General features: G+C 59.0%; 49 protein-coding genes (2 of these 49 running past the window's edge). 29 read left to right on the forward strand and 20 right to left on the reverse strand.

What is annotated here, in order from left to right; translation table 11 throughout:
- The 3 genes from CRD13_RS10130 to CRD13_RS10140 all read right to left on the reverse strand — a co-directional run.
- Nucleotides 1-327, reverse strand: the start of a protein-coding gene (locus CRD13_RS10130; protein WP_049170255.1) for an alpha-(1->6)-mannopyranosyltransferase A. It extends 1,290 nt beyond the left edge of the window; only the first 327 of its 1,617 coding nucleotides appear in the window; the start codon lies at nt 325-327; the stop codon falls past the left edge of the window.
- Between the two features lie 86 nt (nt 328-413).
- Complete coding sequence (gene crtI / locus CRD13_RS10135) at nt 414-2,114, reverse strand: phytoene desaturase family protein (protein WP_048731199.1); 1,701 nt, start codon at nt 2,112-2,114, stop codon at nt 414-416.
- A gap of 18 nt (nt 2,115-2,132) precedes the next feature.
- Nucleotides 2,133-3,245, reverse strand: a complete 1,113-nt coding sequence (locus CRD13_RS10140; protein ID WP_048731197.1) for a polyprenyl synthetase family protein — start codon at nt 3,243-3,245, stop codon at nt 2,133-2,135.
- Between the two features lie 66 nt (nt 3,246-3,311).
- Between CRD13_RS10140 and metF the strand changes: the two genes are divergently transcribed.
- Nucleotides 3,312-4,298 (forward strand): methylenetetrahydrofolate reductase [NAD(P)H], encoded by a 987-nt coding sequence (gene metF, locus CRD13_RS10145; protein ID WP_048731195.1) that lies wholly within the window; start codon nt 3,312-3,314, stop codon nt 4,296-4,298.
- A 3-nt stretch (nt 4,299-4,301) separates the two neighbouring features.
- Here metF and CRD13_RS10150 read toward each other — a convergent pair whose 3' ends face one another.
- Nucleotides 4,302-4,976: a DUF3153 domain-containing protein gene (locus CRD13_RS10150; protein ID WP_016423011.1), complete on the reverse strand. Its 675-nt coding sequence runs from the start codon at nt 4,974-4,976 to the stop codon at nt 4,302-4,304.
- A complete protein-coding gene (locus CRD13_RS10155; RefSeq protein WP_048731193.1) occupies nt 4,957-5,547 on the reverse strand; it encodes a GNAT family N-acetyltransferase in 591 nt (196 codons plus the stop codon). Before CRD13_RS10155 ends, CRD13_RS10150 begins: the two co-directional genes overlap by 20 nt.
- 206 nt (nt 5,548-5,753) lie before the next feature.
- Between CRD13_RS10155 and CRD13_RS10160 the strand changes: the two genes are divergently transcribed.
- The 22 genes from CRD13_RS10160 (at nt 5,754) to CRD13_RS10265 (ending at nt 34,334) form a co-directional block, all read left to right on the forward strand.
- Nucleotides 5,754-6,242, forward strand: coding sequence for an SAV_6107 family HEPN domain-containing protein (locus CRD13_RS10160; protein WP_048731236.1), 489 nt, complete (start codon nt 5,754-5,756; stop codon nt 6,240-6,242).
- Between the two features lie 230 nt (nt 6,243-6,472).
- Nucleotides 6,473-6,916 (forward strand): DUF3040 domain-containing protein, encoded by a 444-nt coding sequence (locus tag CRD13_RS10165; RefSeq protein ID WP_016423008.1) that lies wholly within the window; start codon nt 6,473-6,475, stop codon nt 6,914-6,916.
- Nucleotides 6,917-7,624: 708 nt separating this feature from the next.
- Nucleotides 7,625-8,056, forward strand: coding sequence for a division/cell wall cluster transcriptional repressor MraZ (gene mraZ / locus CRD13_RS10170; protein WP_005510286.1), 432 nt, complete (start codon nt 7,625-7,627; stop codon nt 8,054-8,056).
- Nucleotides 8,057-8,316: 260 nt separating this feature from the next.
- On the forward strand, nt 8,317-9,357 hold the full coding sequence (gene rsmH / locus CRD13_RS10175) for a 16S rRNA (cytosine(1402)-N(4))-methyltransferase RsmH (RefSeq protein WP_070605646.1): 1,041 nt from the start codon (nt 8,317-8,319) through the stop codon (nt 9,355-9,357).
- Between the two features lie 64 nt (nt 9,358-9,421).
- Nucleotides 9,422-10,246 (forward strand): hypothetical protein, encoded by an 825-nt coding sequence (locus tag CRD13_RS10180; RefSeq protein WP_070605644.1) that lies wholly within the window; start codon nt 9,422-9,424, stop codon nt 10,244-10,246.
- A gap of 170 nt (nt 10,247-10,416) precedes the next feature.
- Nucleotides 10,417-12,498 carry a penicillin-binding protein 2 gene (locus CRD13_RS10185; protein WP_083296885.1) on the forward strand — a complete coding sequence of 694 codons (2,082 nt, stop codon included), beginning with the start codon at nt 10,417-10,419 and terminating at the stop codon, nt 12,496-12,498.
- A gap of 138 nt (nt 12,499-12,636) precedes the next feature.
- The gene (locus CRD13_RS10190; protein ID WP_101687501.1) at nt 12,637-14,211 is read left to right on the forward strand and encodes a UDP-N-acetylmuramoyl-L-alanyl-D-glutamate--2,6-diaminopimelate ligase; all 1,575 of its coding nucleotides are present in this window, start codon (nt 12,637-12,639) and stop codon (nt 14,209-14,211) included.
- A 132-nt stretch (nt 14,212-14,343) separates the two neighbouring features.
- Nucleotides 14,344-15,870, forward strand: coding sequence for a UDP-N-acetylmuramoyl-tripeptide--D-alanyl-D-alanine ligase (murF, locus tag CRD13_RS10195; RefSeq protein WP_070854087.1), 1,527 nt, complete (start codon nt 14,344-14,346; stop codon nt 15,868-15,870).
- Entirely contained in the window at nt 15,871-16,977 is a 1,107-nt protein-coding gene (mraY, locus tag CRD13_RS10200; RefSeq protein WP_016423002.1) for a phospho-N-acetylmuramoyl-pentapeptide-transferase, read from the forward strand.
- Complete coding sequence (murD, locus tag CRD13_RS10205) at nt 16,974-18,452, forward strand: UDP-N-acetylmuramoyl-L-alanine--D-glutamate ligase (protein ID WP_049190466.1); 1,479 nt, start codon at nt 16,974-16,976, stop codon at nt 18,450-18,452. Before mraY ends, murD begins: the two co-directional genes overlap by 4 nt.
- A complete protein-coding gene (ftsW, locus tag CRD13_RS10210) occupies nt 18,445-20,253 on the forward strand; it encodes a putative lipid II flippase FtsW (RefSeq protein ID WP_070438843.1) in 1,809 nt (602 codons plus the stop codon). Before murD ends, ftsW begins: the two co-directional genes overlap by 8 nt.
- Nucleotides 20,254-20,257: 4 nt before the next feature.
- Nucleotides 20,258-21,430 (forward strand): undecaprenyldiphospho-muramoylpentapeptide beta-N-acetylglucosaminyltransferase, encoded by a 1,173-nt coding sequence (gene murG, locus CRD13_RS10215; protein WP_070603082.1) that lies wholly within the window; start codon nt 20,258-20,260, stop codon nt 21,428-21,430.
- A gap of 13 nt (nt 21,431-21,443) precedes the next feature.
- Nucleotides 21,444-22,937 carry a UDP-N-acetylmuramate--L-alanine ligase gene (gene murC / locus CRD13_RS10220; protein WP_049170265.1) on the forward strand — a complete coding sequence of 498 codons (1,494 nt, stop codon included), beginning with the start codon at nt 21,444-21,446 and terminating at the stop codon, nt 22,935-22,937.
- 4 nt (nt 22,938-22,941) lie between these two features.
- The gene (locus CRD13_RS10225; RefSeq protein WP_049170266.1) at nt 22,942-23,718 is read left to right on the forward strand and encodes a cell division protein FtsQ/DivIB; all 777 of its coding nucleotides are present in this window, start codon (nt 22,942-22,944) and stop codon (nt 23,716-23,718) included.
- 268 nt (nt 23,719-23,986) lie between these two features.
- Entirely contained in the window at nt 23,987-25,294 is a 1,308-nt protein-coding gene (gene ftsZ / locus CRD13_RS10230; protein WP_016422996.1) for a cell division protein FtsZ, read from the forward strand.
- Nucleotides 25,295-25,300: 6 nt separating this feature from the next.
- Entirely contained in the window at nt 25,301-26,023 is a 723-nt protein-coding gene (gene pgeF, locus CRD13_RS10235) for a peptidoglycan editing factor PgeF (protein WP_070652765.1), read from the forward strand.
- 122 nt (nt 26,024-26,145) lie between these two features.
- Entirely contained in the window at nt 26,146-26,667 is a 522-nt protein-coding gene (sepF, locus tag CRD13_RS10240; protein ID WP_048731168.1) for a cell division protein SepF, read from the forward strand.
- A gap of 63 nt (nt 26,668-26,730) precedes the next feature.
- Nucleotides 26,731-27,030 (forward strand): YggT family protein, encoded by a 300-nt coding sequence (locus tag CRD13_RS10245; protein ID WP_048731166.1) that lies wholly within the window; start codon nt 26,731-26,733, stop codon nt 27,028-27,030.
- Nucleotides 27,031-27,428: 398 nt separating this feature from the next.
- The gene (locus CRD13_RS10250; protein ID WP_049170271.1) at nt 27,429-28,442 is read left to right on the forward strand and encodes a DivIVA domain-containing protein; all 1,014 of its coding nucleotides are present in this window, start codon (nt 27,429-27,431) and stop codon (nt 28,440-28,442) included.
- Between the two features lie 420 nt (nt 28,443-28,862).
- Nucleotides 28,863-32,123 (forward strand): isoleucine--tRNA ligase, encoded by a 3,261-nt coding sequence (gene ileS, locus CRD13_RS10255; protein WP_083229217.1) that lies wholly within the window; start codon nt 28,863-28,865, stop codon nt 32,121-32,123.
- A gap of 15 nt (nt 32,124-32,138) precedes the next feature.
- Nucleotides 32,139-33,605 carry a DNA polymerase IV gene (locus CRD13_RS10260; RefSeq protein ID WP_187401574.1) on the forward strand — a complete coding sequence of 489 codons (1,467 nt, stop codon included), beginning with the start codon at nt 32,139-32,141 and terminating at the stop codon, nt 33,603-33,605.
- A 66-nt stretch (nt 33,606-33,671) separates the two neighbouring features.
- On the forward strand, nt 33,672-34,334 hold the full coding sequence (locus CRD13_RS10265; RefSeq protein WP_016422989.1) for a sugar O-acetyltransferase: 663 nt from the start codon (nt 33,672-33,674) through the stop codon (nt 34,332-34,334).
- 1 nt (nt 34,335) lies between these two features.
- On the opposite strand, the gene CRD13_RS10270 is transcribed toward CRD13_RS10265, so the two are convergent.
- Nucleotides 34,336-35,313 (reverse strand): asparaginase, encoded by a 978-nt coding sequence (locus tag CRD13_RS10270; RefSeq protein WP_069359185.1) that lies wholly within the window; start codon nt 35,311-35,313, stop codon nt 34,336-34,338.
- Between the two features lie 100 nt (nt 35,314-35,413).
- On the opposite strand from CRD13_RS10270, the gene CRD13_RS10275 reads away from it, so the two are divergent.
- On the forward strand, nt 35,414-36,184 hold the full coding sequence (locus CRD13_RS10275) for a hypothetical protein (protein WP_187401575.1): 771 nt from the start codon (nt 35,414-35,416) through the stop codon (nt 36,182-36,184).
- Between the two features lie 170 nt (nt 36,185-36,354).
- On the opposite strand, the gene CRD13_RS10280 is transcribed toward CRD13_RS10275, so the two are convergent.
- Nucleotides 36,355-37,383, reverse strand: a complete 1,029-nt coding sequence (locus tag CRD13_RS10280) for a hypothetical protein (protein ID WP_241482110.1) — start codon at nt 37,381-37,383, stop codon at nt 36,355-36,357.
- A gap of 90 nt (nt 37,384-37,473) precedes the next feature.
- Between CRD13_RS10280 and lspA the strand changes: the two genes are divergently transcribed.
- The 4 genes from lspA to rarD all read left to right on the forward strand — a co-directional run bounded on the left by lspA (nt 37,474) and on the right by rarD (nt 40,837).
- Nucleotides 37,474-38,043 carry a signal peptidase II gene (gene lspA, locus CRD13_RS10285; protein WP_016422985.1) on the forward strand — a complete coding sequence of 190 codons (570 nt, stop codon included), beginning with the start codon at nt 37,474-37,476 and terminating at the stop codon, nt 38,041-38,043.
- 68 nt (nt 38,044-38,111) lie between these two features.
- A complete protein-coding gene (locus tag CRD13_RS10290) occupies nt 38,112-39,023 on the forward strand; it encodes an RluA family pseudouridine synthase (protein ID WP_042389388.1) in 912 nt (303 codons plus the stop codon).
- Nucleotides 39,020-39,745, forward strand: a complete 726-nt coding sequence (locus CRD13_RS10295; RefSeq protein ID WP_048734791.1) for a hypothetical protein — start codon at nt 39,020-39,022, stop codon at nt 39,743-39,745. Before CRD13_RS10290 ends, CRD13_RS10295 begins: the two co-directional genes overlap by 4 nt.
- Before the next feature lie 123 nt (nt 39,746-39,868).
- The gene (rarD, locus tag CRD13_RS10300; protein ID WP_048734788.1) at nt 39,869-40,837 is read left to right on the forward strand and encodes an EamA family transporter RarD; all 969 of its coding nucleotides are present in this window, start codon (nt 39,869-39,871) and stop codon (nt 40,835-40,837) included.
- Here the strand turns inward: rarD and CRD13_RS10305 are convergent.
- The 10 genes from CRD13_RS10305 to CRD13_RS10350 all read right to left on the reverse strand — a co-directional run bounded on the left by CRD13_RS10305 (nt 40,834) and on the right by CRD13_RS10350 (nt 54,518).
- Nucleotides 40,834-42,261, reverse strand: coding sequence for a D-arabinono-1,4-lactone oxidase (locus CRD13_RS10305; RefSeq protein WP_048734784.1), 1,428 nt, complete (start codon nt 42,259-42,261; stop codon nt 40,834-40,836). The genes rarD and CRD13_RS10305 overlap by 4 nt on opposite strands.
- Entirely contained in the window at nt 42,258-43,547 is a 1,290-nt protein-coding gene (locus CRD13_RS10310; protein WP_048734781.1) for an alanine racemase, read from the reverse strand. The genes CRD13_RS10305 and CRD13_RS10310 overlap by 4 nt, the downstream gene beginning before the upstream one ends.
- 81 nt (nt 43,548-43,628) lie before the next feature.
- The gene (locus CRD13_RS10315) at nt 43,629-43,793 is read right to left on the reverse strand and encodes a hypothetical protein (RefSeq protein ID WP_016422979.1); all 165 of its coding nucleotides are present in this window, start codon (nt 43,791-43,793) and stop codon (nt 43,629-43,631) included.
- 190 nt (nt 43,794-43,983) lie between these two features.
- The gene (locus CRD13_RS10320; protein ID WP_048734778.1) at nt 43,984-45,489 is read right to left on the reverse strand and encodes an ATP-binding cassette domain-containing protein; all 1,506 of its coding nucleotides are present in this window, start codon (nt 45,487-45,489) and stop codon (nt 43,984-43,986) included.
- 15 nt (nt 45,490-45,504) lie between these two features.
- Nucleotides 45,505-46,287, reverse strand: coding sequence for a molybdate ABC transporter substrate-binding protein (gene modA / locus CRD13_RS10325; protein WP_076771855.1), 783 nt, complete (start codon nt 46,285-46,287; stop codon nt 45,505-45,507).
- A gap of 36 nt (nt 46,288-46,323) precedes the next feature.
- Complete coding sequence (narI, locus tag CRD13_RS10330; protein WP_048734774.1) at nt 46,324-47,091, reverse strand: respiratory nitrate reductase subunit gamma; 768 nt, start codon at nt 47,089-47,091, stop codon at nt 46,324-46,326.
- A gap of 3 nt (nt 47,092-47,094) precedes the next feature.
- Nucleotides 47,095-47,790: a nitrate reductase molybdenum cofactor assembly chaperone gene (gene narJ / locus CRD13_RS10335; protein WP_048734772.1), complete on the reverse strand. Its 696-nt coding sequence runs from the start codon at nt 47,788-47,790 to the stop codon at nt 47,095-47,097.
- 3 nt (nt 47,791-47,793) lie between these two features.
- Nucleotides 47,794-49,404, reverse strand: coding sequence for a nitrate reductase subunit beta (gene narH, locus CRD13_RS10340; RefSeq protein ID WP_048734769.1), 1,611 nt, complete (start codon nt 49,402-49,404; stop codon nt 47,794-47,796).
- Complete coding sequence (locus CRD13_RS10345) at nt 49,404-53,162, reverse strand: nitrate reductase subunit alpha (RefSeq protein WP_076771857.1); 3,759 nt, start codon at nt 53,160-53,162, stop codon at nt 49,404-49,406. Before CRD13_RS10345 ends, narH begins: the two co-directional genes overlap by 1 nt.
- A 21-nt stretch (nt 53,163-53,183) precedes the next feature.
- On the reverse strand, nt 53,184-54,518 hold the full coding sequence (locus CRD13_RS10350; protein WP_048734765.1) for a NarK/NasA family nitrate transporter: 1,335 nt from the start codon (nt 54,516-54,518) through the stop codon (nt 53,184-53,186).
- 364 nt (nt 54,519-54,882) lie between these two features.
- On the opposite strand from CRD13_RS10350, the gene CRD13_RS10355 reads away from it, so the two are divergent.
- Nucleotides 54,883-55,380, forward strand: coding sequence for a molybdopterin-binding protein (locus CRD13_RS10355; RefSeq protein WP_053084350.1), 498 nt, complete (start codon nt 54,883-54,885; stop codon nt 55,378-55,380).
- 15 nt (nt 55,381-55,395) lie between these two features.
- Here CRD13_RS10355 and CRD13_RS10360 read toward each other — a convergent pair whose 3' ends face one another.
- The 3 genes in view from CRD13_RS10360 to glp are tightly spaced (at most 34 nt apart) and all read right to left on the reverse strand, a layout consistent with a single transcriptional unit that may run on beyond the window.
- On the reverse strand, nt 55,396-56,079 hold the full coding sequence (locus tag CRD13_RS10360; RefSeq protein WP_048734762.1) for a molybdenum cofactor guanylyltransferase: 684 nt from the start codon (nt 56,077-56,079) through the stop codon (nt 55,396-55,398).
- Between the two features lie 10 nt (nt 56,080-56,089).
- Nucleotides 56,090-56,587 (reverse strand): cyclic pyranopterin monophosphate synthase MoaC, encoded by a 498-nt coding sequence (gene moaC, locus CRD13_RS10365; protein ID WP_048734759.1) that lies wholly within the window; start codon nt 56,585-56,587, stop codon nt 56,090-56,092.
- A 34-nt stretch (nt 56,588-56,621) separates the two neighbouring features.
- Nucleotides 56,622-57,671 carry the 3' portion of a gephyrin-like molybdotransferase Glp gene (gene glp / locus CRD13_RS10370; protein ID WP_076771859.1) on the reverse strand. 186 nt of this gene lie beyond the right edge of the window, so the window shows 1,050 of its 1,236 coding nt (coding positions 187-1,236); its start codon lies beyond the right edge, outside the window; it ends in the stop codon at nt 56,622-56,624.

Raw genomic sequence — 57,671 nt, forward strand, 5'->3', positions numbered from 1 at the left:
CAACGTGGACTCATCGCCGCCAGCGTTCGCTGGAACCGCAGCGTCTGCTGCGTCGCCATCATGGGCAGAACCGGCCACAATGTCCCGGATGGTCCCCTTCGAGAACAGCAGTTCCCGCCCGATGCGCAGCCACGAGATAAGCAGCAGGGCGATACCTACCCAAATCACAATCTCACAGAAAATCTGACCGTGACCGTAGGTGATCCAGTCGAGTCCCAGAGCGTGGACAAGGCCGCCACGGTAGCGATTCGCACCGGAACCGTAGGAGCCCAGAGCAATGAGGATGCCACCGTAGACACCCAGCTGAGCACTCCGCGATAAATTCATGTCAACCTAAACAATCGATACATTGCTGATGCATTAATCCTAGTTGGTCAGTGACCACCGGCAGACATCCGGGAGACATTCATGAGCTAAGGCGTTTCAAACCGCTGTGCCGCAAGTCGTCCCGAAATCATGACCGTCGGCACGCCAACCCCCGGCACCGTCGTCGATCCCGCCAGCGTCAGATTCTTTGGCATCTTCGGAGAGAAGTTGCGGGGACGGAACGGCCCCGTCTGTCGGAACAGATGCGCCAGCCCAAACGGCGAGCCAACGCCCATGTCGCGTTCTTGCCACTGCTGAGGGGTATCGATCCGACCGACTCGCCACTTCGTAGAAATCCCGGTCAGTCCGCGCCGCTCCAGCTCAGCGGTTATTTTCGCAACGTAGTCCCCACCGATTCGTGACCAGATCAGATTGGCCGACTGCAAGTTGGGGCACGGCGCGAGCACACTGACGGGCTCCCACTGCACGCCGTTCGCATCTGTGACAATACGCTCCGGCGCGCTCACCGCAGGCCGGGTGACCAGCAATGATGGGTCCGACATTAGCTTTCCATGGCGCGGTGACGAGATCTCCTCAAAGGTTTCGTTCCACTTTTCGCCAAACGAAATCAGGTGATGCCGCTTCGGCCACGTCGCAGTCTCCGAAACCGGAATCAGCCCGTGCGCCACCACCGCCGATGGAGAAAATCGAACTGGGAACAACCGTCGCGCTCCCGTCCGCTTTACGACGCTCCGAAGGCCTCGCCGCTTCGATGAGCTACCGGCGGCAGAGGTAGCCGCGTCGTGAAGCCAGCTCTGCACCACAGGTAAATCGGTCGTAGCGATGACGGCATCGGTGGGACGCTCGCCAGTTGCCGTGGTGATGGCGGAGACAAAGCCTGCTTCGTCAACTTTCAGCCCAGTGACATCAACGCCGAAGTCGATGGTTCCGCCAGCTCGACGGACGGCCTCGGCGAGCAACTCGCTGACGGCGCCTATACCCGAACCAAATGCGGGGGAGTGCGGATAGTAAACCCCCATCGAGGTATCCATGTGGGAAATGCAGCCGTAGACCGCACGGGCCTTAGCGGGAGGCACACCTGCGTAAAGCGCCTGGAAGCTGAAAACGCGAGCGAGATCATTATCTCCGAGGAAGGCACGAATCTTAGGTTCGAGGGCGCCGAAGGCACCGAGTCGGAGGAGCGTAGTGAGGTCGCGAAGCGCGCCGGGCCCGGTGAATAGGTCCGTAACGCGGTCAAAGCTGCGGGACATGAAGTTGTCGAAGCAGGCATTGAAGAGAGTTTGCAGCCACGTGCGAAGTTTGCGGTAACCGGCGACGGTGGAGTCAGAGGCACCGAAGCGCGCGAGTTCATCGGCCATCATGTCTTCGTTGGAAAACACGTCGAGTCCGCCGCGGGTGGCAAATTCCGCACGGTAGGTGGGCGTGATTGGGGAGGCCGAAAAACCCGGGTCGATATCGCGCGCGTAGAGGCCGACGGCGGCGAGGGCATCGTCGACAAGCGAGGGCATGGTCCATACAGTTGCGCCAGTGTCGAAGACTGCGGTGAGCGATTGCTCGTCGATATCGACTGTGATGGGTTCACTGGCGCAGCGTCCGCCGACGAAACTTCCCCGCTCGACAACGGTGACATCGTAGCCATCGGCGATGGCGTAGAGCGCGGCGGTAAGTCCGGACAGGCCTGCGCCGATGATGGTCAGTCGTGGTTTGGAGCCCTTATGAGGACGAGTGACCGCACGTCGCAGACGCGGGGAATTAATGGGGGCACGAGTGGGGGAAGCAGCGGGCATGACTACGCAACACCTGGTCTAATGCTGACGAGCGGTGGCGCGAACGCCCATAGCAATGAGGTTCTCGCGCGACGTTGCAGGCAGGTCGGCATTCTCGATAGTGGAGAAAGCGCGGCTGGTCAGGCGGTCAATTTCACGTTCGACGGCATCGGCAGCGCCGGAATCAGCGATGAGATTTCGTAGCTCATCAATATCTGCAGCAGACGAGACCGCTCCCAGGCGTTCATCGATAAAGCGGGCCTTTTCAGGTGCGGAATCGAGGTAGAGGCTTAAAGCCTGGCCGACCAGTACGGTTCGCTTGCCCTCGCGGAGGTCATCGCCGGCAGGCTTGCCCGTGACTTCGGGATCGCCGAAAACACCCAGCTGATCGTCGCGGAGCTGGAATGCCACACCGATATCGCGGCCGAAGCTGCGGTAGGCCTCAACCAATTCCGCTGGGGCGCCGGCAATCGCAGCACCAATGTGGAGCGGCCGCTCGATGGTGTAGGCGGCGGTCTTGAACAGATTGATTTTCTCAGCGGTCTCGACGCGACTGTCCCGGCTGGCTTCGGCCGTGATATCGAGCAGTTGGCCGCCAAGTACTTCAGTGCGCATCGCCCGCCAGGGGACAAGTGCGCGGGTTAGCGCCTCCGAGCTGAGGCCTGAAGAGTGCATCATGTCATCAGCCCAGGTCAGAGCAACATCGCCAATGAGGATTGCGGCCGAAATACCGAAGCGGTCGGCGGCTCCATTCCAGCTATTGGCCTCGTGCTTGGCCTCGAATACCTTGTGGATAGTCGGTGCGCCACGGCGCGTATCAGCGTCATCGATGATGTCGTCATGAATGAGTGCACAGGCTTGAATGAGTTCCAGGGCGCTCACCGCGTTCATCACAGCCTGGGAATCCTCGGCTGGGGAGAAACGGCCTTCGAGGCCGCCTGCTCCCAACCACCCCTGCCAGGCGAAGGCTGGACGCACGCGCTTGCCCCCATTGAGGACGAAGGAATGGAGCGAATCTATGGCCTCGGTGTACACCGCATCGACCGACGCGACATCGTCGCCACGGCTTTTGAGGTAGTTCTCCAGCGTTTTGGTAACAGCAGCTGGTACTTCGCGGGGCTGCAGCGCGGCCAAATCCAGTTCTTCGCTCATGTGAGCCTCTCGTCGATGACGGGTAATGCTGACTCAAGAATAGGACACCGCTTAGTATGAGTGACTATGTCCTCAACAATGCCACCGTCGCCAGGCCGCCAAGTGACGATCCGCCAGGCGCTTTCAATGCCGAGCGCGGGCAGTATTCCCTTCTCGGTCGAGTTCATGCCCCCGCGTGACGACGCCGCCGAGGAACGTCTTCTTCGAGCAGCTGAGGCTTTCCATGATCTTGGTGCCTCCTTTGCATCCGTGACCTACGGCGCCGGTGGTTCTAGCCGCGACCGCACCCTGCGAATCGCCCAGCGCGTTTCGAGGCAGCCGCTTACAACGCTTGTGCACCTGACATTGGTAGAGCACACTGTCGACGAGCTGCGGGAAATCCTGCGCTCTTATCTCAGCGCGGGGCTGACGAATCTGCTTGTTCTGCGTGGTGACCCACCGGGAGACCCGCTTGGTCCTTGGGTGGAGACCGAGGGCGGTCTGCACTACGCCAGCGAGCTGATTGAGCTGATTAAGGCCGAGCCGGAGTTCGAGAAGTTTGAAATCGGCATTGCGTCGTTTCCGGAAGGACACTACCGCTCGCCGGATTTGGACCATGATACGCAGTACACGCTGGCCAAGCTGCGCGCGGGAGCCGAATACTCGATTACGCAGATGTTCTTCGATATTGAGCACTACTTACGCCTTCGAGACCGCCTGGTGGAAGCCGACCCAGTGCACGGTGCCAAGCCCATCATTCCGGGGCTGATGCCGATTACATCGCTGCGCTCAGTGCGCAGGCAGGTTGAGCTCTCCGGGGCACAGTTGTCATCCGATTTGGAGGAACGCCTGATTAAGGCAGCAGATGGTGACGAGCAGGCCAATAAAGATGAGATTCGCAAGATTGGTATCGAGTTTTCGACCAACATGGCAGAGCGGCTCATCGCCGAAGGCGTGCCGGGGCTGCACTTTATGACTATGAACTTCGCTCGCGCCTCCCAGGAAGTTTTGCACAACCTCGGCATGGCGCCCGAATGGGGCACCGGCCAGGATATGCTGCGCGGCGGTTTTTAATTGCTAAAAGTCCTGCATGTCGCGAACTCTTCGCGCCCACAGGACACCTAGCACTGAGGCTAGGACACCGGCGGCTGTGGTCACACCGGCAAATAATAGGAATTGATTCCGCTTGGTGGATCCAGCCGGCGACGAAGCCCATACATTATGGTTCTCGCCACTGGCGAGCTGCCATTCCACCTTGTTCGGTTCGGTCTGGCGGCCATTGGAGTCAGTAACCTGCTCCGGGAACGCGACGACGAAATCAACCTTCGCGCCGGGCAGGTGAGTCAAATCCATGTGGCCGTTCATCGAAATCTTGCCGCCACCGGTACGGTCTAGGTCGATGTCTACGCGATCGTCGGAAAGCTGTCGGAGCGTATCGGTGAGTTCAATGAAGTGCAGCTCGTTGAACGAGACTTCCATCTTTCCTGTGGAGGAGTCGATTACTCCCTGCGAGACGCGGTCGGAGAGATCTTCCGGTACTTGCCACTGCTCAAATTGGGAACGGACTTCCTCCGTGGGTGTTACGTGAATTGTGCCCGAGACCCTGTCGTCGCCGGAAATGGTAATGCCAGCCTGTGCGTCAAAGCAGCCGCTGAGCGGCAAGATGGCGGCAATTCCGGCCATTGCTGTGGCAATGCGCAGAGGCGAAAGCCGTCGACGTGGTGTGGAAGGTTCACTCGGTGATGATGTCACGGGGAAGATCTACTCCTAGAACTGCGAAGGGACGGGAGTCCCCTGTGAAATAAAAGTTCCTTAAAACATCCTTGAAACCAAATTGGCGGTAGAGCTGCCATGCCCTATTGGCCTCATTCGGGTATTCCGGGGTTGACAACAGAACTCGCGTCTCTGGGCGGGAATCGACCAACTCGCGGAGCAGTCGTTTACCGAGTCCCCGCCCCTGAAAGCTGGGGTGTATGTGAATCTCAGACAGTTCGGCGTAGTTGCCCAAGAGCTTGACGACGTCCGGTAGCGAGCGCCCGTCCATGAGCAGTCCATCTCTTACCTGGCGATACCACCAGTGCGTGTCCAATCCTGTACGGCAGTAGCCGATGCCAACCAACCTGCAGCGCGGGTCGCGGAGAGCCTGGGCAGGGGAGAGCTCTTTGGGGTGAGCTATGGCTGCAGCAGCCATGAAGCCGGGTTGAGTGGTTTGCTTCTGCCATTCGTGGAGACGACCGGGCAAGATTGCGGGGTTGTACTGCATCGCGGTGATGTAGAGAGCCACTGCTTCTTGCAGGCGGAGATTGAAGTCTCCTGCTGTCATCGGAACCACGCTGTATTTCACAGTGACCAGATTAGCGACTTGGACGAACTTAGTTGTGAGATTACTGCAATAACATCGAGTCGAACAGGTGTGCGAAAGTGCGCATGGCGTAGTCCGGGCTTGGGGATAGATTGCAGTCAATCCCGCTAAGGAGAAGCGGAAAATCCGTGCTCATGTGAATGCTGTGTGAAAGGAGAAGCAGGGTGGTGGCAAGGTCGAACGTGGTGGAGTTTAGGGCGATTTCGCAGTCGGGTTCGGTCGCCCCGGTCGGTGTCTCAAGGCAATCGCTGGAGCTGCTGGGGCGGGCAGAGGCTCTGCTAGCGAATGCTCGGAATGCCAGCTCTGATGAGATGTTGGAGCTTTCCTACTGTGCGGCGCTGCGTTGCGCAGGCGCGCTGTTGAATCGCGACGATGTGTCGGTGGCTGGGGGTTCTGGCTCGGGCGCTCGTTCGGGCTCGGTAGTTAAGCGTCGTCGTTCGGCAACACAGAGTGCCTGGTTGCGTTTAAAGAAAGAGCAGCCCGAATTTGATAGCTGGGTCACCAAGTTTGAGCAGTTCACCGCGCTGCGTGAGGAAGTCCGGTTGGGTATTTCGCGTCGCATTGACTCTCGGCGGGCGCAGGAGTTGTGGGATTTAAGTTGTGCATTCTTGGGGGCTGTCCGGGCTGAGCTGGGTGTTCTGCCCGCGGCTGCGTAAGCCGGTGGGGGCGTGTTAGAGCGTTGCTTTCCTAAATAAATGGGGGATTGTTCGGATTCATGGAACAATAGAGGTGAGTCGCCCGTTGAAGGGGTAAGAATGAAGCTAACGGACGCCGCGTTAGCAGCACGTGGCCTGTAATTAACTTTGTTGTATCGGCATTGTTAGTTGAGGGGTCAAGGCTCGCCAGTATCGCGGTGGGCAATGCTCAAGTAGGCGATGGAGGAATTGTGGGACTATCTGAGCACGAACAGCGGATGCTCGACGAAATCGAGTCTGCACTCTACGCTGAGGATCCTAAATTTAGTTCGACGATGGCCGGAAATGCGTTCAGCTTTCCGGAGGAAAACAGCGCACCTCGTGGGTTTTCCATCCAGGTTTTTGCGCTCATGCTCCTCGGTCTGCTGATGTTGATTGGCGGCGTCGCTCTTTTCTCTGTGAGCAATTGGTTCATTGTGTTATCGGTTGCCGGCTTTGGCCTTATGTTCGGTTCCGGCGTTTGGGCTCTGACCGGCGCCGGTAAGCAGGAGAAGGCTAGTTCTGCTTCGGGGCTGAGCTTTGGAAAGTCTAAGTCCGGGGCGGCAAAGAGTCGTCGAGGGACCTCGGGTAGCCGTGGCTCCTCTGGTGATTCCACGTTGGAATCGCGTTTCCGTGGCCGCTTCGAGGGGCGTTAGGGGATAAGCCTCAAGAATTAACAAGTGAGGGCAAGCCAGCGATGGCTTGCCCTCACTTTTTTGTTTTTCTAGACGTGAATCGTCTCCACAAGATCTCACCCACTTTGCCCCACCCCGAGTCCCCACTTTCCCCCACTTAGCTATTGGGATGGAGGAATTCTTATCTGCGGTCGTTGTTGGTATCTCCGAAAGTTTGGCTCTGGCGACACAAAATTGCAGGTCAACGCACTAAGTCTGGCGACCAGGTTGAATCTGGATGGTTTTTAGCAGGTAAGTGGTGGGTAGTGGGGCGTAAACTGCTTTCTGTTAACAATGTGGTTGGTGTGGCGTCGTTATCGGCGTGGTCGCGGGTGGGTGCCCCACTTTTTATTCGCGCTTTAATTGTCGAGGTGATTCTTTAAAAGTCCAGGTCAATTGGGTTAAAGCAGATGTCCTAGCGGTGGGGTTGCGCTGATGCTGTGGCTATTTTTCTCCTTCTTGTGTTGATAGTGGCAGATAGTGGGGTAAAGTGGGGCATGATGTTGATTGAGGTTGGTCAACATTGCAGAAGTGAATATCCGATTTGCGCTTAAAGTTTGGCGAGATTTTGGCACAGCGGGAAAGCACAGCCCTCCGGCTCTGCTTGAAGGCAACGCCTAAATCCCTGAATTCGGTAAGCGTTTGTGCGTTGACATTGAGGTTGACACGGGGATAGGAGGCCAGTGACGCATGTTTCTGGGCACCTATACGCCGAAGCTTGATGACAAAGGGCGCCTGACGTTGCCGGCGAAGTTCCGTGAGGATCTCGCAGGTGGCCTGATGGTCACTAAAGGGCAGGATCATTCTCTGGCGGTGTATCCGAAAGAGGAGTTCGTCAAATTAGCTCAGCGGGCTACTAAGGCCTCTCGTACGAATGCCAAGGCGCGAGCTTTCATCCGAAATCTTGCGGCGAGCACCGATGAGCAGCGTCCTGATGGCTCGGGGCGAATCACGTTATCGATGGATCACCGTCGGTACGCGAATCTCTCCAAGGAGTGCGTGGTTATCGGCTCTATTGACTTTCTGGAGATCTGGGACAAAGAGTCCTGGGAGGCCTACCAGGCGGAGCATGAAGCTGATTTCTCCGAAGGTGAGGATGACTCGCTGTTCGGCGTTTTATAAACCGCTTGGAATAACCGAAAAGAGGGAATGTCCGCATGGACTCTGCCTGATAGCCCCTGGTGTACTTCCCCGATACCAGGTTCTGTCAGGCGGGGCCCTGTGAACATCCCCGCTTTTTGTTTTAAGCACCGATAGCAGCATTCCCAGTAGTGCTCATGAGGTGCGGTCTGGTTGCTGGCGCGGCACTCGTCGTTAAGCAAACCGGGAATACACTCGATAGATTCTCTGACCAGTGCGAACATACCCGGTGAGGAGGGGAAATGAACGGATCGGCACCTGCGGATGATCGCAAGTCCGGCGAGTTTGGTCATGTCCCCGTTTTGCTTCACCGAGTGACTGATTTGTTGCGCCCGGGCATCGAGGCACTGGGTGACGACGCAGTAGTTGTCGACGGCACTCTTGGTGCCGGTGGGCACACGGAATACCTGTTGGAGCAGTTCCCGAAGCTCTGCGTTGTTGGACTCGATCGCGATGACAATGCATTGCGAGGGGCAGAAGAACGTCTCGCGCGCTTCGGTGATCGCTTTGTATCCTTCCGTGTGCGTTTCGATTCGCTCGCCGAGGTGCTCAGTGGTGAGATTCCTGCAGCCGCTGGTGGCAGTGGCGCGGAGGACATTCTCGCCCGCGCCGCTGAGAAGGGCATTGCAGGTGCGCTTTTCGATCTCGGTGTTTCCTCGATGCAGCTTGACCAGGTCAATCGTGGATTCGCCTACCGAGTCGACGCCCCGCTGGACATGCGCATGGATGCAAGCCAGGGGATTACCGCAGCGGATGTGCTCAATACCTATTCGCACGGTGATATCGCGCGTATCCTATCGACTTACGGCGACGAGCGCTTCGCCGGCAAAATCGCCTCGGCAGTCCTGCGTGAGCGGGAGAAGGAACCGTTTACGACCTCCGGTCGTCTGGTCGAGCTGCTCTACGAAACCATTCCGGCGGCATCTCGCCGCAAGGGCGGACACCCGGCCAAGCGTACGTTTCAGGCTCTTCGTATCGAGGTAAATCGTGAGCTTGAAGCTCTGGAAAATGTACTGCCACAGGTCTGCAATGCACTCGCAGTCGATGGGCGTGCAGTGTTCATGAGCTACCAGAGTCTGGAAGACCGCATCGTCAAGAAGGACTTTGCGGAGCGCGTGAAGTCGACAACCCCACCGGGGCTCCCGATGGAGCTTCCGGGGCATGAACCGCACTTTGCTCTCATCACGAGAGGTGCGGAGAAGGCGTCGGCAAGCGAGATCGAAGACAACCCCCGAGCCGCACCGGTGAGAGTTCGCTGTATCGAGCGAATTCGAGCCGATTGACCCAAACCTTTCAACCGCACCAAACGCACCCTTAACGATCTAAGTACTGGGAGAACTTTCGAGCATGGCAACGACAATCACGGAGCACGCCCCCACCCGGCGCACCTCCCGCGGCGCATCTGCAACCGTCGCCGGTGCCAAGACGAAGACTCGTCAGCGCGGTCGCAGCGCCCGCACGAAACAGGATCTTTATCAGCGCCGGCGGTTTGGGCGCACAGGTTCTCAGCAGGTCATCTCGGTGCGTGGGCGTCGCGTTACGACGTCCTCGAGGGATAACCACAAGTTTGCCGGTGCGGCCGTGATGATCATTCTCGTCGTTGCCGGAATCGTGGCGGCGATGTGGCTGTCGGGTATTTCGACCTCGACATCCTTGCAGCTGGATGCTGCGCAGACCAAGGAAAAGGAGCTGCGTAACCAGCTGGAGGTGCTCGAGCGGGATGTTGCTTACATGAAGTCAACCGGTGCTATCGCGCAGCGTGCTGTGGAAGAGGGCATGGTCAATCCGGAGCAGCCTGCCGTTTTGACGACTGATCCGGAAGGCAAGGTCGTGGAAGTGCGACCGGGCGATGAGAAGCAGCAGAAGATTATCGACCTCAACAGTGAGTCGCCGAATGTTCCGCATGCGCCGTCGTCGAACCCGAAGGACACCGAGAATGTTCCAGGGATGCAGGCACCGGCCATTGAAGAAGCGCACCCACGTCCCAACGGGTTGCCGGCAACCGCTCCGTATGCGCCGCAGAACCATGAGCCCGCACCAGCACCTGCGCCGGCTCCGGCACCCGCGCCTGAGGCTGAAGCTCCAGCGCCAGCTCCGGAAGCGCCCGAAGCGCCAGCCTCGGTGCCGGAAGTACCGGAAGCACCGGCACCCGAGCCAGCTCCAGCACCGTAGGAACTTAGAAACTAAACACGGCCAAACTGGCCAACTGTCCGATATTCTGGCGGTTCCACTGTTTCTGGTCAGGCGACTGTAGACTAATTAATTCAGTACTCGCGATGGCAGGGAATACCGCCTAACGTTATCGCGCGCGGGAGAATCGACTTAGTAGAAAGCACTAGCGCATGATTCGATCTGAAGACGACTACCCCAACCGTGGAGGGGGGTATGACTTCGGCGAACGTGCTTACCGAATTACATCCCGTGAGCGCAGAGACCAAAGTCGAGTTCGGGATGGTCAGCGCAGCCGGAGGCTCGATGCTAATACCAACCGAAGCGTGCCCCCGCGCGAAAAAATGCGCATTAGTAATAAGGACTTCATCCGGCGTCGCAACTGGCTGCAGTTTATAGGCGCTATCGCAGTCGTAGTGCTGGTCTCCCGTTTGGCTTGGGTGCAGCTCGTCGCAGGTCCTGACCTTTCTGCGGCGGCACAGAATCAGCGCACGGTGGAAGTTGTTGATGCAGCTCGGCGCGGTGCGATTCTCGACCGTAATGGAGCTCAGCTTGCCTTCACGATGGAGGCACGCAGTATTACCGTGCACCCGAACACTTTGCGCAAGTGGATTGGGGACGCACATAAGCAGCGCCCGGATGATGTCGCTGCCTACGATGAACGCCTCGAGCAGATCGCCAAGGATTTGCCGAAGCTACTCGACGTGGCCGACATCGACGCGGAGAAGTCGGGAAGCAGTCGCCGTCGTCAAGCGGAACCCGAAACCGAGGAGAACTCGGTGATGAGCGCGCCGTCCCGGGTGAGCTCGAAGGACATTCTAGAGAAGCTGCGCAATGAGGACAGCACCTACGAGGTGCTCGTGCGTAATGTCGATCCGGACAAGGCCGCCGCCATCGTGGAAAAGTATCCGGAACTGGTGGCGGAGCGTCAGGATATTCGCCAGTACCCGAATGGGGCGACGGCGGCTAACGTCATCGGCAAGATTGGCATGGATGGCGTCGGCCAGTTCGGCTTTGAAGCCTCTCGTGATGCCACTTTGCAGGGTATTAACGGTGGCAAGACCATTGATATCGCCTCCAACGGCGTGGCAATCCCGGGATCCACGCGCGATGTTCACGCGGCTGTGGACGGTACGACATACGAGCTGACCCTGGACCTCGACATGCAGTACTTTGTCCAGCAGCAGGTCAACCAGGCGAAGGCCAACTCGGGAGCGAAAGATGCGTCGGCAGTTGTGCTCGACGCGAAGACCGGCGAAGTGCTAGCAATGGCGCAGGCGGACACGGCTAACCCGAATAAGGATATGGGGGCCGAGCTCGAAGAGGGGCGCACTATCGGAAACTCCGCTGTATCGAACCCATTTGAGCCGGGCTCTGTAGCAAAGATCATTACCGCCGCGGCCGCTATCGAAGATGGCAAGACCACACCGGATGAGGTTCTGCAGGTCCCGGGCACGATTGATATGGCGGGTGTCACCGTGCGCGATGCATGGGAGCACGGCACGGAAGCTTTCACGACGACCGGTGTATTCGGCAAGTCCTCCAATGTCGGCACCCTAATGCTGGCAGAGCGTTTGGGTCAGGACCGCTTCGCTGAGATGCTGCATCTCTTCGGGCTGGGGCAGTCCACGGGTATCGAGTTGCCCAGTGAATCGTCCGGCTTTGTGCCACAGCGTCCGCAGTGGTCCGGCGGTACATTTGCGAACCTGCCCATTGGTCAGGGTATGGCCATGACACTGCTGCAGATGACAGGAGTTTTCCAGGCAATCGCCAACGATGGCGAGCGCATCCCGCCGCGTATGATTCGTTCGACAATTTCCCCGGACGGCACGAAGACGGCAACAGAGCGCCCGGAAACAGTGCGTGTGGTTAGCCCGGAGACCGCCCAAACTGTGCGCGCTATGTTTGAAGGCGTTATGCAGTCTGATCCCACGGGGCAGCAGTCGGGTACCGCGGCCGGCAATAGTATTGAGGGATACTCGCTCACAGGCAAGACAGGTACGGCGCAGAAGTTTGACCCCGACACCGGCGCGTACTCGAATTCCAAGTACCACATCACGTTTGCAGGCATCGCGCCTGCCGACGATCCCCGTTTTGTCATTGGCATTATGCTTGACGAACCCCAGCGTGGTGTCCATGGTGACGGCGGTCAGTCAGCAGCCCCACTGTTTAAGGACATCGCCGCTTGGGCGCTTAACCGCTACAACGTACCGCCGTCGCCACCCCGCGAGGGCAAGTTGTTGCTGCAGCCGTAACGAGGTCACCACCACAATGAAGTTACCGCGACAGCACTAATACACAGACTTTTATTACTTTGGTTTCTGCAAAGTGAATCTCTTGAATTTTTCCAACCTGTTGTACACCAACGACTGACTTGAAAGAGGGAACAGCCAATGACCGCCACCCTTGCGAAATTGTGTAACCTCGCGCATGGCCGACTTGACGGCATTACCGAATCCGCGGCGGCAGGAGCGGATATCGCCGCAATCGAACTCAACGCTGCCGAAGTGCCTGAAGGCGGAATGTTTGCTGCCGTCCCAGGTACTCGCACGCATGGTGCGCGCTACGCGCAGCAGTCGGCTGCTACAGCGATCCTGACTGATGAGGAAGGTCTGAAAATCCTGCGGGAAGCAGGGGAGACTCGACCAGTCCTGGTTGTCGACGATGTCCGGGCCGTCATGGGGCACGTTGCTGCAGAAATCTACGATCACCCCTCGGATTCACTGACCATCATTGGGGTTACCGGCACCTCTGGCAAGACCACCACGACCTACATGCTGGAGGGCGCGCTCCTGGCAGCTGGATGCTCGACAGGCATCATTGGTACTACCGGCACGCGCATCAATGGCCGTGCCGTTCCGTCGAGCCTGACTACCCCAGAGGCTCCGGCCCTCCAGCGCCTGTTCCACCAGATGCTCTCCGAAGGTGTGACGCACGTTGTCATGGAGGTTTCTTCTCACGCACTGTCGTTGGGGCGTGTAGACGGAGTCAGTTTCGACGTCGGCTGTTTCCTCAACCTCTCGCAGGATCACCTGGACTTCCACAAGACCTTGGAAGAGTATTTCCAAGCCAAGGCCAAGCTCTTTGATCCCGCAGGTCCGACACATGCACCGAAGGCTGTCGTGTGCATCGACGACGACTGGGGTGTCCGCATGGCAGATATCGCTGCCGGCGACCCGGATGTCCAAGTCACCACTGTCCATACTCAGCATCGCGTAACCGACAAGACGCCAGCTGCCGAGGTCTTTGCAGAATGGCACGCCGCTGCAGCCACTGTCGCCACCAACGGTGTCCAACATGTGGAGCTAACGCGAAACAACACTGACACAGTTGAGGTGGAAGTTCCTCTGCCGGGTGCTTTCAACGTTGCCAATGCCGCAGTCGCATGGGCTGTGCTCGATGCGATTGGGCATGCCAATGACGCGGCCAAGAGCGGCCTGGCGCAGGTGCGTGTGCCAGGCCGCATGGAGCGCATCGACCGCGGACAGGACTTCCTGGCTGTGGTGGACTATGCCCACAAGCCAGCCGCAGTAGCTGAAGTGTTGGCCACCTTGCGTGCACAGACCGAAGGTCGCGTGCTGGTTGTCGTCGGCGCCGGTGGCGACCGCGATAGTGCCAAGCGTCCAATTATGGGAGCCGAGGCTGCATGCGGTGCCGATGTCGTCATCATCACCGATGACAACCCACGCTCCGAGGTGCCCTCTGAAATCCGTGCGGCCGTGGTCGCCGGTGCGAAGGAAGCCGTTGCCAGCGGCAAGGCCAGTTCTGACACGGTTGTTGAGGAAATCGGCGATCGCGGCCAGGCAATTCGCCGTGTCGTCGAGCTCGCCCACAGCGGCGACAGCATCGTGGTGGCAGGCAAGGGACACGAAACCGGCCAGAATATCGGTGGCGTAATTCACCCGTTCGATGACCGTGAACAGCTGGCCGAAGCACTCACACAGCGACTGGAGGGATCCGCTGATTGAGATTGCTGAAATCGCTGAGGAAGCGCACCACCTGACATGCCTACCGCGAACCATTCGCGGTAGGCGAATAAAATCAAGAAATCATCCTTTACTAAGCGCCTGGAACTCTAACCAACAAGGACTATAGACATCATGATTGCCCTGACCGCCGCGGAAATCGCTCACATCGTGGGAGGTGAACTCGCCCACGTCAATGATGACGCCACAGTGACTCAGCCCGCAGAATTCGACTCCCGAAAGATTCGCGAAGGCTCGCTCTTCCTCGCCCTGCCGGGCGCGCGTGTCGACGGCCACGACTTCATCGATCAGGCTGTAGCAGCTGGAGCGCCGATGGCACTGGCGGCACGAGATGTTGGGCAACCTGCGGTCGTCGTCAAGCCTCTTGGTAAGCAGGACTCCAATGCCGACGCATTTGCACACGATCCGGATGGTTCCGGGGCGGCGGTGCTGGAAGCGCTTGGTAAGTTGGCGCGTTACGTCGTCGACGAGCTGAAGAAGGATCAGCTGCATGTCGTCGGTGTGACGGGTTCGGCGGGAAAGACGTCGACGAAGGACATGATGGCGACGCTGCTGCGTACCGACGGTCCGACGGTGGCGCCGAAGGGGTCGTTTAATAACGAAATTGGGCATCCGTACACGGTGCTGCAGTGCACTCCGGAGACGAAGTACCTGGTTGCGGAGATGAGCGCACGCGGAATTGGGCATGTGGCCCACCTGGCGCGCATCGCGCCACCGACGATCGGTGCGGTGCTCAATGTTGGCACGGCGCACCTTGGTGAGTTTGGCTCGCGCGAGGCAATCGCGCAGGCTAAGGGCGAGCTCGTGGAAGCGCTGCCGGCTGCGGAGCAGGGCGGTGTGGCCGTACTCAATGCCGACGATGACTACGTCACTGGCATGGCTCCGCGTACCCAGGCGAAGGTGGTGTTCTTCTCTGCCGATGAGAACTCCGAACGCCACGCAACCGCGGATTACCGCGCCACGAATGTGCAGCTCGATGATTTTGCTCGTGCATCTTTTGACCTGCATGTACCGGATGGGCGTACATTCCCGATCCAACTGCAGGTCTATGGTGCGCACCAAGTGGCCAATGCCCTGGCGGCGATTGCGGTGGCAGTGGAGTCCGGTATTGATGCTGAGCAGGTCGCAAAGGCGATGGCCGCGCATGTGGCAGCGTCAGAGCGGCGCATGGATGTCCAGCAGCTCACTGGCAATATCGTCGTTATTAACGACTCCTACAATGCCAACCCTGATTCGATGCGTGCGGGGATTGACGCTCTGGCACGTACAGCAGCTGGCCCAACGCACCAGGACGCCTCATCGTGGGCGGTGCTTGGACAGATGGGTGAGCTTGGCGATTCCGCTGAAGATGAGCACTCGTCGCTTGGCGAGTACCTTGTGGGCCGCGGCATCGATCGACTAATTGCAGTCGGAGAGAGTTCTAATGTGCATGCCCTGGCCGACAAAGCGGAAGAGTTGGGGTTAAATACTTCTAGGGTGCCGGATACATCCACTGCCGCGGATTTGGTGGCGGCCGAGGTGCGTCCGGACGATGTGGTGTTAGTCAAGGCCTCCTATGCGGACGGTATGTGGCGGGTCGCGGACTCGCTGGCTGCCAAGGTTGGGACTACGCCCGAAGGTGAAAGCGGAGAGGAAAAGTAAGTGATTCAACTTATTCTCAGTGGTGCGATTGCATTTCTGGTGAGTGTCTTTTTAACACCAGTGCTTATTCGCAAATTCTCTGCTGAAGGTCTTGGCCAGGAGATCCGTGAAGAAGGGCCGAAGAGCCACCTGCGCAAGCGGGGAACTCCGACTATGGGCGGCATCGCCATCATCGCCGCAATCGTCGCTGGCTATTTCCTCTCACACCTCGTTACGTATATCCAGACTGGCGTGGGGCCGTCCGCCTCCGGTCTGTTGGTGATGTTCCTTGTTCTGGCGATGGGCGCATTGGGTTTTGCCGATGACTTCATCAAACTCTACAAAGGACGCAACCTGGGGCTGAACAAGACAGCGAAGCTGGTTGGGCAGCTGGCGGCAGCGCTGATTTTCGGCGTGCTGCTGCTGCAGTTCCCGGATGCGTCTGGCTTGACTCCCGGTTCGACGAGCTTGTCGCTGATTCGAGATATTCCGTTCCTGAATCTGGCACCGGGGCCTGTGTGGTTCGGCATGATTGTCTTCCTGGTATTTGTCTTCATCGTCATTGCCGCATGGACGAATGCCGTCAATCTCACTGATGGCCTTGACGGCCTGGCCGCTGGCGCCACCGCACTGCTACTGGCCACCTACACGCTGATTTCCTTCTGGCAGTTCCGTAACTCTTGCGAGGCTTCGCTGGGCAGCGGTTGCTACAACGTCCGCGATCCGCTGGATATCGCCGTTATTTCCGTCGCGGGTCTGGGCGCCTGTTTGGGCTTCCTGTGGTGGAATGCAGCGCCGGCAAAGATCTTCATGGGAGATACCGGTTCGCTGGCTCTTGGCGGTTTGGTAGCGGGTCTGTCATTTGTCACCAAGACTGAGCTGCTGATGGTTATCATTGGCTTCATCTTCGTGATGGAAGTTGCTTCCGTGGCAATCCAGATCGCGGTTTTCCAGACGACTGGCAAGCGCGTATTCCGCATGGCTCCTCTCCATCACCACTTCGAAAACGGAGGTTGGGCGGAGACAACTGTTGTCGTTCGCTTCTGGCTACTCGCAGGCATTTTCAACATGATTGGCGCAGCCATCTTCTACAGTGACTGGCTCTCTCAGGTAGGCGTATTTCAATGATTAACTCACCAGACCCGACCAACCTCACCGATATCCGAAATCTCGACTTAGTCGCTACGGTGCGCTCTGGTCGAGTTCTGGTGGCAGGAGCCGGAGTTTCCGGTCGCGGTGCCATTGCGATGCTCAAGGACATCGGCTGTCCGGAAGTTGTCGTCGTGGACGATTCCGCTCTCGGCGCACTGGTTGCCGCTGACTTTTCGGTTCGGCATGTCACGACCGCAGACGCTCGCGACGAGCTTGCCGACGCGGTTGCGATTGTGACCTCGCCAGGGTGGCGTCCGACCAGTCCGCTGTTCGGCGCCGCCGCTGAGGCCGGTGTCCCGGTATTCGGCGATGTGGCGCTGGCTTTCGCCGGCGACTGTGCCCAGCTGTGGGGGCCGAAACGTACCTGGCTGGTAGTCACCGGCACTAACGGCAAGACCACAACCACCTCCATGCTGGCCGCCATGCTCGGGGAGCAGGGCGCAGCTGTGGGCAACATTGGTGTGGCTCTGTACGACGCACTGACTGCTGAGCCTCGTATCGAGGTCTTGGCCGCAGAGCTGTCCAGCTTCCAGCTGCACTGGGCTCCAAACATTCGCCCAGATGCGGGAGTACTGCTGAACCTGGCGGAAGACCACATCGACTGGCACGGTTCTTACGAAAACTACGGTCTGGACAAGACCCGTGCGCTGCGCGGTACTGTCGCAATCTACGGTGCGGATGACGCAGATGTCGTCGAGCACGTGGAAAAGATGCTGAAAAACGACGAGCTCGGCAACTCCGTCGTGGGCTTTACCGATGGTCCCCCGGAGGCACACCAGGTCGGAGTTCGCGACGGCATGATTGTCGACCGCGCTTTTGGCGGCGGCGATGCCGCAGCTGACGACTCTGGTCCGGGCATTGTCATCGCACCGGTAGCGGGAATTTCTCCTCCCGGCCGGGCAGGTGTTCTCGACGCGGTGGCCGCCACTGCGATGGCGCGCAGTATCGGTACCTCACCGGAGCAAATTGCAGCGGCATTGGAGACTTTCGAAGTTCGCGCACACCGCGGTCAGATTGTCCATAAGGCAAATGATGTCGTGTGGATTGATGACTCCAAGGCCACCAACCCCCACGCTGCCGACGCTGCACTGTCCGGTCATGAGCGTGTCGTTTGGATCGTCGGTGGTCAGCTCAAGGGCGCGGAAATCTCTCCGCTAGTGGCGAAGCATGCTCATCGCCTGCAGGCCGCCGTGGTTCTGGGCGTCGATAGGCAACTAGTCAGCGATGCGCTCTCCCGCATCGCACCTGCTGTGCCGGTCGTTGTCATTGATGACACCGACAAGGTTGATGCCATGGCAAAGGCCTGTATGGCAGCTAGTGAATATGCCAACCCTGGGGATGTGGTGCTGTTGGCACCAGCTGCCGCCAGCTTGGACATGTACTCCGGAATGGCTGAACGTGGCGACTTGTTCGCGCAATGGGCGCAGAAGGTGACGTCAACTGATGGATAACTCCCGCAAGGCTCGTAATTTAAGCGCTAGTGCCGCGACGGCACAAAAGGGGACGAAGGCTACCAGTTCACAGCGGCCCTCGTCGTCTAGCTCTAGTGCTCGAGAGCGGCCGGCGTGGGTGGAGCGTTTTAACGACTGGAAGTCGCGTCCGCTGTTCGACTACCACCTACTGATGATTATCGTCGCGCTGCTGACGTCAATCGGACTGGTGATGGTGCTGTCGGCATCCATGGCCAGCGCGGGTAATGACTCGGGCAGCGTGTGGTCGGTGTTCATCCGTCAGCTGGTCATGGTGGTGGCGGGTCTCATCTCCATGTGGATCGTGCTGCGAATGCGGGTGGAATTGATTCGCTCGCTATCGACAGCAGCGCTGATTTTGTCCTTTGTGCTGCTGGTTTTGGTGATTATCCCTGGTATCGGCATCGGCCTGGAGGAAACCGGTGCGCGTTCGTGGCTGAGTATTGGTGGTATCACCATGCAGCCGTCAGAAATCGCGAAGATCGCGCTGGCACTGTGGGGTTCGAAGCTGCTGGCTGAAAAGGTCCGCACTGCTGTGTCCTATACCGATTTGTTCGGGCTGTTCGGTGCGGTCAGCTTCGTGGTATTGGCACTGGTGATGCTGCAGCGTGACCTCGGCATGGTTGCTTCCATGGCGTTCGTCGTGGTGGCGTTGGCGTGGTTCGCTGGCCTGCCGCGCGTATTCATCACCGGGCTGCTTGCCGCTGCGGCTTTCGCCCTGGTGATTTTTACCGTCACCGCGGGTTTCCGTTCGGCGCGAATCAGGGTCTACTTGGACTCGCTGCTTGGTAACTTCAACGACGTGCAGGGCGATGCCTACCAGTCCTACCAAGGCTTTCTTTCGCTTGCCGACGGCTCTCTCACCGGTGTCGGTCTCGGTCAGTCGAGCGCGAAGTGGGGATACCTACCGGAGGCGAAGAATGACTTCATTTTCGCCATTATCGGTGAGGAGACTGGTTTCCTCGGCGCGCTGATGGTTATTTTGCTCTACGCAGCGCTCGGCTGGGTGGGACTTCGTATCGCCGGTCGTCAGAACGATCCGTTTCTCCGTCTGCTCGCGGGCACGATTACTGCTGCAACCGTGGTGCAGGCTTTCATCAACATCGGCTACGTCGTTGGTGCGTTGCCAGTGACTGGTCTGCAGCTGCCGCTGATTTCCGCCGGTGGTACATCGGCGATGGTGACGTTGTTCTCGATGGGTCTGCTGGCCACATGTGCCCGCCACGAATCGGAGGCAGTCTCTGCAATGCAGACTTCGGGACGTCCGGGGCTGGACAGGTTCCTGGGTATTCCGGAACCAATCCCGTATGACGAATCGCGTCGCCACGCGCCGAAGGTGCGTGCCCATCGCGATCCGCAACGCTTCGGTCCTCCCGTGGTGACCAGTGGAGCGCGTACTCCACGCGGCGAGGGGGCGCAGGTGCGGGAAACCTACAGTGGCCGAGCTGACCGACCCAATCGGCCCGGCCGTAGTGGAGGCAGCCGCAGTGGTCGAGGTGCCGCCCCGCAGCGTGGCTCCCGAACCTCCGGCAGCTCCGGAAACTCGGGCAGCGTTCGTGGCCGCGAAGTGGATTATTCCCCTCGCAGTGACAACGGACGGACGCGGGGATTTACAGCGAGGTCGCCGCGGGCTGGACGGTCACAGGGCTCCTGGTCGTCGTCAAGCTCAGGCCGGGGCAGTAGGATTCGGGGCGAAGGCCGTGGCGGACAGTCGCGTTCGCGCCAGCGCCCGGGCCGAAACAATAGGAACGGCGGTTCAGCACCGCGGAGGAGGAATCGATAACACCATGGCAGACAAGAATCTGGGCGCAGCCGCTGGGGCGAAAGGCGCTTCGGAGTCTGAGCAGTTTCTCAAGGAAGATGGCTCTGCTCCGACCATTGTGGTGGCCGGCGGTGGTACGGCTGGCCATATCGAACCTGCACTGGCAGTAGCGGATGCGATTTTGAAACTGCAGCCGGATGCCCGCGTCATTGCACTCGGTACGAATCGGGGGTTGGAGTCGACCCTCGTACCGGCGCGAGGCTATGACCTGGAGCTGATTCCGCCAGTGCCGGTGCCGCGCAAGCCGACTGCGGATTTGTTCAAGCTGCCTCTCAACGTCGCTCGTGCGGTGCGTGAGACCCGCAAGGTTTTCAAGCGCATTGACGCTGATGCGGTCATCGGCTTTGGTGGCTACGTATCGGCACCGGCCTACATGGCGTGCCGTGCGGGGAAGAAGATTCCGTTCCTGGTTCACGAGGCCAACGCCCGTGCGGGCCTGGCCAATAAGCTCGGTGTCGCACTCGGGGGCGTCGGCTTGGCCGCCGTGACTGGCTCTGGTCTGAAGGCCGAGGTCGTTGGCAATCCCGTGCGTGCCAGTCTCGCGGCGTTGGACCGCGACGCCAAGCGTGCCGAAGCCCGCGAGTTCTTCGGTTTACCGCAGGAGGGACCGGTGCTCTTTGTCACCGGTGGTTCGCAGGGGGCACGTTCCATCAACGAAGCTGTTACCGGTGCAGCCGCAGAGCTCGCCAACGCCGGTGTATCTGTACTGCATGCCTACGGCAAGAAGAATCACGTCGAGGTCGAGTCCATCCGCGAGGACGCCCCCTATGTCGCTGTGCCGTACATCGACCGGATGGATTTGGCGTACTCCGCCGCTGACCTGATTTTGTGCCGTTCCGGTGCGATGACGGTGGCTGAAGTCTCAGCTGTCGGCTTGCCTGCGGTGTATGTACCGCTGCCACACGGAAATGGGGAACAGGCGCTCAACGCCACCGATGTCATCGATGCTGGTGGCGGTATTCTCATCGCCGACGAGTCGCTGACTGCGGCATCAGTTTCGGATATCGTGATTCCGCTGGTCACGTCCCCAGAAAAGCTTGCCGACGGGCGCCGCGCCCTGGCCAACATTGGACATGGTAACGCTGCGGAGAACATCGCCCGTCGGGTGCTGTCTGCGGCTGTGAACTCTAAGAAGTAAAGCGAGCATAAACATGAACGTTAATTTCGATGACTTTCAGCCGGTAACGGGAGAGCTGCCCGCAAGTGTCCACATGATTGGCATTGGCGGTGCCGGTATGTCCGGTATCGCTCGCATCCTGTTGGCGCGTGGCATTCGTGTTACCGGTTCCGATGTCAAGGAGTCCCGCGCGGTGGTGGGACTGCGTGCGATGGGAGCCACCATCGCCATTGGGCATGACCGTGCGAATCTTGAGCTTGCTGGCGAGGGAGAGCTGCCGGACGCAGTGGTCATTTCCTTCGCAGCTATTCCGAAGACGAATCCGGAGCTGGCCGGTGCACATGAGCTGGACATTCCGGTGCTCAAGCGCTCCGATGTGTTAGCGCTGTTGATGCAGGACTCCAAGGCTCTCCTGATCGCCGGTACTCACGGCAAGACCTCGACTACGTCGATGACCGTCGCCGCTTTGCAGGCAGCTGGTTTGGATCCGTCTTTTGCCGTTGGCGGTCTGATGAGCAAGGCCGGTGTCAATGCTCACCAGGGCAGTGGCGATGTCTTTGTTGCTGAGGCCGATGAGTCGGATGCCTCGTTGTTGACCTACCAGCCGGAAGTGGCCGTAATTACCAACATCGAGCCCGATCACCTTGACTTTTTCGGTGACGACGAGACCTACTACGCCGTCTTTGACGCTTTTGCAGAGCGCATTAAGGATGGCGGTCATCTGGTCATCTGTGCTGAGGATCCGCATGCGGCCGCATTGGGCGAGCGCGCGGTGGAGCGCGGCATTAACGTGCTGGCTTATGGTGGGGAAGAAGCCTTGGCTCAACACCCGACGCTGCCGGTCGGTGCCGTTTTGCACGGCTGGACTCCGGTCGGTGGTGGTGCCCGCGTGGAGGCCACTGTTGGCTCGACATCGGTGAGGTTTGAACTTCATCAGCCCGGCCGTCACATGGCGCTCAACGCGCTGGCTGCAATGGTCGGTGGCGACTGCGTCGGGGCAGATTTGGGGCGTATGGCGCGCGGTCTCGGTGAATTCACCGGTGTTCGTCGCCGCTTTGACTACCACGGCAGTATCGGCGAGGGCCCATTTGTTGGCGCTCGTATCTACGACGACTACGCGCATCACCCGACCGAGGTCTCCGCAGTTCTGGGCGCAGCTCGGGAGTTGGTCACCGAGGCCGGTCGTGGCAAGGTCATCGCTGTGTTCCAGCCTCACTTGTACTCGCGTACTCGCAACTTTGCCGAAGAGTTCGCTGCCGCCCTGTCTCTGGCGGACAAGGCCGTATTGCTCGATGTCTTCGGCGCCCGCGAGGAGCCACTGCCGGGCGTCGACGGCGCGCTCATTGCCAACAAAATGACCATCCCTGTGACGTATGAGCCGCATTTCACCAGCGTCCCGGCTCGCGTTCGCGAAATCGCCGAACCGCACGATGTCATTCTGACCATCGGCGCTGGCTCTGTGACGATGCTTGCCGACGAAATCGTGCGCGAGCTCAGCGGAGACAACGACGAACAGGTGGAGTCGTAGCACTGTGAAAACCAGCCGAAAGCAATCTCAGCAGACCGACGGTGCAGGCCGGGGCACAACAGCGTCGCGGCGTCGGCGTTCAGCGCGCGCCCCGCGACGCGGCTGGCTCATCGGCGGTGGCCTGGTCGCGATTATCGCCATCGTTGCAGCGGTGGTGTGGTTTTCGCCGTGGCTGGTTGTGAAAAACATCGATGTTGAGGGCGTCGTCCACGGGGATAAAGACGCGATTGTCGAGGCCAGTGGTATCTCCGAGAATCAAAAGCTCATTCGCTTGGACACGGATGCCTCAGCGCGCTCCGTGGCGGGGCAGCCGTGGGTCGATAGCGTGACGGTCAGTCGTTCGTGGCCGCAGGGCGTGACTATTTCGGTACGGGAATTCACCCCGGTGGTGTTTGTCCGTGCCACTGACGGAGAGCATCTGTTTTCCGCAAATGGTCAGGAGTTCGTCACGGCAGCCCCGCCGGCGGGTGTCATCGAGGTTGTTGATGCACCTCGCGTGGATGAGCCAACAGACGGCAAAGTTGACCCCGAACCGCGCGTTATCAAGGCGGTTTTGAACGTCGTCAAGGCGTTGCCAGAGCCCGTTGCACACCGTGTGGAGCGGATTAGCGCTCCTTCCGAGGCAGAAATCAAGCTATTTCTGACCGATGGATACGAGGTGTACTTCGGGTCCTCGGATAATGCGGCAGAAAAGGCACGCGCGACGGAGATTGTGCTGAACCGTGGCGAGAAGATTTGGAATGTCTCCAACCCCCGACTACCCGCTGCTAAGGGAGAGTAGAGAATGGTGGTGTCTGGAGTGATTTCTGTGGCTAAACACTATCCCTCAAGTGCAGGTTTAAGGTAGCGACACGCGCTAAAAGGTCGCTGAATTATTTGCAGTTTTCGACCACAATGGGGTCAACAGCTTTTCGGCCATGATGCACTTCTTCCGTGCGGTGTCATGGAGAGCTGTACTGCCCGGCGGTGCCAATGCTGTCGTGCGGCCCATGTGCAACGTGGCTAGATGAAATTATTTAGGACCTATAGGAAAGGGCGAGAAACGCGCAATGACCTCCCCGAATAACTACCTCGCCGTTATCAAAGTCGTCGGTGTCGGCGGCGGTGGCGTCAATGCTGTCAACCGCATGATCGAGGAGGGGCTGAAGGGTGTCGAATTTATCGCAGTCAACACCGACTCGCAGGCCCTGATGTTCTCCGACGCTGATGTCAAGCTCGACATCGGGCGTGAGGCAACTCGTGGTCTGGGAGCTGGCGCTAACCCCGAGGTTGGCCGCACTTCTGCGGAAGACCACAAGGATGAGATTGAAGAGACCCTCAAGGGCGCCGATATGGTCTTCGTTACCGCAGGTGAGGGCGGTGGCACCGGTACTGGTGCAGCTCCGGTTGTCGCGAGCATCGCCAAGAAGTCCGGTGCCCTGACCGTCGGCGTGGTAACCAAGCCGTTCGACTTCGAGGGCAAGCGCCGTGCGCGCCAGGCCGCTGAGGGCATTGAAACCCTCAAGGAGGTCTGTGACACCCTTATCACCATTCCGAACCAGCGTCTGCTGCAGATTGGTGAGCAGGATCTGTCCATGATGGACGCGTTCCGCTTTGCCGACGAGATTCTTTACAACGGTGTCCAGGGTATTACTGACCTGATTACCATTCCGGGCATGATTAACGTCGACTTCGCCGACGTCCGCTCGGTAATGGCTGAGGCTGGCTCGGCTCTGATGGGCGTTGGCTCCGCACGCGGCGACGACCGTGTGATGAATGCCGCGACTCAGGCCATTAACTCCCCGCTGCTGGAGTCCACCATGGATGGTGCACAGGGTGTGCTTATTTCCGTCGCCGGTGGCTCCGATCTCGGCCTGATGGAGGTCAACGCCGCCGCGTCCATCGTGGAGGAAAAGGCTGATCCGGATGCCAACATCATCTTCGGTACCATTATCGACGACAACCTCGGTGACGAAGTTCGCGTCACTGTGATTGCTACCGGTTTTGAGCAGGGTAACGGCAACCCGCTGGACAAGCCAGCTGCAGGTGCCGCTGCACGTCCGGCTGCACAGGATGCCGAGGCGCGTCCGGCCGCTGAGCAGGCACCGCGACAGGGCAGCGCACTGCCGGGCGGTGACAACCTCGGCGCTCCGGCCCCGCGTGTGGAGGAAGAGCGCCCGGTCGCACAGCCGCGCGAGCGTGAGGATCGCGACCGCTTTGTCCCGCGCACCAACCCGAACAGCGGTGGTCTGTTCACCGATAACCCGACACCGCGTACGCAGGAAAACCGCAACTACCGTGGTGCTCACCGCGATGACCGCGACGACCGTCGTGGCGGCTACCAGGCTTCCAGTGACCTGCCGGAGTGGGGCTTCTAAGAAATCATGACTGAATCCCGCCGCAGCCGAAAAATTCTGACGAATCGGCGCGGCGGGTTTTCGCTGCCACCATATGATTCCTTCAATCTTGGAGATCATGTCGGCGATGACCCGTCCGCAGTCGAACGCAACCGCCAGCGCTTGGCCGATTCTCTGGGAATCGACCGTGCCCGCTTCGTCTATATGGAGCAGCTTCACACCAACACGGTCACCGTCGTCAACGAACCACAAACTGAGCCTGTCCCGGCTACCGACGCCATCGTCACGACCACGCCGGGTCTCGCGCTGGTAGTACTCGTTGCCGATTGCGTTCCCGTCTTGCTTTCCGACGATCATGCGGGTGTCGCCGCTGCGGTACACGCAGGGCGGACCGGCGCCCGCAACGGAATCGTTCGTAAATCTGTCGAGAAGATGATTGAGCTCGGTGCCACGCCCGAGAATATCCATGCGCTTCTCGGTGCGGCAGCTTCTGGCCACAATTACGAGGTGCCTGAGTCGATGGCCGATGACGTCGATAAGCATTTACCCGGAGCGAAGACGCGAACGAAGCAGGGGACTGCCGGTGTCGACGTGCGCGCCGGCCTGATGCGTCAGCTCTATGACCTCGGTGTACGGCATGTCAATGTCGAGCCCAGCTGCACTATTGAAAATGAGCAGTACTTTTCCTACCGGCGGGAGGGGAAGACTGGCCGTCAGGCGGGCATCGTAATCCTGCCCGAGCAGGGCTAAGTTTCAAAGTTGTAATTTTGGCGCGCCAAATTTGCGCGTGTCTATGTGATATTGCTGACCCAGCCGGTAGGTTGTGGGTAGCACAGACTTAAATTCGCACACTAAGAAGGACGTAGCAGAAGATGGCTGATTTCTTCCGTGGGGTTTCAAATTTCTTCGGTCTTACCCCGACTGATGACGCGGCTTACGACGAGCACTACGACGAGTTTGACCGCCGTGACGAGGAGCGTTTTGATGACTCCTATGCCGACTCGCGTCGTGCGGAGCGCCACCGCTACGAGCTGCGCGAAGAGGCTCCACGTGAGACTGCAAGTGTGAACTCCCGCGAGGAGGACTACCGCTACGGCAACCTGCACTCCGTTGCTGAGACCAAGGAACCGGAGCAGGTCTTCATCAAGCCGGAAAGTGGTTTCCAGGACAAGTACTCCAAGGCTCCGGACATCGGTTCGCACTTCCGCGACGGTGACATTGTCACCTTCGATCTGAGTGAGCTTGACCCATCTGAGGCTAAGCGCTATGTCGACTTCGTTGCTGGACTGGTTTTCGGTCTGCGCGGTCGAATCAAGGCTGACGGCTCCGTGTTCACCCTGTACCCGCATGGCTGCGATGTCAACGAGGGCCAGTTCGACCGGATGTCTGGCTAGTCAGCCGGCTCGCATGGCCTGTTAGTGTTTCGTATTTCGATTAATTAGCTAGACTGTTTATTCGTGTCTTCACTACTGCTAGTTCTGCTAATCCTGCTGAAGCTTTTCACCTATCTGCTGTTGGCTCGCATTGTGATTGAAATGATTCAGTCATTTTCTCGCTCTTGGCGACCAGGCAGGGTGTTTTCGTCGATTGGCGAAGTTGTTTTTGTCATTACCGACCCGCCGGTGAAGCTGTTGCGCCGACTCATCCCGCCTATGCCGATGGGCAACGTGATGGTGGACATGTCTGTGCTTGTTTTGTTCTTCATCCTTATGATTCTGCGAATGGTGCTGCAGGTAGCTCTCGGCGCGGTGGCGTAAATATCGCTAACTGTTTGCTTGGGATCCACAATGTGGATTTCGGTGGAGCTGTGTTGTTTTGACTGTCCCGAATGCGATGTTCTCGGGCATTGAATTGCCGCCGGGGGTGTTAATCGGGGGCAACAATAGGAACCCGTTGGGGATTGTAATCCCCAATGGGTTTTTATTGTGTCGGGGGTAAAGTTCTGTGGCTAAAGGTGCAGGGTAAGGGCGAGGTTTAACGTTTTACTAGAACTTTGCCATTGGTTAGAACGTGGGGGATAGAGTCCTGCCCAAAATAAATGGGGTGAGGACTGTGACTAGAGCAGGTAGGATTGGCCGGGTAAACAGTACTACTGGAAATAATTCTCTTAAGATTTCTTAAGAACTGTCCGCTCAAAGTGTTAGGGGAACTCACCATGCCGTTGACTCCGGCTGATGTGCATAATGTGGCTTTCAGCAAGCCTCCGATTGGCAAGCGTGGTTACAACGAGGACGAGGTCGATCAGTTCCTCGACCTCGTGGAGGACGCACTGGGTGAGCTCCAGGATGAAAACGCTGAGCTGCGCCAGCGGGTTGAGGACCTTGAGGGTCAGCTAGAGCAGGGTGGCGGCGCAGACTACGCTGCTTCCGGTGCTGCCGCTGCGGCGCCGGCTGTCGATGAGGACAAGCTGCGCAAGGAAATTGAGCAGGAGCTGCGCGCTGAGTACAACGAGCGCCTGAGCGCTCAGCAGCAGGAGATTGAGGCTCACTACCAGGATCGTCTGGATGCTCTTGAGAAGCGTGCTTCTGAGGCAGAGGCTTCTGCACAGCAGGCTTCCTCCGCAGCTGCGGAGCAGCCGCAGGCAGTTGCAGCAAGCACCGGCACCGAGTCGCAGGAAGTTAGCCTCCGCGCTGCTCGTATCCTGCAGGCTGCTCAGGACACCGCTGATCGCGTCACCACTGACGCCGACGCTGAGGCCAACAAGCTTGTCACCGAGGCTCGTGAAAACGCTGACCGCACCGTGGCAGAGGCCAATGAAGAGGCCGAGCGCACTATCACCAACGCTCGCAATGAGGCAGAAGCAACTTTGGCTGATGCCAAGAAGCGCAGTGAGCAGCTGTTGGCTGATGCCCGTAACGAGTCTGAGTCGACCCTCACTGACGCTCGCCAGCGCAGCGAGCAGATGATCAGCGACGCAGACGCTCGCTCTAACGCCACCATCACCGCAGCGCAGCAGAAGGCAACCGCGCTGCAGGACGATGCAGAGCGCAAGCACCACGAGATCATGACCACCGTCAAGGAGCAGCAGACCGCTCTGGAGGGGCGCATCGAGGAGCTGCACATCTTCGAGCGCGAGTACCGCACTCGCCTGAAGACCTTCCTGGAGTCCCAGCTCGACGACCTGAACTCTCGCGAGTCGGCTGCCCCGGCCGACGGCTACAACAACTAATTACGTAGCCAACACGTAGAAAACCACCACGCTCGGCTCCCCAGGGAGGGGAGGCAGAGCGCGGTGGTTTTTGCTATCTTTCCCTGTGAACCAATCGCATTCTTTGTTCCGGTCAGGGTTGTAGTAGTTGCCTGAGACACTGCTATACTGACACCCATACGCGCAATGAGCCGGCCATCACCGGGGAGCGTTTCGGAAGAACAGTCCAGTAGAAAATGGGCCCAGTAGAACCGAACGGTTTGGCACCGTTACAAAGCCTTATTAAATAAGCGGGCTATCGCGTGAAGCCGCATGGTTCTTGTTCGCAAGAACCGTCGTAAAGCGTGATGCCAAGCGGGGTGGTACCGCGCGAGACTCCTTTTCAGCGTCACCAGTAACAACGCTGAAGGGGCTAGGCATGCGTCCCCGTGGTGAGTATTAATGATGTTCGACCACGGAAGTGACGTAGAAACGGTGTCTAATTCGAACGATGTAAATGCCTCTGCTGAGGCCACTCCGGCAGGTGGCGCGTATCCGCGCACTGCTGACTTTGGTAAGTACACCTCCAGCCCGAAGTTTCCGGAACTGGAGGAAAAGGTTCTGGAGTACTGGGGCAAGGACAGCACTTTCCAGGCCTCTATCGATCAGCGTAATGGTGCTGACGAATACGTCTTTTATGATGGCCCGCCGTTCGCCAACGGTCTACCGCACTACGGTCACCTGCTGACCGGTTACGTCAAGGACATTGTTCCGCGTTACAAGACCATGCGTGGCTACCAGGTTGGTCGCGTCTTTGGCTGGGACTGCCATGGTCTGCCGGCTGAGCTGGAGGCAGAGAAGCAGCTCGGTATTAAGGACAAGGGCCAGATCGAGGAAATGGGTCTGGCTAACTTCAACAAGTACTGCGCTGAGTCGGTGCTGCGGTACGCGGGCGAGTGGAAGGAATATGTCACTCGTCAAGCGCGTTGGGTTGATTTCGACGGCGGATACAAGACCATGGACATGAGTTACATGGAGTCCGTGATCTGGGCCTTCAAGGAGCTCTACAACAAGGGCCTGGTCTACCAGGGATTCCGCGTGCTGCCGTACTCCTGGGCAGAGCACACCCCGCTGTCCAACCAGGAGACCCGCCTGGATGACTCCTACAAGATGCGGCAGGACCCGACGCTGACCGTGACCTTCCCGTTCACCGGCGCCAAGGCAGGCTCGGCAGCGGAGAAGACGCTGGCGGATAACCCGGTGCTCGCTGACACTGCGGCTATCGCATGGACCACCACGCCGTGGACGCTGCCGTCCAACCTTGGTCTGGCCGTGAACCCGAAGGTCACCTACGCCGTAGTTAAGGTCGGCGAGGATTCCTCCGTGCCGGAGTTTGCAGGTAAGAACTTCCTGCTGGCAGAAGCACTGATTGGTGCCTACGCCAAGGAATTGGGCAAGGAACACGAGGTCGTGGCTACCTTCGCTGGTGCTGACCTGGAAGGTCTGACCTACCAGCCGATCTTCGACTACTTCGCAGATCACCCGAACGCTTTCCAGATCATGGTGGCCGACTATGTCACCACCGAGGACGGTACTGGTGTGGTCCACCAGGCGCCGGCCTTCGGTGAAGACGATATGAACACCTGTAATGAATACGGCATTGATGTCATCATTCCGGTGGACATGGACGGTAAGTTCACTTCGCAGGTGCCGGAGTACCAGGGCAAGTTGGTCTTTGACGCCAACAAGGACATCATCCGTGACCTGAAGGCCGCTGGCCGCGTCGTCCAGCACCGCACCATCGAGCACTCCTACCCGCACTCCTGGCGTTCGGGCGAGCCGCTGATCTACATGGCACTGCCGAGCTGGTTTGTGTCCGTTACCAAGATCCGCGAGCGCATGGTGGAGCTCAACCACAACGAGATTGAGTGGATGCCGGAGCACGTCCGCGACGGTCAGTTCGGCAAGTGGCTCGAGGGCGCACGTGACTGGAACATCTCCCGTACCCGCTACTGGGGATCGCCTATTCCGGTGTGGGTTTCCGACAACGACGAGTACCCGCGTGTCGACGTCTACGGTTCCCTCGATGAGCTGGAGGCGGACTTCGGCGTTCGCCCGACCACACTGCACCGCCCGGAGATTGACGAGCTGGTTCGCCCGAACCCGGACGACCCGACCGGTAAGTCCATGATGCGCCGCGTCCCGGATGTCTTGGATGTCTGGTTCGACTCCGGTTCCATGCCGTTTGCGCAGTTCCACTACCCGTTCGAGAACAAGGAGTGGTTCGAGTCCCACGCACCGGCCGACTTCATTGTGGAGTACATCGGCCAGTCCCGCGGCTGGTTCTACCTGCTTCACGTCCTGTCGGTTGCACTGTTCGACCGCCCGGCGTTCAAGAAGGTTGTCGCTCACGGCATCGTGCTGGGCGATGACGGCAACAAGATGAGTAAGTCCAAGCGCAACTACCCGGACGTCAACGAGGTCTTCGACCGCGACGGCTCCGACGCCATGCGCTGGTTCCTCATGTCCAGCCCGATTCTGCGCGGCGGCAACCTGATTGTCACCGAGCAGGGCATTCGCGAGGGCGTGCGCCAGGCGCTGCTGCCGATCTGGAACGCATACTCGTTCCTGCAGCTCTACGCTTCCAAACCGGCCGAGTGGTCGGTAGACTCCGACATCATCCTGGACAAGTACATCCTGGCCAAGCTTGCAGCAACCGTCCGTGCTGTTACTGAGTGCCTGGACAACACTGACATTGCTTCTGCCACCGATGAGGTCCGTCAGTTCTGTGACGCACTGACCAACTGGTACGTGCGCCGCTCCCGCGACCGCTTCTGGGCCGGCGATGTCAAGCACCCAGAGGCCTTCAATACCTTGTACACGGTGCTGGAGGTTCTCACCCGCGTGGCTGCTCCGCTGCTGCCGATGGCCACCGAGGTCATCTGGCGCTCGCTCACTGGCGGCCGCTCGGTGCACTTGGAGGATTGGCCGGACGTCGACAAGCTGCCGACCGATGACGAACTCGTTGAGTCCATGGACATTGTCCGCAATGTCTGCTCGGCAACATCGCGCATCCGCAAGGCCAACCAGCTGCGTAACCGCCTGCCGCTGAAGAATCTGACCCTGGCATTCCCGGATGCCGAGCGTCTGCGTGAGTACACCGACATCGTTTCCTCCGAGGTCAACGTCGACAAGGTGGAGTTCACCTCCGACGTGGACTCGGTGGGACGATTCGAGGTCTCCGTCAACGCTCGCGTGGCCGGTCCGCGCCTGGGTAAGGACGTCCAGAAGGTCATTAAGGCTGTGAAGTCTGGCAACTACGAGGTTGTCGACGGCACGGTTGTCGCCGATGGTATTCCGCTGCAGGAGGGTGAGTACACCCGCAACCTGGTCGCGATCTCGCCAGATTCCACCGCTGAGGTCGACGGCGTCAATGGCCTGGTTGTGCTCGACACTGAGCTCGACGAGGACCTGGAGTCCCGCGGTTGGGCCGCTGACCGCATCCGTGGTCTGCAGGATGCCCGCAAGAACGCTGGCCTTGAGGTCACCGACCGCATTTCGGTGAAGTTGCAGGTGCCGGCCGAGCGTGAGGAGTGGGCCAACCGCCACGCTGACCTCATCGCCCGGGAAGTTCTCGCAACCGCTTTCGAGGTCGTCGCTGGCGGAGAGTCCCTGAGCTACGATGTGGCGGACGGCTGCTCGGCGGATATTGCCAAGCAGTAGGGGAGAGTAATCTCTATGCCGACTTCCGGGCGGTGGGTTCTGCACATCGACATGGACGCGTTCTTCGCGTCCGTCGAGCAGCTCACTCGCCCGACTCTGCGCGGGCGGCCAGTTCTCGTCGGCGGGCTGGGTGGTCGAGGTGTGGTCGCCGGTGCCTCCTATGAGGCCCGCGCGTACGGCGCGCACTCGGCTATGCCGATGGCTCGCGCACGTCGTCTCATGCCACCGACCGCAGTGACGGTCAGCGCGCGCAAGGGCATCTACGGGCCGGTGTCGCGCCGCGTGTTCTCTGTAATCCGCGAGCGCGTGCCCGTGGTCGAGCAGCTCAGCGTTGACGAGGCTTTCATGGAACCCGAAGAGCTGCAAGGCGCCTCGAAGGAGCAGGTCATTGCCTGGGCGGAGCAGCTGCGGGCAGATATTCGGCGGGAGACCGGCTTGGCCTCGTCGATAGGCGCGGGCGCGGGCAAGCAGTTCGCGAAAATTGCGTCAGGCCTGGCGAAACCCGATGGCGTGTACGTGCTGGACCCCGCACGCAATCACGAGCTTCTACACCCATTACCGGTAGAGAAGCTCTGGGGCATCGGCCCTGTCACCGCTGCAAAATTGCACACGCTGGGCGTGGAGACGATCGGTGATTTTGCCGCCATGTCCCAGCGCGATGTCGAGGTTTCGCTGACATCCAAAACCGGTGTGATGCTGTGGCAGCTGGCGCAGGGGACGGACGATCGGCCGGTTAAGGAGCGAGATGTCGCCAAGTCTGTATCGGCGGAGTACACCTATCCTGAGGATCTGGAGTCGCAGGCCCAGCTCCACGCCGCCATCGATCGCGCGGGTGAGTCCGCTTTTCGACGGCTCAAAAAAGATGGCCGTGGTGCTCGCACCATCACTTGCAAGGTGCGTCTGTCTGACCTGAGCATCCATACCCGATCTGAGACGCTCGCCTACGCCACACAGGATTTCGACACCCTCATGGCGGTGGCGCACCGAATCGCGTTCACGCCCGCGGAGGTCGGCCCAGTGCGACTGGTGGGCGTCGGTTTCTCCGGGCTGGATTCGCACATACAAGAAGTCCTGTTTCCTGAGCTCGACCGCGCTATCACCGTCGAAGATCGAGTACCAGCACCTGCGCTTTCCGACGCTCCCGCCGGCCTGGTCGAGCTATCTGGAACCGGTGCGTTGCCGACCGTTCGGCTTTCCGACTCCAAGTGGGCACCCACCTCGGACGTACACCACAGCGAGTATGGACATGGTTGGGTGCAGGGTTCGGGGCACGGGATTGTGACTGTCCGCTTTGAAAGCCGCACCAGTGGCCCCGGGCGCATGATTACGTTGAAGGAAGACGACCCGGAGCTGCGTCCGTGCTCCGCGGTGTGCAGTTTGGACTGGCCGGAGTGGCTGGCATCCGACGAAGCAGCAGCTCTCGACTTGCCGCAACCTGAGCGGGAAAGCGAAGACGATCTCGGCCCCGACGCGGATGCTTGATATGGCTGACTGCCTCAGTGCCGTTCGCGGCTCTCTGTTTATGCGCTGTCCGTAAACTGGGGCACTATGACTACCGCATCCCGCATTGCAGAGCTCGAGGCAGCTCGCCGCGCCTCGTTGCGCAACACCGATCGAGATCCGAATCCGTCGACCACACTTCCCGACGACGGTCTGGATAACCGCCAGCGCATGCTGAACGGTCAGTGGTATATCGCCGATCATCCGGAATCACAGGCTCTGAACGTGCGAATTGGCCAGGTGGCCGCTGAATTTGAGGTCGCATTCCGCGAAGACCAGCAGGCAGCACAGCAAGTGCTAGCACCGGCACTGGGGTCTTTCGGAGAGAGCAGCACCGTTCGCCCGCCGATCTACCTGGACTACGGCGATAACATCCACATCGGCGACAACGTTTTCATCAACTTTGGGCTCACCGCACTTGACGTGGTGAAGGTGACAATCTGCGACTATGCGCAGCTCGGGCCCAACGTACAGCTGCTTCCACCAGTACACCCACTGGGAGCTGAGGCCCGCGCCGCTTATCTAGAGTCTGGAGATGAAATCATCATCGGACGCAATGCCTGGATCGGTGGCGGAGCCATCATCCTGGGCGGTGTTCACGTCGGCGACAATTCTGTGGTCGCCGCGGGTGCCGTGGTGACTAAGGACGTTCCCGCGGGCGTAGTTGTGGCTGGAAACCCGGCGAAAATCATCCGCATCATCGAGGCGTGAATTAGAACAGCGTCTGCGGATGCACATTCGCAGCCAGCGCGGCGGCGAGAATGATGCGCGCCTGCGGTGCATGCACGCAACCAGCGCTAATCACACCGTGCCGAGCCAGCGTCGCACCGCCACCGGCACCGCCGTAGGCGGCGTGGACATCACCGCGCGGAACGCGCGTTGCCATCACGACGGTCACATCAGCCGCAATGGCCCGGTCAATGGCAGCGGCAAACTCATCGGAGACATTGCCCGACCCCAGGCCCTCTACGACAATGCCGCGTGCACCGGCGGCGACTGCCGAATCTAGCAGTGATCCATCTGCACCCAAGTAGGCGGGGATAATCTCTACCTTCGAGCCCGCCAAAGCCGCCAGAGGCAGCGGATCTGGACGAACCGGCTCCTCCGGTGCATTAGTGGCAAAAGCCAAAGGATCGGTTGTGTGCCACTTCGTCGCACCTCGTACCGGCAAGACTGCGTGGCCAAAGACAATAAGAACGCCAATTCCCTGCGCAGAGGCATCGGAAGCAATGGTCACGGCCTCAAAGAGGTTCCCCGGTCCGTCGGTTTCCGGATGATCATAGGGAAGTTGTGCACCAGTAAAGACAACCGGACGCGAGTCAGCATGGAAAATATCGGCAGCCATGGCCGTTTCCTCCATCGTGTCCGTGCCATGAGTTACGACGACACCGTCCACGGAGTCGTCATCAAGCACTTCGTGAATAGCGGCGAGAACACGGTCAACGTCGGTGAACGCGAGATTCGACGAGTCCAGCATCCCGAGCTCACGAACCTCCAGCTCTAACATGCCCTCTGGATAACGCTGCGCGACCGCTGCGACGAGCTCCGTGCCCGAGATGGTCGGGGTTAGCGCACCGCTGCGATCCGTGGTGCAGGCGATGGTGCCGCCGGTGGTGATGACAACGATTCGGCGAGGGGAGACCGTGCTAGACGAGGCCGAGCTAGCCGGGGAATGATCCTGAGTCGACATGTCCACCATCTTACCTAGGCGATGTTTTGGCCTTGTGTAGGATTATGGAAGGCGTGAAGCCAGCGAATCTTCATGCAGATTTTATTGGAGTAGTGCACATATGAAAGTCCCCTGCAACCAGCGCGTTAGCGGAATGCGTTGGCGCACAGCGCGTGGTGTGACAGTAGCGGCGATTGTCTCGGTCAGCGCACTTGGGCTCGCTGCCTGCGGTGGCGGCAATACTGCAGCGCCGACGACTGAATCGAAGACATCCAGCTCGGCGGAACCCGTCATCATGCTGCCGACGCGCGCAGAGCTTAACGACGTCCTCGCACGCCTTATCAACCCCGATTTACCTATCGAGGAAAAGGCGCTGACCATCGAGGACGGAGATACTGCCGGCGATTTCTTCGACATTGTCACCAATAGTGCCAATGAGCAGGAAATTAGCTTTGATGTCATTGATCCGATCACGCCTGGCTTCACGACGAAGCAGGCCGTAGCCGGTGTCAATATCCTCCGCCCGGAGGAAGATCCGATGCTCGTGGATCAGGTGGACTTCATTTACAGGGATGGCCGTTGGATGCTGAGCAAGGAATGGGCCTGCAACCTGGCGTCGACGCTTGATCCGGAGCACAAGCCGGGGTTCTGTCTCGCGCCGGGCGAAACCCCTCCGCCGCCGCCTGAGCCGGAGGAAGAAGCCCCAGTTGAAGAGGCTCCGGTCGAGGAGGCCCCAGCACCGGTCGAGGAGCCAGCCCCGGCTCCGGCGCCCGAACCACCCGCTGAGGAAGTTCCGCCACCCGCGCCTGTACCGCCGGCTGAGGAGGTCCCGCCTCCTGCGCCGGCTCCGGCTCCGGCGGAGGACGCGCCTCCTCCGCCTCCACCGGCTTAGGCGCCATCGGGCCAGGTATCACAGCCTAGTCCGGTCGGGTGCACTGGGCAGACAAAAGAAAGTGTCTAGGTTTATGACAGTTCCGCCCATTTTTTGGGCAGAAAAGTGACATAAACCTAGACACTTTCTCGTCTTCTAACCTTGCGCTGGCCAGAGCTATTTCTTCTGGGCTACTTCTTCGACCCGCTGCCGTCCTTAAACTCCAGCCCGCGGTGCGTCTGCTGAGTGATGCGCACATCGGAGTTGCCGTCGCCGTAGGTCACGGAGGTCACAAAGTCGATGTTGCCCTTCATCGGAAGCGGCTTAGTCAGGTCGATGGTGACGCGGTCGGCAAGCATGTCAGTCGTGGCCTCGACAACCTTCAGTGCACCCTCGCCGCCAGTGTCCAACTCGGTGACTGTCGGAACCTGCTTGACATCGACCTTCAAATTAACAATGTCGCCCGCACGGCTGAGCAGGGTATAGGTCACTTTCTGCGTCATCGTGGTCTGGCCTTCGACCTCGCTTTCGACCGTCCAGGTCGCATCCTTTCCGATGTCCTCGGAGGGGAAGACGATAGGTACGGAATGCAGCTGCTGCAGCGCCATCTCCACGCCAGCGCGAGCGGTGTCGGTCGCCTTCTCCGGCGCTCCCAGTTTGAGTTCCTTGACCTCACCAGTGGCCGTTGTTGACCAATCAGAGATGAAGCCCTGCGCGGTCGCGATATCCTCATTCAGCTCATCGTTGGAGCCGTGGGGTTTACCCACCTCTGACGTCACCACACGAGTATCGTCATCGCTGGTAACAGTACTAGTCAGGGGGATTTCCAGGCGGGTGTCCGGGAAGGTCTGGTCGCTATCGGCGTTTCCGCCACGCTGCGCGAAGCCCTGCGTCACCGCCACGGTCGACTCCTGCTCTGCACCGTCGTCCTTCCAGCGCACGCTCGCCAGCTCACCGCTACCAGCACTGGTCAATTCGACCTTGGGTTGTGCAACGTCCACGGGTTGCGTTTCCACCGAGCTTTCCGACGAGCACGCGGCCAATGACACCACAGTGGTAGCGGCAACAACAGCGGTGCCGACCCTCGCCAGCAGGCCATGCTTGGTGTGACCAGGCTGGTCGCTGCGGCTAGGTCGACGGAACCACGAGGAGGTGGTGTCTCCTGCACGTCGTAAAGCAGTGGAGGCCGGAACAAACTGAGATTGGAAACGTCGAGTCACACCGGTTAGCGTACCGGTTTCGCGGTGGATAGGAACCACCCGGGCGGTGTCAGTTGGCTGAATATGGGTTTGTTAGGCCATTATGGGACAGTGACTAAGAAGGAAACGAGGACATATTTCCCGCGGCGGGGGATTCTCGCTGCGGTTATTGTGTCAGTTGCGATTATCGATCAGCTGACCAAGATTATCGCTTTGAAGACTCTCGATGGCCGTCCTGCGGTGCAGGTCATTGGCGATCTCTTCGAGTTGCGGCTCGTTTTTAACCCCGGTGCAGCCTTTTCCTTTGGCACGAACGCCACCTGGGTTTTTACTACGTTGCAGCTGGTTTACATCCTGGCTGTGATGTGCTTTTCCCATTGGTTGCGCAGTCCTATATCGGCGACTGCGGCGGGGCTTATTGCTGGTGGTGCGCTGGGCAACCTCATCGATAGGCTGTTTCGGGAACCCGGTTTCTACGTCGGCCACGTCGTCGATTTCCTGTCGGTTAAGGGTTTTGCCGTATTTAATATCGCGGACTCCGCGATTACAGTGGGCGTTATTATCCTCGTTATCTGGATGGTTTTTTCCAAGGAGCCGGATCTCTTCGCTGATCAGATTGCAGCGGAGAAGAAATCTTCCCAGACGGATCAGAAGCAGTCGGCGGAGGGAGGACAGCAGTGAACGACAATGCAGTAAATACCGGTGCAGCACTCGGGGGAGCGCACCAGCCCGACCGAGAAACCCGGCAGATGCCCGTTCCACCGGGCTTGGCCGGTATGCGGGTAGACGCCGGTGTGGCTAAGTTGCTGGGGCTCTCGCGCACAGCGGTGGCTGATTTGGCAGCGGCCGGGGACATCACGGTCGATGGCGTGAGCGTTGGTAAGTCCGACCGATTGGAAGAAAACGCTTTCCTCTCTGTGTTGTTGCCGCCGGTGGAAAAGCCATTGGTTCCCAAAGAGGAACTCGTCGAGGGCATGGACGTGCTCTACCACGACTCCGATTTGGTGGCTGTTCACAAGCCTGTCGGTGTGGCCGCACATCCGTCGGTCGGTTGGGAAGGCCCAACGGTTATCGGCGGACTGGCGGCTGCTGGTTTCCGCATTTCTACCTCCGGTCCGCCCGAGCGAAAAGGCATCGTGCATCGCCTCGATGTTGGCACCTCTGGCGTGATGGTTGTCGCCTGCTCCGAACGGGGCTACTCCGTGCTCAAGCGGGCGTTCAAAAACCGTGAGGTGTCCAAGACCTATCACGCTCTGGTTCAGGGGCATCCGGATCCGCTGTCGGGGACAATTGATGCGCCGATTGGCCGTCATCCTTCGGCGGGTTGGCGCTTTGCCGTCCGCCAGGATGGCAAGCATGCTGTGACGCACTACGAAACGCTTGAGGCCTTCGCCCCAGCAACGCTGCTGAAGGTGAATCTAGAGACTGGGCGCACGCACCAGATTCGCGTGCACTTCTCTGCGCTGAATCACCCATGCTGCGGCGATCCCATGTACGGTTCCGATCCGGCATTGGCCAAGCGCCTGGGGCTCAACCGCCAGTGGCTTCACGCGGTCTCGCTTGGTTTCCACCATCCGGCAGATGGGCGCTGGATGGAAATCGAATGTCCATACCCAGATGATTTGAACCACGCATTGGAAGTTTTGAGGCAGAGCGCATGACGCAGACCCCATCGGGATCCAAGAACCCACCACGCCGTGAAACTCGTGCGAAAAGCACTGGTGACGGCAGTATTTCGCCAGTGATGGCACTGATCTCTGGTTTCTGTGTTGTCATATTGGTGATTGTTTTAGCAGTCGCTTCGACTTCCGATCGGGTAAGCAAGCCGCAAAATCTCAACGGCGATGCGCTCGGCCCGGACCCGTGGGAAGCAACCGAGCAGTACGTAGAGCGTGCCGACGAGTCCCTCGCGAATATGAAGAAAGAGGACTACCGGCTAAAGACCGGCCAGCCAGTCGTGGAGGACCCGAAGTTCTGGGCGATGGTGACTTTTGACCGGCTGCTCGATGCGCAAGAAGCGGCACAGGTCTATGAAAAAGAGCCCTCTCTGCGAGTGTCGACTGCAATCATCGGCGGTGTGAGCACCCGGTATTTGCCGCAGCCGAGTAAAACAGCGAGCGAAGAAAAGCTGCTGCAAGATCAGCTGGAGTTAGCAGCTGCTTACGCAGACGTCGCGATTGACGACGAACGGCTCGGCTTCAACGGGTTACTGGTCTATGGTGACGCTGAATCGTTGATGGATGTCAAGAAAATGCCCGATGTGAAAGCTGTCGAGGCGCTGCCATCAGATGCGGCGCGTGGCCGTTTTGGTATTCGCCCGGTGCTGAGTTCCGGCTTCACGGATAAAGATCCGCTCTTTGCGCCGGGGCTGAGCCAGAACTAAGCGGTCAGAACTAATAGAAGCCAGAACTGAGTGCCCAAATCCAAACGACTAGGATGAAGCGGCTAGAACTCTGCCGCCAGTACGCAGTCAGTTTCAACGAGAACGAAAAGGAGTCAGTCAACAGTGATTCAGGCATTCGGTGCGTACCTTTTGTGGGCGCTGTTTCCGCTCTATTTCCCCTTGCTGGAACCAGCAGGGGCCGTAGAGATTTTGGCGCACCGATTCGTCTGGACCCTTGTCTTTATGGTCATTGCCCTCAGCTTCATGCGCGCATGGCCAGAGCTGAAGGCCGCGAGTGCCAAGACCTGGGGCACTATTTTTATTGCCGCACTGTTGATCTCCGTCAACTGGGGTGTGTACGTCTACCTGGTCAACAATGGGCAGGTGGCGGAGGCCGCGCTCGGCTACTTCATCAACCCGCTGGTCAGCGTTTTGTTGGCGATGATTTTCTTCCGTGAAAGCATCTCGCGGTTGCAGCTCGGCAGTGTCATCCTGGCAACCATTGCGGTCATTGTTCTCACAATCGGTGTGGGACATCCGCCGTTGGGTGCGCTGGCGCTGGCGTTCAGTTTCGGTTTTTACGGACTAATGAAGAAGCGGGTATCGCTTTCCTCTGCAGCTTCGCTGACGGCCGAGTCCGCCGTAATCACACCGATTGCGCTGGCCTACATCCTCTGGTTGACCTACAACGGGCAGAGCACCTTTACCTCCGAAGGAACTGGTCACGTGCTGCTCATGATGAGCGCCGGTGTTGCTACCGCCATTCCGTTGCTTCTCTTCGGCGAAGGTGCCAAGCGCCTGCCGTTGGCCACATTGGGCCTGATGCAGTACCTGACTCCAGTTCTCCAAATCACCCTGGCAGTCACTGTGCTGGGCGAGCAGCTCGAACCGGAGCGCTGGATCGGGTTCTTCATCATCTGGGGTGCCGTCGCGCTGTTCATCTGCGATCTCATCCTGAAGATGCGGCGCCAGAGGCGGGTTCGCCGGGAACTCCGCAAGGCCGGTGTTGAACCGGCCGCGGTTTCCGACGATGCCGCCGACCAGACGGATGGGGCGGTTACCCGGGACGTCGTAAAGCCGGCAGATAATTAGCAGAAAAGTTCGCGCAGGTGCTCGTTGAGGAAGATTCCCTGCGGGTCGACCTTTTCCCGTAGTGCCTGGACCTCGCCGAACAGCGGATAACGTTCCGCGAAATCCTCCGCGCGGAGCGTGTGCAATTTGCCCCAGTGCGGGCGACCTTCGTGGGCCTTGAAAATCGGCTCGATGAGGTTGAAGTACTCTCGATAATTTTCCTTCCAGTAGCGGTGGATGGCGATGTAGGCACTGTCGCGACCGTACGCAGTGGATAGGGCCACATCATCGGCTTTCGCGGAGCGCACCTCGATGGGGAAGGAGACTTTCATCCTCTTGCGGGCAATCGCGTCGCGGATTTCCCCGAGGACATCGGAAGCGGCCTCGAGCGGGACGGAGTACTCCATCTCGGAAAAACGCACTCGGCGCGGCGAGACAAAGACCTTGTGCGCCTCATTGGAGTAGCTGCGCTCTGGCACGGTGTTGGTGGCAATCCGGTTGATGGTATCGGTCGTAGCGGGAATGGCCTTAGCAATCTCGCAGCACGCCAAGAGTCCCATGTTGTTGACGACTTCGTCGTTAAGATACGTACGCGCGCTGCCCAGGCGCTGCTTCAGGCTATTGCGGCTCGGGCGGCGGTGGCGCTGCGGTTCAATGCGAGTATTGTGCTTGACCAGCGTCTCGCGCTGTCCCGGGAACCAGAAAAACTCCAGGTGGTCAGCTTCTTTGCAGCGCTCGGCGAAACTCTTGCGCAGGGAATCAAACTCTTCGCGGTGCTCGTCGGCGTGCAGATCAAACGCTGGCACGACGGACATCGTGACCTCCGTAAGCACGCCGAAGACACCCAGTCCCAGCCGTCCGAGGCGGTAGAGCTCGCCGTCGATTCCCTCAGCGTCCGGATGGCAGTGCCTGACGACGCCATCCGCGGTGACAATCTTGAATCCTTTCACGGTGCCTGCGAAGCCGGTGAATCCAAGCCCGGTGCCGTGTGTGCCAGTAGAGATAGCACCGGCCAGCGACTGCGGATCGACATCGCCCTGGTTGGGAAGTGCCCAACCGAGCGGGCGCAGAATACCTGGAGTGTCGCGCAGGCGAGTGCCGGCACGCAGCGTGGCGGTCTGGTTGGCGGCGTCGAGTTCGACCAGACCAGAGCAGCGGTCGAGTTGAATGCGGTGCCCATCGGTGGTGGCCACGGAAGTAAAAGAATGACCGGCCCCTAGCGGGCGCACCGTAGTTCCTTCGGTCTTCGCCGCTTTAATTACCGAGATAACGCCCTCATCATCGTGCGGCTGATGAGTGTAGGACGGGGTGCACGATTGCGTGTGCGCCCAATTGCTCCAATGAGAGTTGGCGACGGCTTTTGCCTGCGCACGCCGACGTACGCGTGGTACGCGGGACTCAACTGTAGAGACTGTGAAGCGGGCGTTGTTGCGTGAATTGCTCATGTGAAGATCAATCCCTTTCCTCGGTACGTGGGCCAGTGGGCGATGATGGCGCCATCTCGAACTGCAATGACTTCTTGTGTGTGCTCGGCTATTTCGCCGGCCTTGGCGTGGCGGAACCACACGGGATCTCCCAGCGAAATTGCGTCGGCGGTCTTGCCGAGCAGCGGAGTCTGCACCTCACCTGGTCCTTCCTCTGCCGCGTAGCGCAGGCCAGTGGGGTACCAGGGGGTTGGCAGCCGGTCAGCTCCCGCCGGTCCAGAGGCAATTCGACCACCGCCGGACACCGTGACCACGCCCTTCTTAGGGCGTCGCGTCGCCGGCAACACAAACCAGGACGCCGGGCGCAGATTGAATGCGCGATAGTTATCGAAGAGGGTTGGTGCCAGGAACCCCGACCCCGCCGCTGCCTCGGTGACTGCGGCCTCGGCGCACGTCGACTCCAGCGACCCCGTGCCACCACCGTTGACAAACTCCAGCGGCCCCGCCACTTTCTCGACTGCAGCGACAACCTTCGCGCGGCGCTTTGCCAATTCCTTCTTTGAGACGGCCTGCATCACTCGAATTGCGCGCGCACGCAGGGAGTTTCCGGCATCGCCCACTCCGGCAATGTGTCCCTCATACATCATGATTCCCGCCAGCTGCAGCTCCGGACGGGCAATAATCTGCTTGGCAAACGCCGCTGCCTGCTTCGGCGAGAACAGGCTTGAGCGCAGCGTACCGATATGCACGCCGGGGAGGGGACGAAAGGATGCGTCGACGTCCATACACACGCGGATTGGCGCATTTTCGCTTGCCGACGACGCCAGCGCCTCTAGATGCTCGGGACGGTCAACCATGACGCAGATGGCGGCACGCGCTGCATCATCGTCGGCAAGCTCTGAGATAGCGCGGGCGTCAAGAGTTGGGTAGGCGACGACGATGTCGTCACTAATGCCTTCTCGGAATAGGTACAGCGCCTCTGCCAGTGAATATGCCAGCACGCCCTGGAAACCGGGGAAGGCCAGGGCGTGCGAAATAAGCTGTGGAATGCGAATCGATTTCGAGGCCACGCGGATAGGCATCCCGTTTGCACGGCGGAGCATATCGCGGGCATTGGCTTCGACCGCCGCGAGGTCGACGACGACTGCAGGAAGGGAAGTGCAGTTAAGCAGCGTGTCGGTAGCTAGTGGCGGGCGGGCTGTCTGGGACGTCTGCGGCGGCAGCGCCTCGGGTAAATGAGACGTCGGTGTCGGAGCCGGGCGGGATGTACCCGAGGACTCCGGGGCAGAAGCTCGAGAAAGTTTCATGCCCTAAAACGTAATCATTGAAAACCTGTACTGTCTTTGATTTTGAAAAGAAAGTCAGAATTTTCCAGGTCTGCGCTTTTTTTAGACCAGCCAGCTGTAGCGGGCGGCATCCATGTTGGAGGTGATGACATCGCCATCGATGAGGTAGCCGGCGGCAACGGGGCGGCGGTCGATGGTTGCAAGAACCTCGTCAAGCTCGGGCTTGGGGAAGTAGGTGAAGTGGCCATCGGAAAGTGGTGCGAACACTGTATTGCTCCTTTGGTTCTTTGCTTGGGATTAACACGGAAAGGCTAGCGGCCGCGAGGAAATATGAGGACTTCCTCACGAATCGTGGTGTTGAGTATTGTCAACTGGTTTTGAAAAGTAAAGGAAGTGGAGGGGTGATGTTAAACACGTCTTTAGACATACAAATGCCGAGATAAAGGTGTCTGTAGCACTAATGCAAACCGTCCAAATGGTGACGAATTGCAGGCTGCGAGGGGTGTCCCTGCACGGTAAGCTCACCATCTTTCATCACGACAACCCAGTCAGCCAGCTTCTCCACATCTGCAGCACTGTGCGTGATGAATACGACGGTTCGCGTGCCAATGCCATCAGCGATGAGGTTCTGCCAGGACTGTCGGCTCGTCGAATCCAGCGGTGCAAAAGGTTCATCGAGTACCAAAATCTCTGGCTGCACCGCTAGTGCGCGGGCGAGTGTAACCTGCGCATTCTGGCCACCGGACAGGGACGGCACTGGGGTCGTGGAAACCGGCCGAAGACCCGCCGCGGCCAGAATCTCCTGCGCACGCTCGCGGTTATCAGTGGCCGATGCGGATGCGGAATGGGGCCGGGAATGCAGTGCCATGGCGATTGCTTCCAGCGGCGTCGTTGTCGGAGGAAGCGATTGATCCTGCGGCACAATGACGATTCCGCGCTGCCGAAGCGGGAGCGGGGAAAGCTCCGTCGTACCCGCATAAACATCAGCGCCTTCCAAGGCTCCGGCAATGAGTCCGGCAAGAGTCGATTTTCCACACCCATTCGGTCCAATGACAGCCGTTACTTTCCCCGCTGGGAACTGGTAGGTCTGGCCTTGCCACCGCACCTCGAGGTCCTCCGGGCAGCGAGAAGGAAGACATATTTGGTTCAGGCGCTGGCGGGCCATCGGTTCCAGCCGTACGGGCGTGGGTGCAGGGCGCCGTCGTAAAGCGTAGGGCAGTAGCGCGATAACGAGGAAGATCAGCGAAATCCCAATCAATAATGCAGCGAGCACAATAGCGCGATCGGGATGAAGCTCCCGCTCCAAATAGATGCTTGAAGTCAGCGTGCGGGTGATTCCTGGGTAGGTGCCTGCGAACGTGACGGTGGTGCCGAACTCGCCAAGCGAACGAGCAAACGACAGCGCTGCTGCGGACAGGATTCCAGGAGTAATGGCAGGCAGAATGATGCGGCGAAAAATTGTGGTCGTTGGAATGCCGAGGCTCTCCGCGGAAATCAGAACTGATTGTTTGAGACTGCCTAGGGATGTATCAATCGCAATGGCAGCGTAAGGGAGAATGACAAAAACGTGAGCAATCACGACCGCCGGAAATGTAAATGGCAGCGGAAGATTTAGGGCTCGCGTGGCACTGGTGAGCGCAAGACCTGCGACAACCGGAGGCAGCGCCAGTGGTAGAAAAACTAGGAGACGGACAATCCATTGGCCCTTCGGAAGGGCATGAATGACTGCGCCGAGAGGAACCGCCAGGATGACCGCAATGAGGGTCGCCTGCATGCCAGCCCACAGGGAAATCTTCAGTGCATCGATGGTCTCAGGCTCAGTGAGAATGCTGGAGAACTGAGACCACGGCACCTCGAAGAGCAGTGCGACGACGGGAAACAGCAGAAATACCGGGCACAGCAGTGCAATGAGCCAGACGACGGCTGGCAGCGGGCGAGACGATGGGCGGAAAGAGGTGGGCATAATGACGAAAATCGACTACTGAGTCGCGGAGTCCTCCGCTGTTTCGGTGGCTGGCGTGAAACCATGGCGTGACCACAGCTGCGCAGACTCAGCGGAGGCGAGATACTTCACCAGTGAAAGAGCGGTTTCTTTTGTATCACTGTTGTTGACAACTGCAGCCATGATTTCGTTTGAGTGGCTGTCCGCTCCCGGGATGTCAAAGACATCGACAGAATCCGAAAGCGCCTGTGCGTCGGTGCGATACACCCACCCGGCATCCGCCACGCCAGACAGCACCTTACCTGCGACATCGCTGACAGAATTCTCACGGCTAACCGGAGTGAAATCTAGCCCCAGAGAGGAAATGAGTTCCTCAGCGATTTTCCCGCAAGGAACCTTGCGATCACAGGTGACAACCTTCGCTGCGGACAGGGACGCGTCAGCACCGGTGATGTGGGCGGGGTTTCCCTTAGGCACGATGAGCACCATCGAATTAGAAGCAACTTTGACAGGATCGCTCACGACACCTCGTTCGACGGCCTCGTCCATGGTTGCGCGGTCAGCCGTGATGAGTACATCGCCGGGAGCACCATCTTCCAACTGCTGAAGCAGAGAGCCGGAACCGCCGTTGATGAACGCCAAGTGAGTATCAATGCTCGCCGATTGCGGCAGGTCAGCATTGAGAACTCGAGTGGATGCGGCTCCGAAGACCGTTAGTGTCTCTTTTCCGGAAGCCTGCGATGAGCTCGTCTCTGGCGCACAGGCTGCGCTAGTGACCAATATGGTGACGGCGGCTGCCAGAACCTTCTTCGAGCTCATCACACAGACTTTCTTAATCAGGCCATCAGCGGCGAATTACCGACTGTGGCGATCCAACTGCTCCGCGTGGGAACGGATTGGTTCCCATGCTACCTCTCGGCGTGCCGGGCGAGTGCGGACATCACGAGAACGGTAGACCACATAGGGGCGGTTGGTGTAGCCGATAGGTGCAGAGAATGCGTGGACCAAGCGAGTAAACGGCCACACGGCGATGATGGTGAAGCCAGCCAGGACGTGCAGCTTAAACTGCCATGGCACATCGGCCATCAGCTCAGGCTGGGCATTGAAAATCATGATTCCACGCAGCCACGGCGAAATAGTTTCGCGGTAGTCGTAGCCATGCGGACCGCCGAATACCTGCAGCGACACCGTCGCGATAGTGCCCGACAGAATTGCCAGGGCCAGCAGCAAGTACATCACCTTGTCGGACGTGGACGTTGCCAAGAAAACCGTGCGGTTGACAACACGTCGGTAGATGAGCCCCGCCAGTCCCAACACCACGGCGGCTGCGGCAATCGTGCCGGGGATCGTAGCAATCAGGTGGTAGAAACCATCTGAGATGCCCATGGCGCGAGTCCACGATTTCGGAATTGCCAAGCCCATCAGGTGTCCAATGATGACGAACATCATGCCCCAGTGGAACAACGGCGATGACAGCCGCAGCATCTTTGATTCATAAATCTGCGATGAGTGGCTGGTCCAGCCGAATTGGTCTGTGCGCCAACGCCAGATGATGCCGATGACGAACGCGCTGACGGCCAGCCATGGAAAGGCTGTCCAGAGGAACAGCTCGAAGTTATTCATGACTTAAATCCTTTGAGTTTCTTGCATGCCGACGTGCGGCAGCGGAGTCCCAAGACCAACGAGTTCAGCCGGGGGACCTGTGCGGATGAGATTGATGTAGGCGTCGATAGTTTCCTGATCGATTTCTGGCAATGACATGCACAGCGCCGTCACCACGTGCGCGTACATGGGGGAGATATCATTCAGCGCGGTTCGCAGAACCTCCAGACCGTCTCGATGGGAAGCGAGCATCTCTGTCACGATGCGGTGACCAACGTCGTCGGCAAGCGCGCCGGCCTCCAGTACCACGCAGAGGTGGTCTGGGAGCTCTTCGCGCTCCTGCTCAAAGCCCAGTGCAGCCAGTTGCTCCTTGAAGGCAAGGAGCGCTACACCGCGCTGACGTGTATCGCCGACGGAGTAGTACGACAGGTTCATCGAGCACCGACGGCGCTGATCGAAGGTCTCCACATAGTGAGCCTGCAGCTTTTGAAGCGGCATCTCGGCAGCTTCCGTCAAAAATGCACTGAGCTCGTCGCCGACCTCTGCCGGAAGTGCAGGCAGCTCCCGTGCGACCGCCTCCCACCGCTGTTCAGCATTCTCATGTGGGTAGTCCAACAGCAGTGAGCACGCCATGTACAGCAGTTGGCGCTGCTGGTTGGTCAGCGGCACTGACTGTACGAACTGATCGGGGATACGTCCGAGAAAATTACGTTTGGCCATGGTCTATCCGTTCGGCTTCTTAAACATGGCCTGCGGCCCCTCATCGCCCCACGACACCAGAGAAACCTTGCGCGTATCGCCACTGCCCGTGCCGCAACCGGAACCACATGCCTCCGGTGCACCTTCGCCCGGACCCAAATCGCGGAACTGATTCATCAGCTTCTCCGGGGTGCTGTCGCCGAATGGATCGAGCGATGCGATGCCACGAGGCGTCTCTGGCGAGGTTGTCGGAATGACATAGCGGTCGTCGTACTTGGCGATTGCGAGCAGACGGTACATGTTGTACAGATCCTCACCCGTCATGCCGACGGACTGCGCAATCTCCTCCTGCGGTTCTCGCCCGAGGTTGATGTCTCGCATGTAGCTGCGCATCGCCGCTAGACGACGCAACGAGAGTTCCACCGGTCGAGTATCACCAGCCGTGAAGATTCCCGCCAGGTATTCCAGCGGAATTCGCATATTGGCCAAGGTGGTCAGCAGCACCTTGTGGTCTTCGCCGTCGATGCCAGACGCGGTAATGGTGTCGACAATCGGGGACAGCGGCGGGATGTACCAGACCATTGGCAGGGTACGGTACTCCGGGTGCAGCGGCAGTGCCAGACCGTAGGTAAAGATTAGGTCATAAATCGGCGACTCCTGCGCGGCTGCAATCCACGATGCTGGGATTTCCTGCTTGTGAGCAGCCTCGATGACCTCAGGATCGTGTGGGTCGAGCAGCAGACTGCGCTGTGCTTCATACAGATCCTGTGGGTCTTCCACTGATGCGGCTTCAGCCACGCGGTCAGCATCGTAGAAGATGACGCCGAGGTAACGCAGCCTGCCGACGCAGGTTTCCGAGCACACGGTTGGCTGACCGACCTCAATACGCGGGTAGCATAGCGTGCACTTTTCTGCCTTGCCGGTCTTGTGGTTGAAGTAGACCTTCTTGTACGGGCAACCGGAGACACACATGCGCCAACCGCGGCAGCGGTCCTGGTCGACCAGAACAATGCCGTCTTCCGTACGCTTGTACATCGCGCCCGATGGGCAGGAGGACACACAGGTCGGGTTCAAGCAGTGTTCACAGATGCGAGGCAAGTAGAACATGAAGGTATCTTCAATATCCTTCTTGACCTCCAAGTTCATCTGCTGCAGCGTTGGGTCGCTGTCCATCGTTGCAGTCGAACCACCGAGGTTGTCATCCCAGTTCGATGACCACTTGACGGTATCAATGGGACGGCCATCCAGCTGTGAAACTGGGCGCGCAGTCGGCTGAGTCTTCTGGCCACGCGGTGCCGACAGCAACTTGTCGTACTCGTAGGACCAGGGCTCGTAGTAATCTTCGATGCCCGGCAGCAGTGGGTTGTGGAAGATAGTGGCCAGCTTCTTCAAGCGACCACCGGCCTTGGGCTTGAGCTTGCCATTGCTGGTGCGTTCCCAGCCGCCCTTCCACTTTTCCTGGTCTTCCCAGGTGCGTGGGTAGCCGACGCCAGGGCGGGTCTCCACATTGTTAAACCAAATGTATTCAGTGCCCTCGCGGTTGGTCCATGCCTGCTTACAGGTCACAGAACAAGTGTGACAGCCGATGCACTTGTCCAGGTTCATGACCATCGCGATTTGTGCCATGACGCGCATTAGAATTTAACCTCCTGGCTGCGACGACGAATGCGGGTTACCTCATCGCGGTTATTACCGGTTGGACCGATGTAGTTGAAGCCGTAGGTGATGTGCCCGTAGCCGCCGGCCACATGCAAAGGCTTGATCATGATTCGAGTCAGCGAGTTGTGAGTACCGCCGCGGCGACCTGTGCGCTCATTGAGGGGTGTACCAGTGGTGCGCTCCTGCGCGTGGTTCATAATGGCCGTTCCCTCAGGGATACGGTGCGTGACAATCGCGCGTGCTGAGACCACACCATTGCGGTTGTAGAGCTCAATCCAGTCATTGTCGGCCACACCGATCTTCTCGGCGTCCTCGGCGGACATCCAGACAACCTGGCCACCACGCGAAATCGACAGCATGTGCAGGTTGTCGAAGTACTGCGAGTGAATCGACCACTTATTGTGTGGCGTCAGGTAGCGAACTGTGACCTCTGGATCGCCGGATTCACCAGTTAGCAGCTCACCTGGGCCAACCTCACCATTGAGGTGGAGACGGTCGAGCGGCGGGCGGTAAATCGGTAGCGCCTCGCCGTAGTCCAGGAACCAGTCGTGGTCGAGGTAGTAGTGCATACGACCGGACAGCGTGTGCCACGGCTTGTCGTAGGCCAAGTTGATGGAAAACGCGGTGTAGCGCTTACCGTCCTTCTTGATGCCCGTCCACTCCGGCGATGTGATGACCTCCGTTGGGCGCTCCTTCACCGAGTCCCACTTGATGTGGGTCTGCTCGGAGCCACTGACCAGGTCGGTCATATCTGCACCGACGCGCTTGCCCTGGTTGCGGAAGCCCTCGAGGGCGACCTCACCATTGGAGACACCGGAGAGATGCAGAATCATCTCTGCAGCCTTGATGGCCGAGTCCAGCTTTGGTCGTTTACCAGCCGACTCCGTCATCGACGTGCCGTTGATAATGGCCAATTCCTTGGCCTGCTTGGATACGTCGTACGCCGTGCCGTGTGTGCCTGTACCAGCCTTTTCCGTCAAGGGGCCAAAGTGTGTCCACTTCTCGTAGACCTTGGTGTAGTCGCGCTCAACTGGAATGAGCTTGGCCATGGTCTTGCCCGGCACAAGTCCCTCAGTATCCACGTCCGGGACAATGCCGTTTGGCATGTTCAGCTCGTCAGGGCTGTCGTGGCCAAGTGGGGCAGTGATGACATCCGTCTGTGTGCCCAGCCACTTTTCCGACATGGCCGACAGTGAAGCCGACAGGTCGCGGAAGACCTCGAAGTCACTGCGGGCCTCCCACGGTGGGTTGATTGCCGCGTTGAAGGAGTGGATAAACGGGTGCATATCCGTTGTCGACAGATCGTGCTTCTCATACCAGGTAGCCGCCGGCAGAATAATGTCGGAGACCAGCGTGGTTGAGGTATTGCGGAAATCCGTCGTCAGCATCAGGTCGAGCTTGCCCTCAGGTGCCTGGTCACGCCAGATAATAGAGGCTGGACGCTCGCCTTCTGGCAGCTCCGTTGCCGTGGCATCGGAATCCACACCGAGCATGTGACGCAGGAAGAACTCCGTGCCCTTTGCCGACGAACCCATAAGGTTGGTACGCCAGTTGAGCAGGATACGCGGGAAGTTCACCGGGTTATCCGGATCTTCAGCTGCAAACTTCATCCGTCCGAACTGCAATTCATCGACGATGTAATCCGAGACGGCCATGCCCTTGGCCTTCGCCTCGTCGGCAAGCAGCAGCGGATTGCGGTCGAACTGCGGGTATGCGGGCATCCAGCCGCGCTTCATGGCCTCGACCAGGGTCTCAGACGTGAACTTGTCGTCCACAGCGCCGTGATTAGCCAGCGGCGAGGCCAAGCGATTAGCGCGAGTGTTGTCATAACGCCACTGGTCGGTGGTCAGATAGTAGAAACCCGTGGTAATCATCTGACGTGGTGGTCGCTGCCAGTCCAGGGCGAATGCGTACTGTGCCCAGCCATTCATTGGACGCAGCTTTTCCTGGCCGACGTAGTGAGCCCAACCGCCACCGTTAATGCCCTGCGTGCCACACATGGAGGTCAGCGCCAGGAAGGTGCGGTAGATGCTGTCGGCATGGAAGAAGTGGTTGACGCCAGCGCCCATGATGATCTGGCTACGGCCGCCAGAGTCAGCAGCATTCTGCGCGAACTCACGCGCAATACGGATTGCAGCGTTTGCTGGGACGCCAGTGAGCTCCTCCTGCCATGCCGGAGTACCCGGCACGGAGGCATCCTTGAAGTCCGCCGGCCACTGACCAGGCAGATTCAGCTCTTCGCGGTTTACGGCGTAGTGCGCCAGCATGATGTCGTAGACCGTGGTGACAAGACGCTTGCCGACGCGCCGGGCGGGGACACCTCGGTGAACAATTCCGGCACCGATTGGGCCATTTTCCTCGGATTCGCCAAGGCCTGGCAGGTCAAAGCGCGGGAAAACCACTTCGACCGGTTCGAAGCCGTCAGTGACGTCTGCAACGGACATCACCGGGTCGACGTTGTCCAGGCGGAGGTTCCACTTGCCCTCGCCATCTTCGCCGTAGCGGTCAGCGAGAGTTCCGCCTGGGTCAACGACCTTGCCGTCGGCTTCCATCATCAGCAGACGGTGCGTTGCATTCTGCGAATCGTGCAGAGCCGCTTCCTCGATATTGGATGCGGTGAGGAACTTACCGGGTACGAAGGTGCCGTCGTCACGCGCGTCGAGCTCGACTAGGAATGGGGCATCGGTGTACTTGCGCATGTAGTCGAGGAAGTATGGCGTCTTCTGCTCGACGTGGAAGGACTTCAAAATGACATGTCCCATGGCGAAGGCCAGTGCGCCGTCGGTACCTGGGTTGATGCGCATCCACTCGTCGGCGAATTTGGTGTTATCAGCGAAGTCAGGGCTGACGACGACAACCTTGGTGCCGTTGTAGCGAGTCTCGACCATGAAGTGGCTATCCGGAGTACGGGTAACCGGAATGTTCGAGCCCCACATCATCAGGTAGCTGGAGTTGAACCAGTCACCGGACTCTGGAACGTCGGTCTGGTCGCCGAAAGTCTGTGGCGATGCCGGTGGCAGGTCGGCGTACCAGTCGTAGAAGGACAGTGCGACGCCACCAATCATCTGCAGGAAGCGAGTACCTGCGCCGTAGGAGACCTGCGACATAGCCGGAATTACGGTGAAACCGGCAATGCGGTCCGGGCCGTACTGGCGAATGGTGTAGACGTGGGCAGCGGCGGCCATTTCAATTGCTTCCTCATACGGAATGCGGATGAGGCCGCCCTTGCCGCGCTGGCTGACGTAGCTCTTGCGCTTCATCGGGTCTTCCACAATGGAACGCCAGGCCAGCACTGGGTCGCCGAGCTTTTCCTTTGCATCGCGGAACATCTCTACCAGCACACCGCGCGCGTATGGGTAACGAATGCGCGTCGGCGAGTAGGTGTACCAGGAAAACGATGCACCACGCGGGCAGCCGCGGGGTTCGTACTCCGGCATATCAGGGCCAGTGGTGGGGTAGTCAACTGCCTGTGACTCCCACGTAATAACACCGTCTTTGACATAGACCTTCCACGAGCAGGAACCCGTGCAGTTCACACCGTGGGTGGAACGAACCATCTTGTCGAAGGACCAGCGGTTGCGGTAGAACTCATCGGCGCCGCGGCCACCTTGGAGGAACAGTTGCTGACCGGACTCAGAGACTTCGCCCTTGCGGAGGAAGCTGCCAAAACGCAGCAGCGAGTTGGCCTGGTTAGAGCCAGAACCGGCGTGAGATGGGGAGGAATCTTGTGCCATGAGAGTTTTCCTAATTAGTAATTAACCGGGGAACGGAGCGTTCGGGCGGGCGTAGTAGATCCACACCAGCACGGTCGTGAAAGCGAAGAAGACCACGCAGCCCCAGAAGAAAGCCACCGGAGCCATCACGGAGAGCAGCACACCGACGATGAACGGGCCAAAGGCGCCGATCGCGCCGGTCCAGCCAATGACGCCGCCAGCCTGACGCCTCGGCAGAATCATCGGCATCTGCTTGAAGGTGCCGGCGTTACCCAGACCAGTGAAGAAGAACATGATCAGCATCGAGCCCAGGAACCAGCCGTACTCATCGGGGCTGTCCGGGGTCAGGAAGATAGCAGCGACACCGGTGAAGATGGTCATGCCCGCACAACCAATGAAGGTCCAGATTGCGCCACCGTACTTGTCACACAGCGGACCCCAGAGGGCGCGGACGAGAGCACCAATCAGCGGGCCAAGGAAGGCGTACTTGGCGCCCTGTGGCAGATCGGCCAGGGCATAGGTTTCAGCGAACTTGGAGTTAGCACCGAAGACATCATTGGTCAGTAGCGCCAGCTGAGCGGCAAAACCGGAGAAGGCGCCGAAGGTTACCAGGTAGACGATGGTGAGAATCCAGGTGTTCTTGTTGCCGAAGATGTCAATCTGTTCGCGGAAGTTCGCGCGAATCGGCACATCCTTCAGCATTGTCCACGCGACAATGCCCATGATGATGGTCCAGGGAACCAGGACAATGGCTGGGTTATAGACGAATACGTCGTGGCCTTCGTCAGTGCGCATTGGTGCGACAAAGCCCAGGCCAAGCAGGCTGAAGCCCATCAGCCATGGGCCGACCAGCTGAATCAGCGAAATACCGAAGTTACCGATACCCGCCTGAATACCCAGAGCAGTACCGGACATCCTCTTGGGGAAGAAGTAACCGGTTGATGGCATGAAGCCGGAGAAAACACCGCCGCCGATACCGGAGAGGAAGGACAGCGTCAGCAACCACCAGTACGGAGTGTCAGTGTTCTGAACCGCGAAATACCAGCCCAGCATCGGAATGACGAAAAGGAACGACGACAAGGTGACCAGCTTGCGCGTACCGATAATCGGCGGCAAGAACATGAACACCAGGCGGAAAAGACCGCAGGATAGGCCGGCAATAGATGTCAGCCAATACAGCTGGCCAGCGGTGAGGTCGAAACCGATCCGGTTGAGCATCGGCGCGATTGCGGAGACCAGGTACCAGGTCGCAAAGCCGATGATCAGCGCGATGGTGGAAATCGTTAGCGTCTTCCACGCAATTTTGGAATCCCAGTGTGCTGGATTTTCGGGATCCCATCCCTTGATGACTTTGCCGCTTGTGTCCAGAGGTTCCAGCTCTGCGGCCGCATTTGGTGTAGAAATTTTCCTTACCTCTTCCTTGTCGAAGTGAAGAATGGAGAAATTGAAGAATTAAACAACAAAGTTGTTGCGTAAATGCATCGTTTTTGTATTGAGGAACGTAAGGAATCTAGGTGTAAAAATAGAAAAATAATGTAATGCGCATCTAGAATATTCATTATAGTCCAGGGGTTGCAAACTTAATTACATAATTAAGTCTGACACTAGAAACCCAGTTCAGCAAAGGTTTTCTGCCTACTAACGGGGGTGTGTATTTTCATGCCCTTATGGGGCATCTTCTGTTATTGAGCACAATTAAGAGCAGTTGAAAAGATTGAACGTTGCTCGAAAGGGGTTAGCGATGCATGAGTCCAGTGCAGCAGGTCAGAGTGGAGAGCAATTCAATACCGCGGTAATTGTCTATGATGATCGCATTAAAAGCGGGGAAAGAACAGATAAATTCGCCTCGCGTATATCGGACTATCCTCTCAATGTCGTGAGTTACGCGGTCATCGAAGAAGATGAGGAGAAGTTCCGTGCAGCATTGACCGAGGCGCTCAATTCGCAGGCCCGAGTAATCCTCACTCTTGGCGGAACGGGACTGCGCGCCGCCAATCGAGTCCCCGATGTCACCAAGGAATTCATCAACAAAGAACTGACCGGACTGGAAACACAGATTCTGCTGGTCGGCCTGGAGAACACGTCTCGCGCGGGCCTTTCGCGTGCGGTCATCGGCACCACCGATACCGGAAAACTCATTGTCAATTGCCCAAGCAGCAGCGGCGGTATCAAGGACACGCTCGGCGTAGTCATTCCGCTGCTAGAGCCAATCTTCGACCAGCTCGATGAAACTGACTAGACTGCCGCAAGTATTCTACTCAGTTGCAACATCGCCGAGTAGTTTCGCGCGCAACTGAGCCACATCCGCTGGCGTGTCGTAGTCTTGCGCGCACCAATGCTGCTCGGCGCTGGTCAGCTGGATATGTTTTGCCGACGCCCCACGAATCAGCCGTCGAACCGACACATCGCGAGTACTCGGAAGCAGTCGAAGCGCACGCGCCAGCTCGCCCTTCCGCCACAGCGCACAAAGCGGTTCACCGTCGACGACTACGACACCAGTGCTTTGCGACGTCGTTTCTACCTCTAAGGCAATCTGTTGCCATTTGTGCCACAGCACCTCTAACAGGCATGAGGTAAAAGGCGCGTCCACAGCGGTGACAAACACAAACTCGTTTTCAGCACTGAAGGTGTCAGCATCCGCATCTTCCAGGAATGCCAAGCCAGCTTCAATGCCTGCAACCGGGCCTCCATATGGTGGGTTTTCGCACGTTACGCGCACAGAAGGCGGAACGGATAAATCGCTTGGCGTAACCACCACAACACGGCCTACGGTCGGCTGAGTCTGAAGTTCAGCCAGGCAGAGGTCAATCATTCTGTGCTCTCCAATGCGAACTTGCGCCTTATCTGTGCCCATGCGACGGCTCTCGCCACCGGCAAGGACAATGGCATCGCAACGAAAACCCGTCTCGGGTGTCGCGAATGATTCGGTGCCTGGCATGGTGCTCTCGCTACAGCGTCCGCGACCAGTCGCCGGAGCGACCACCCGACTTGGCGACAATGCCGCACTTGCGGATGTACGCCGAGCGGTCAACGCCTTTGACCATGTCAATGACATTGAGCGCGGCAATGGAGACAGCCGTTAGCGCCTCCATCTCCACACCCGTGCGATCAGCCGTACGAACCGTGGCCTTGATAGCGACGTGGTCTTCGCAAATATCCAGGTCCACTGAGCAGCCATGAACACCGATGGTGTGTGCCAGTGGCAGCAATTCGGGTACCTTTTTTGCGCCGGAAATACCCGCAATGCGAGCAACTGCCAGAACGTCTCCCTTGGGAACGGAGCCGTCGTTAAGCGCACGGAGAATCTCGGGCGAGCAGGCAACTTCGCCGATGGCGGTGGCGGTGCGGATGGTCGGCTTTTTCTCTGTGACGTCGACCATGTGTGCCTCCCCGCGGGAGTCGAGGTGGGTGAGGGCAGGGGCGGTGAGGTTGGTGCTGTCGGTCATGGTGAGGAATTCCTGTCAGAAAATTGTAAAAGGTTTAGGCGAGGAGGACGCGGACGGTGTCGCCAGTGTGCAGCTGGTCTTCCTGGTTGATCAGACAGAGCCCATCGAGTGAGGCAAGCGAGCCGACGAAATGAGATCCGAGAGTCGTGCCGGAATACGGTGTCGCTACGGCACCGTCAGCGGAGTAGCTCATGCGAACTGGGACCGCGACATTGCGGCCGAATGGGCGTGGAATGGGGAAGTCTGCACCGGCGGTGGCGTCCACAAATGGGCGATCGAACAGTGAAGTTGCCGGCGCCAATCCACGCAGGGCATCGATTGCAGGTTTGCAGAAAAGCTGAAAGCTCACCCAAGCGGCAACAGGATTACCTGGTAGGCAGAGCAGCACTGTGTCATTCCACTGGCCGACACCTTGCGGTTTGCCCGGCTTCATATTGATGGGGCCAAACCAAATGTCGCGCTTTTCGCCGGCATCACGAGTGACATCAAATGCGCCGACTGAGATGCCACCAGTTGTAATGATGAGGTCATGGTCGGCGGAAAGCTGATCGAGTAGCTCGGCGAAAACCTCGGGGTCATCCGAGCAGTGTGCGACAGTCGGGGCCAGCGGGGAAGGAATGTGCTGGGTGCACAACTGCGCAATCATCGGCAAGTTGGAATCCGGCAACTGACCAGCCTGCAGGTCTGCCGTTGGCGACACCACCTCATCACCAGTGCTGATCACGGCAATGCGAAGCGGCGCGACGACCTGTACGTTCTTCACACCTGTAGAGATAAGAGCAGCTGTGGTCCCGGCATCGATGACGGTACCGGCTGGAGCCGTCATCGCACCCGGCGCAATATTCGTACCTCGACGACGAATGTGATCGCGCTCGGGATTGTAGGAATGAACAGTAATTTCGCTCGGCAGTGGTACCGGACCTGGCGCAACATTGGTGTCTTCCACCGGAATTACAGCAAGGTCAGCGCCATCAACGACGGGGGCGCCAGTCATAATGCGCTGCGCGGTGCCGGCAGCAACCGGCTTTGGCGCATCACCTGCGGGAGTATCACCTGATACCGGCAGAATCCACGGTCCCTCACC

The sequence above is a fragment of the Corynebacterium sp. LK26 genome (assembly GCF_014335085.1).
Taxonomy (GTDB): Bacteria; Actinomycetota; Actinomycetes; order Mycobacteriales; family Mycobacteriaceae; genus Corynebacterium; species Corynebacterium jeikeium_D.

Excerpts from the sequence above, each read along its gene's own strand:
- crtI (WP_048731199.1), bottom strand. The coding sequence starts at position 2,114 with ATGCCCGCTGCTTCCCCCACTCGTGCCCCCATTAATTCCCCGCGTCTG.
- CRD13_RS10140 (WP_048731197.1), bottom strand. The coding sequence starts at position 3,245 with ATGAGCGAAGAACTGGATTTGGCCGCGCTGCAGCCCCGCGAAGTACCA.
- metF (WP_048731195.1), top strand. The coding sequence starts at position 3,312 with ATGTCCTCAACAATGCCACCGTCGCCAGGCCGCCAAGTGACGATCCGC.
- CRD13_RS10155 (WP_048731193.1), bottom strand. The coding sequence starts at position 5,547 with ATGACAGCAGGAGACTTCAATCTCCGCCTGCAAGAAGCAGTGGCTCTC.
- mraZ (WP_005510286.1), top strand. The coding sequence starts at position 7,625 with ATGTTTCTGGGCACCTATACGCCGAAGCTTGATGACAAAGGGCGCCTG.
- rsmH (WP_070605646.1), top strand. The coding sequence starts at position 8,317 with ATGAACGGATCGGCACCTGCGGATGATCGCAAGTCCGGCGAGTTTGGT.
- CRD13_RS10180 (WP_070605644.1), top strand. The coding sequence starts at position 9,422 with ATGGCAACGACAATCACGGAGCACGCCCCCACCCGGCGCACCTCCCGC.
- CRD13_RS10185 (WP_083296885.1), top strand. The coding sequence starts at position 10,417 with ATGATTCGATCTGAAGACGACTACCCCAACCGTGGAGGGGGGTATGAC.
- CRD13_RS10190 (WP_101687501.1), top strand. The coding sequence starts at position 12,637 with ATGACCGCCACCCTTGCGAAATTGTGTAACCTCGCGCATGGCCGACTT.
- murF (WP_070854087.1), top strand. The coding sequence starts at position 14,344 with ATGATTGCCCTGACCGCCGCGGAAATCGCTCACATCGTGGGAGGTGAA.
- murD (WP_049190466.1), top strand. The coding sequence starts at position 16,974 with ATGATTAACTCACCAGACCCGACCAACCTCACCGATATCCGAAATCTC.
- ftsW (WP_070438843.1), top strand. The coding sequence starts at position 18,445 with ATGGATAACTCCCGCAAGGCTCGTAATTTAAGCGCTAGTGCCGCGACG.
- murG (WP_070603082.1), top strand. The coding sequence starts at position 20,258 with ATGGCAGACAAGAATCTGGGCGCAGCCGCTGGGGCGAAAGGCGCTTCG.
- murC (WP_049170265.1), top strand. The coding sequence starts at position 21,444 with ATGAACGTTAATTTCGATGACTTTCAGCCGGTAACGGGAGAGCTGCCC.
- ftsZ (WP_016422996.1), top strand. The coding sequence starts at position 23,987 with ATGACCTCCCCGAATAACTACCTCGCCGTTATCAAAGTCGTCGGTGTC.
- pgeF (WP_070652765.1), top strand. The coding sequence starts at position 25,301 with ATGACTGAATCCCGCCGCAGCCGAAAAATTCTGACGAATCGGCGCGGC.
- sepF (WP_048731168.1), top strand. The coding sequence starts at position 26,146 with ATGGCTGATTTCTTCCGTGGGGTTTCAAATTTCTTCGGTCTTACCCCG.
- CRD13_RS10250 (WP_049170271.1), top strand. The coding sequence starts at position 27,429 with ATGCCGTTGACTCCGGCTGATGTGCATAATGTGGCTTTCAGCAAGCCT.
- ileS (WP_083229217.1), top strand. The coding sequence starts at position 28,863 with ATGATGTTCGACCACGGAAGTGACGTAGAAACGGTGTCTAATTCGAAC.
- CRD13_RS10260 (WP_187401574.1), top strand. The coding sequence starts at position 32,139 with ATGCCGACTTCCGGGCGGTGGGTTCTGCACATCGACATGGACGCGTTC.
- CRD13_RS10265 (WP_016422989.1), top strand. The coding sequence starts at position 33,672 with ATGACTACCGCATCCCGCATTGCAGAGCTCGAGGCAGCTCGCCGCGCC.
- CRD13_RS10270 (WP_069359185.1), bottom strand. The coding sequence starts at position 35,313 with ATGTCGACTCAGGATCATTCCCCGGCTAGCTCGGCCTCGTCTAGCACG.
- CRD13_RS10275 (WP_187401575.1), top strand. The coding sequence starts at position 35,414 with ATGAAAGTCCCCTGCAACCAGCGCGTTAGCGGAATGCGTTGGCGCACA.
- CRD13_RS10290 (WP_042389388.1), top strand. The coding sequence starts at position 38,112 with ATGCCCGTTCCACCGGGCTTGGCCGGTATGCGGGTAGACGCCGGTGTG.
- CRD13_RS10295 (WP_048734791.1), top strand. The coding sequence starts at position 39,020 with ATGACGCAGACCCCATCGGGATCCAAGAACCCACCACGCCGTGAAACT.
- CRD13_RS10305 (WP_048734784.1), bottom strand. The coding sequence starts at position 42,261 with ATGAGCAATTCACGCAACAACGCCCGCTTCACAGTCTCTACAGTTGAG.
- CRD13_RS10310 (WP_048734781.1), bottom strand. The coding sequence starts at position 43,547 with ATGAAACTTTCTCGAGCTTCTGCCCCGGAGTCCTCGGGTACATCCCGC.
- CRD13_RS10320 (WP_048734778.1), bottom strand. The coding sequence starts at position 45,489 with ATGCCCACCTCTTTCCGCCCATCGTCTCGCCCGCTGCCAGCCGTCGTC.
- modA (WP_076771855.1), bottom strand. The coding sequence starts at position 46,287 with ATGAGCTCGAAGAAGGTTCTGGCAGCCGCCGTCACCATATTGGTCACT.
- narI (WP_048734774.1), bottom strand. The coding sequence starts at position 47,091 with ATGAATAACTTCGAGCTGTTCCTCTGGACAGCCTTTCCATGGCTGGCC.
- narJ (WP_048734772.1), bottom strand. The coding sequence starts at position 47,790 with ATGGCCAAACGTAATTTTCTCGGACGTATCCCCGATCAGTTCGTACAG.
- narH (WP_048734769.1), bottom strand. The coding sequence starts at position 49,404 with ATGCGCGTCATGGCACAAATCGCGATGGTCATGAACCTGGACAAGTGC.
- CRD13_RS10345 (WP_076771857.1), bottom strand. The coding sequence starts at position 53,162 with ATGGCACAAGATTCCTCCCCATCTCACGCCGGTTCTGGCTCTAACCAG.
- CRD13_RS10355 (WP_053084350.1), top strand. The coding sequence starts at position 54,883 with ATGCATGAGTCCAGTGCAGCAGGTCAGAGTGGAGAGCAATTCAATACC.
- CRD13_RS10360 (WP_048734762.1), bottom strand. The coding sequence starts at position 56,079 with ATGCCAGGCACCGAATCATTCGCGACACCCGAGACGGGTTTTCGTTGC.
- moaC (WP_048734759.1), bottom strand. The coding sequence starts at position 56,587 with ATGACCGACAGCACCAACCTCACCGCCCCTGCCCTCACCCACCTCGAC.